The following is a 56107-nucleotide window of genomic DNA, read 5'->3' as shown; positions in this document are numbered from 1 at the left end:
GCGTGGTGGTGGCTCGACGGGGCGCCGAACGGGTGGCCGAGCTGGGGCTTGGTCGCACCTGGGGCACCCGGCTGCTGGCCATCGCCATCAACGGGCTGTTCCGGGTGGGCCAGTGGGCCGAGGCGGAGAAGGTGGTGGCCGCGGCCCTGCGGCACCGACCGTCCGGTGCGGACGCCGTGGAGCTGCTGTTGGCCCGGTGCCGGCTGTCGGTGGGCTACGGCGACATCGAGGCCGCCGGTCGGGACCTCGACGCGGTGGCCACCCTGCTCGCCGGCGGCGGGGCGCGACACGTCATTCCGCTGCTCACCCTGCGCTCCGGGCTGGCCATGTGGGAGGGCCGGCACGACGTGGCACGGCAGGCGGTACAACGCGGCCTCACCGAGAGCCGTTCCGACGACGTCATGATCCTCTCGGCGCTGGTCTGGCACGGCCTGCGCGCCGAGGCTGAGGCGCACGCCAGCCGCACTGTCGAGGTGGACCCGACGGCGGTGCGCCGGCTACGGGACGTGGCCGAGCGGGTGGCCCGCAAGAGCGCCGGCGCCGCCCGGCCGGTGCGCTCGGTGGTGGAGGGCTTCCTGGCGCTGTGCGCCGCCGAGGTGAGCCGCCTCGACGGCAGCGATCCGGAGCTGTGGGCCGCGTCGGCGGCCGAGTGGGATCGACGCAATCATCCCTATCCGGCGGCCTACTCGCGGCTGCGGCAGGCCGAGGCGCTGCTGGCTCGGCGCAGCCGGGTGGCCACCGCCGGCAAGCTCCTGCGGGAGGCGTACCGGGTGGCGCAGGGGTTGGGCGCGGTGCCGTTGACCTCGGAGATCCGCGAGCTGGCCGGGCGGGCCCGGGTGTCGCTGGACGAGCGCGACAGCGCCACCGGTGCACGCAGCGTTCCGGTCGAGGCATCCGACGACGAGTTGGCGGCGCTCACCGCCCGGGAGCGGGAGGTGCTCGCCCTGGTCGCCGAGGGGTTGACCAACAGGGAGATCGGGCAGCGGCTGTTCATCAGCGAACGGACCATCGGGGTGCACGTGTCGCACATCTTCGACAAGCTCCAGGTTCGTACCCGTGTGCAGGCCAGCGCGATCCAGTTGCGCAACCAACGGGGCTGACCGACCCGACCACTGACGTACGTATCCCGGCGCGTGTGCGCGCCGGGATACGTCGTTTTACTGATCCCGTGGCCCGGTGTCGGCTGAGAGGCTGGGCCGCGTCGACGACGGCACGGGGGATGCCGCCGACCACAATGGAGGAGAAATGATCGAACCGGTCTGGGGGCCCGTGCACCGGGACATCGTCGACCTGCTCGCCGATCACCCCGCGGACGTGCCGGCCGTGGTCGATCATCTGACCAAGCTCCAGGACATGCTGGTCCGGCTGCCACCGTTGGAGGCCAGTTGCCCCCTCGCTGACTTCAACAAGCTCTACCTGACCATCACCAGCAGCGTGCTGGACGGGCTGTACGACGACCGCTTCGTCGACCCGGCCTTCCTCTCCCGGCTCGACGTCGAGTTCGCCGCCCGGTACTTCGACGCGATGCGGCTGTGGACCGACTCCAGCCCCGGCACCCCGAAGGCGTGGTCGTGCCTCTTCGAGCGGATGCGGGGGCCGGATGCCCGCCCGCTGCCGTCGGCGGCGGCCGGGGTGAACGCGCACATCAACTTCGACCTGCCGTTCGCCCTGGTGACCACGTTCGATCACCTGGAGTCGGAGCCGGTCGACGGCAGCGACCAGCACCGCGACTACCTCGAGATCAACAACATCTTCGCGGACAAGATCCCCGGGCTGCGCCGGGGCTACCTGGAGCGGTGGCAGCTGCTCATCGACATGCTCAATGGCGACATCGACGACTGGTACCAGGGGGAACTGGTCGAGTACACCCGCGATGTCGCCTGGCGTAACGCGCAGAAGATCTGGCGGTGCCGGCACGATCCGGACGCCCGCGAGTGTGAGCGCACGCGGTTGGACGACAACGCCGCGGCGCTCGGCCGGTTGCTGCTCTCGCCCCTCGGGGCGTTCCTGCAGTAGCCGGGACGGGGGGCCCCGCGCTCCGCCCCGTGGGGGGCGGCGGAGCGCGGGGGCGCGTCCCACCAGTTCCACCCCGCGTGGCCGCCCGAGGCCGGGTCGGTCACGCAGGGGACAGCCGGTCGGCCCCGGGGGGTGTCGACCGTCTGCCACCGTCGGCCGGCCCGGGGGGTGCCGGCCGGCGGTGGGGGAGCGCCGAACGAGGTCACGTCGACGGCGTGCGGATCCGGGGGTGTCGGCGGGCTCGGATCGGGTACGCCCGCGCCATGACCGTCCTGGCCCGGCGTCGGCCCGCCGCCCGCCCCCGGCCCGCCCGCCCCGGCCCCCTGCGGCCGGGCGGCCCGGTGTCGCGACCCACCGCTCGGCCCGGCGCCCGATGACCGGCGTCGCGGCCCGATTTCCGTTCCGCTTCGATCCGGTGTTCCGTCCGGTACTGGCGCTGCTCGGGGTCCGCCCGGCGACGGCCTGGGTCGCCGTGACCGAACGGGACCTGATGATCCGGTACGGGCCGTGGCGGCTGCGGACCGACCGGGACAACGTCACCGCCGTCGAGTTGAGCGGGCCGTACCGCTGGTGGCGGGCGATCGGCCCGCACCTGTCGCTGGCCGACGGCGGTGCGACCTTCGGCAGCAGCACTGCCGGCGGGATCTGCCTGCGCTTCGGCGTACCGGTGCCGGCGCTGCTGCCCGGAGGGCGAGCCCGGCACCCGGCGGCCACTGTGACGGTCGCCGACCCACCCGCGCTGGCCCGTCTGCTCGCCGTCGCGGACCTGTCCTGAGCAGGCCGAACAGGTGCCCGGTTCCGCAGACCGGGCGTCGGCGTACCGCCTACCGTCAGATCAGGACCTGTGAGGGTGGGACTGGCGATGGCTGACGAGCACCCGGCGAGACCACGGCGCTGGAGCGGGCGCCGCCACGCACCGAGCGGCCCGGACCCGGCGCTGCGGGCGGCCCGTGATCCGGCCCGCCCACACCGGGGCGGCCGGCGGGGCGTCGTGGTGCCCGAACGCGTGCCCACCCCGGCCCGCTCGGGGCCGCCGGCCAGCCCGCTGCGCCGTTGGCTCTTTCAGCACCAGGTGCAGCCGCCCGGCCCGGAGGCGACCGAGGGACAGAACCGTCGGCACGCCTGGTGGCAGGTGATGTGCCTGACCGGCGTGGACTACTTCTCTACGCTGTCGTACCTGCCGGGCATCGCGGCGGTGGCGGCCGGGGCACTCTCTCCGCTGGCGACCCTGTTGATCGTCGTGCTCACCCTGTTCGGCATGCTGCCGATGTACCGGCGGGTGGCCCACGAGAGCCCGCACGGTCAGGGTTCGGTGGCGATGTTGGAGCGGTTGCTGCCGTTCTGGCGGGGCAAGATCTTCGTCCTCGTGCTGCTCGGCTTCGTGGCCACCTCCTGGATCATCACGATCACCCTCTCCTCGGCCGACGCCACAGTGCACCTGCTGGAGAACCCGTACCTGCCGGACGTCCTGCACGGGTCCCTGGTACCCGTCGTGGTGACTGTGGTGCTGCTGCTCATCCTCGGCGGGGTGTTCCTGCTCGGGTTCCGCGAGGCGGTGGTGGTGGCCATCCCGCTGGTAGCGGTCTTCCTGGTGCTCAACGCGGTGATCGTCGTGGTCGCGGTGGCCCGGATCGTCGGGGACCCGGGCATCGTTTCGAACTGGACGGCCGCGGTGACCTCGACCGGTGGCGGACCGGGCCACGTCCTGCTCACCGCCGTGTTGGCGTTCCCGCTGCTGGTGCTGGGGTTGTCCGGTTTCGAGACCGGGGTCAGCATGATGCCCCTGGTGGCGGCCGACGGCCCGGACAAGCAGGCCCGGCTCGCCGCCCGGATCCGCAACACGCGTCGGCTGCTCACCACCGCCGCGTTGATCATGTCGGTGTACCTGATCTCGACGACCTTCGTGACCACGGCGCTCATTCCGGCGGAGGAGTTCCGGCCGGGTGGCGGCGCGAACGGGCGGGCGCTGGCGTTCCTGGCGCACACCTACCTGGGGGAGGTGTTCGGCAGCGTCTACGACGTGAGCAGCGTGCTCATCCTCTGGTTCGCCGGCGCCTCGGCGATGGCCGGGTTGATCAACATCGTGCCGCGCTACCTGCCGTCGTACGGCATGGCGCCGGAGTGGGCGCGGGCGGTGCGCCCGGTGGTGATCGTCTACACCGTCGTCAGCGTCGCCATCACGATCGCCTTCCGCGCCGACGTCAACGCCCAGGCCGGGGCGTACGCCACCGGGATCCTGGCCATGATGGTCTCCGGGGCGGTGGCGGTGACGATCTCCGCGGCCCGTCATCACCGGCGCGGCTCCGCGATCGGCTTCACGGTGCTGACCCTGGTGCTGTTGTACGCGCTGCTGGAGAACGTCATCGAACAGCCGGACGGCATCACGATCTCCGCGCTGTTCATCCTCGGCATCATCGTGGTCTCGTTGGTCTCCCGGGTCACCCGGACCACCGAGCTGCGCGCCGAGCGGATCGAGTTCGACGAGGCGGCCCGTCGGTTCATCACCGAGTCGCTGGCGCACGACGGGCAGCTGCACCTGATCGCGAACAAGCGGCAGAAGGGGTCGGTGAAGGAGTACACGATCAAGGAGCGGGCGCAGCGCGGGATGAATCCGGTGCCCGGGGCCGCGGACGTGCTGTTCCTGGAGATCGACGTGGTCGATCCGTCGGAGTTCAGTCAGGTGCTGCGCGTGCACGGGATCGAGGTGGGCGGCTTCCGGGTGCTGCGGGCCAACAGCCCGGCCGCGCCGAACGCGATCGCCGCGATCCTGCTGGCCCTGCGGGACGCCACCGGGGTTCGGCCGCACGCGCACTTCGAGTGGTCCGAGGGCAGCCCGATCGCGCACCTGGCGCGCTACCTCATCCTGGGTCGGGGGGACACCCCGCCGGTGGTGCGGGAGATCATCCGCCGGACCGAACGGGACCCGTTGCGTCGGCCCGGCATCCACGTCGGCGGGTGACATCGATGCCGCTTTGACAGTTTTGAAGATGAAAGAGGGGACTATTCACGTTCACGCCTTCCTGTCCGGATTGCGGACCTATCGTGACGTTTGGTAGCCGGCGAACACGTCGAGCCCCCCGCGCCCGAATCGGCGCGCGGTCACGTCACGTACGCAGGAAGGTAGGCACCGTTGATGTCCACGTACCGAGAGGGAGACCGCGCGACCCGACCCAGACGACGGTCCCGATGGTTCTTAGCCAGCGGCTTGCTGGCGGGGAGCCTGGTCGTGGGAGCGGCCGGAGCGGCCGCCGCCGCCGACCGTGCCCTCACCCTCCCCGGTCTCGCCCGGCTGACCCCGGCAGCCGATGACGACCGCCGCGACGGTGACCGGCAGGGTCCGCAGCCCGGCCCGGACGACGCGGAGCGGGCCCGCCCGACCACCCCGGGCACCGGCAAGCGGGGTGTGGTGTCGGTGCCGTGCGACGCCGCGAAGCTGGTGGCGGCGCTGGTCACCGCCAACGCCGCGGGCGGCGGCGAGCTCCGCCTCGCTCCCAAGTGCCGGTACACCCTCACCGAGGCGTTCCACGAGACCGACCAGTACGACGGCGGGATCCGGGACGCCCGGGAGGCCGCCGACGCCGCGGAGACCCCCGGGGACGCCGACGCACCGCCGCACAACCCGGCCGACGACACCGCCGGGCTGCCGGTGATCTACCAGGCCATCACGATCGACGGTGCCGGCGCCACCATCGCCCGGGCACCCCAGGCCGCCGCGTTCCGCTTCTTCACCGTCCGCGACGGCGGCGAGCTGACCCTGCGCGACATGGAACTGCACAACGGCCGCTCGGCCATCGAGGGCGGCAGCGTGCACGTGGTGCACGGCGCCACCGCCGTGGTGGAACGGGTCACCGTCACCCAGAGCACCTCGCTGTCGCCCGAGGGTGGCGGCGGCGGCATCTTCAACGACGGCAACATGGTGGTCACCGACTCCACGTTCGTGGGCAACAGCGCCGCCGGCGCCGCGGGCAAGGGCGGGGGCCTGCTCAACGGCGGCGTGCTGACGCTGAAGCGCTCGGAGTTCCACCACAACAGCGCCAACGCCTACGGCGGCGGACTCGGCAACTACCGCGGTGCCGCCGACGTGGAGAGCGTCTCCTTCACCCGAAACAGCGCCACCCAGGGTGGTGGGCTGGCCAGCTTCTCGGCCCGGACGAAGGTCTCCGACACCGAGCTGCTGAACAACACCGCGCAGATCGGCGGCGGCGCCGCCAACTCCGACGCGGTGCTGGTGCTGCGCACGATGACGATCCGCGGCAACACGTCCACAGTCAACGGCGGCGGCATCTCGACAGTGAAGGGCCTGACGCCGATCGACGACAGCGTGATCGACGGCAACACCACCCACGGCCTCGGGGCCGGCATCTACGCCGAGAAGGCGAACCTGCTGGTCCGCGGCAGCGACGTGACCCGTAACGAGGCTGTCGGCGCCGCGTCCCAGGGCGGCGGCATCTACGCCAACGCGGGCTCGGTGGCGATCTACACCAGCAAGGTCACCCACAACGCGTCGACTGTGAAGCCCGGCGGCATCTTCGGCATGCACGCCCAAGTCAAGATCGACGATGAGAGCGTGGTGGTCGAGAACGAGCCGACCAACTGCGAGGGCAGCCAGGTGCCGATCGCGCACTGCTTCCGCTGAGCGTCGACCCGCGCACCATCCCGAGCGCGTTCATCCTGAGCGCACCGCCCGTCCGGACGATCATCCGGACGGGCGGTGCGTCGTCAGGTGACGCCCACGGCCCCTCGCCGACCGCCGATCCCCGTGACCACCGACGCAGGGTTCGGTGCCGCCGCCGACCCGCTCCTCAGCACGGCGTCAACCCACCGCCCGCAGACGGTCGGCGAGGTCACCGGCGAAGAAGTCGAGGAAGCCGTCCGGGTCGGGGCCGGCGTTCTGCAGGACGATGTGGTCGAAGCCGGCCTCGACGTACGACCGGACCTTGGCGACGTGCGGTTCCGGGTCCGGGCCGATGGCGAAGAGCTGCCGGATGTGCTTCTCCTCGACGTACGCGCTGGCCGCGTCGAAGTTGACCGGGTTCGGCAGCTCGCTCATCACCTTCCAGCCGGTGACCATCCATCGGCTCGTCTGCAACACGGCCTGCACCGCCTGTTGCTCGTCGGTGGCCCAGGCCAGTGGCACCTCGGCGTAGCGCGGGCCCGCACCCTTGGCGCGGCGGTAGTGCTCGATGATCGACGCGTCCGGTTCGGTGGCGAACAGGCCGTCGCCCAGTTCGGCGGCGAGCCGCGCCGACGCCTCACCGCTGGCCGCCACCGCGATCACCGGCAGGGTGTCCGGCAGATCGAAGACCCGGGCGTCCTCCAGTTGCAGGTGCCGTCCCTCGTACGACTGGTAGCCGCCCTGCCAGAGCAGCCGGATGATTTCCAGCGCCTCACGTAGTCGCTCGTGTCGCCCCCGCACGCTGGGGAAACCCTGCCCGACCACGTGCTCGTTGAGCCGCTCTCCGGCACCCACCCCGAGGGTGAACCGGCCGTCGGAGATCAGCGCCATGGTCGCCGCTGCCTGGGCGATGATCGCCGGGTGGTAGCGGACGGTCGGGCAGGTGACCCCGGTGGCGAGGCGCAGGGTGCTGGTCTTGGCCGCGATGGCGCCGAGCACGCTCCAGGTGAAGGACGAGTGCCCCTGAGCGTCCAGCCACGGGTGGAAGTGGTCGCTCATCTCGACGAAGTCGAAGCCGGCCCGCTCGGCCAGTACGGCCTGCCGGATGATCTCCTGCGGGCCGTACCCCTCCGAGGCCAGCTTGTAGCCGATCTGCATGCCCACACTCCCGATCCCGGTCGCTGACTGGAAGCATCGGCCGTTCCCGGCCCCGGCGCTGACAAACGCCGTCGAGCCGCAAACCAGCCTCCTAGGATGCCTTAGGCGGTGTGCGGTGAGCTACATCAAGCACGAAGCACCACCTCCAACCACCGGACATCGCGTCACCGCACCAGCAGATCGATGACGCCCGTCAGGTCCTCCTCGCCTCCGCCCTCCGCCAGGCGGCGGCGCATCAGGTCGAAGTAGGGGAGGAGCAGTTCGGGGCTGACACCCTGCTGCTCGGCGGTGCTCAGAAAGGTGGGTGTGCCGGCCACCTGCATGGCGAGAGGGGAGACGACCCCCTTTGTGTAGTCCCCGCTGCGCAGTTGGTCGGCGGTCTGGTGAACCGCCGGGACCATCGCGACGAGCCAGTCGGCGAGCAGTGGGGCGAGTGCCGTCGGCTCGATGTCCTCCCGACGGATCAGGGCGAAGGCGTGCGCGGCGCCGGCGAACATCCCGTACATGGCGCTGAGGAGAGCCACGTCGTGGAGTGCCGCGAAGCCCGCGTCCTCGCCGACGTAGGTGGTGTCGACCGGGACGCCCAGCGTCTCCCGGTGCCGTTCGTAGAGCGCCCGCGAGCCGCTGTAGAAGACGTAGCCGCCGGCAACCGGGACACCGATCATCGGCGGCAAGCCAGGCGCGGGCCAGCGCGGTACCCATCGCGCCGAGTCCCAGCATCGTGACGGAGGGCTTCTCCATACCGCAGACGGACACGCCTGCGGTATCGACACCGCGATGGAGGTGATCGGCGGCAGGTGGAAGGTGCTGATCCTCTGGGCGCTTCGCGAGCACCCCCTGCGTCGCTTCGGCGAGCTGCGTCGACTGCTTCCGGGGATCACCGAGAAGGTGCTGGCCTCTCACCTACGGGAGATAAAAGCGGACGGCGTCGTGCGCCGCGTCTCGTACGACGAGGTGCCGCCCCGCGTCGAGTACTCGTTGACCGAGGACGGCATTCGCCTCAACGACGCCCTCGAGCCGCTGGCCGCCTGGGGGCGCGACCGGTCGACGGGCCCACGGTCGGGGGACGAGCCGGCGTAGTGCTCCTGCGTGACCTCGCCGAACGGCAACGGCCCGTGCCTCCTTGGGGGGCACGGGCCGGTCCACGTCTGTCGTCTACTTGGAAGGCTCGGGCAGCTTGCAGTCGACCTTCGGGTTGGCGCCGATGTAGTTCAACGGCCCGGCCACGATGGTGACCAGGATCGTGCCGGCCTCGGCGCAGTTGGTGTCGTCGCCGCTGTAGTAACCGCGCTGGCCAGCGGCGATGGCGCCGATCACCAACCAGATCACGACGATGACTCCGAGAATCGAGGTGCCGCGCATCGCTGCCTCCTGAGGTATGTGGTGGATCTGAGGTGCAGCCGTTGTACCCAATCGCGTCGCGCCGCTAACGGTTGCGTGCCAGGACCCCCGCCGGATCCCCCATCCGGCCGATGCCGTCCGCCGTTGTGTACCGCCCGGGCATCCGCCGCCCGCACCGGGTAGCGCCTGTCGGCTATCGGATCGGCGACCGACCTCGCCGTCATCCGGGTGAGTGGACGTAGAACTGCCTCACGGCCCCGCCGAGGAGGACTCATGGACGCCCCGACACCGCCCCTGTACATCGACCGCCCCGAGGACGTCGCGGTCGCGGCCCGCGCGCTTGCTGGCGGCGCGATCGTCGCGGCGGCGTTCGCCAACTTCTACGTCATCGTGACGCGTCCCGACGCGGCCGCCGTACGCCGGGTCAACCTGGCCAAGGGCCGACCGGTGCACCAGGTCGGCAGCATCACCACAGCGATCGGCCGGATCCCCGGGATGTTCGACTGGACGCGGATCTCACCGCGGTTGCCGGTCGGTCGGGTGCGGGCGCTGATGGACGCCCTCTACGGGGCCGGGCCGTTCGGCTTCCGCGGACCGGCGGCGGACCGGCTCCCCGAGCACCTCACCCAGATCGACCAGGGGATGCGGACCACCCAGGTGATCGCACCGGGGCTGACCTGCCCGTCCAACGCCTTCTTCGAGCGGGCGCTCGCCGAGACCGGAACGGATCACCTCTACATCACCTCGGCGAACCGCTCCCGGCATCTCACGGGCGCGGCGGAGGAGCCGGCGCACTGGAAGGCGGGCGCTCTCGCGGCCGACTTCGCCCACCTCGACGATCTGGTGGTGCTGGTCCACCGGGACGAGGCCGCGGCCCGCGCCGCGTACCCGGGCTATCTCACCACCTCGGTCACCCTGCTCTCGTTCCACGCGCCGGAGGGCGACCTCGAAGAGCCGCCGGTGCTCACCGTGGACCGGCACGGATCGCTGCACCTGGACGACGTTCGCCGCGCAGCCGCGCCACTCGGTCTGCAGGTGCGCCTGGCCGGAGGCGCCCGGGACCGGTTGCAGGTCCGGGAGTACGCCGGGGCACTGGTGTGAGCGGCTATCGCATCGGCCTGGTGGTACCCAGTTCCAACACCACAATGGAAACCGAGATCCCGGCGATGCTGCGCCGACGCGAGGTCGTCGATCCGACGGTCCGGTTCACCACCCACGCCAGCCGGGTACGGCTGCGTCAGGTGACCGCCGACGAGTTGGCCCGGATGAACCGCTCCGCCCTGCGGTGTGCCGCGGAGTTGGCCGACGCCCGCTGCGACGTGCTCGCGTACGCCTGTCTGGTGGCGGTGATGTGCGAGGGCGCCGGCGCGCACGAGCGGGCCGAGCGGCGGTTGGGCCGCGCCGCCGGTCGCGCCGGGCACGACATGCCGGTGGTGACCAGTGCCGGCGCGCTGGTCGCCGGGCTGCGGGCGCTGGGTGCCCGCCGGGTGGCACTGATTGCGCCGTACCTTCCGCCGTTGACCGCGACGGTCGCCGCCTACCTCGCCGCGTACGGCGTACAGGTGACCGACGCGGTGAGCCTCGGCGAGCCGGACAACGTGGCGGTCGGGCGCATCCCTGCGGCGAGTCTGGTCGATCTGGCCGCTCGTCTGGACGTGACCGACGTGGACGCGGTGGTCCTCTCCGCCTGCGTGCAGCTGCCGTCGTTGGCGGCCGTGCCGCAGGTGGAGGCCCGTCTCGGCCGCCCGGTGCTCACCGCGGCGACGGCGACGGTGCACCAACTGCTCACCGGTCTGGGTGTCGAGCCGTACGTGCCCGACGCGGGCCGGTTGTTGGCCGGCTCGGTTCCGCTGTGAATGGCGGGTCTCGTTCAGTGAGGTGGTGACGGGGCCTCCGGCGGCTTGCCGTGGCTACGCCGGAAGTCCGCGTAGGCCACGCCGACCAGCACCAGCAGCCCACCCAGGGAGGCGAACACCGGCGGCAGGTACAGCAGGCCGGGGGCGATGGTCAGCAGCGCCAGGATCCCGCCGGGCCGGGACCACGACACCCGGCTGAACACCTCGTACTCGAAGGAGGCCCGGCCGGCCAGGAACAGCGCCGGGCCGCCGAGGATCACCGCCAGCCAGGCGGGTGGGGTCCGCCCGGTCGGCTCGTGCAGCACCAGGTGGAAGCCGGACGCGGTGGTGACCACGCCGGCGATCATCAACAGATGGGTGTACGGCGCGCTGAACAGGAACTTGCTGGGCGACTCGGCGGCCTTGATGGCGGTCGGCAGCAGTTCGCCGGACTTGTGCACGTAGATCCGCCAGAGCAGCAGCGTGGTCAGGAACGCCACGGCGAAGGCCCCGATGTTCTCGGCCTCGTTGTGCTCCATGCTGAACATGGTGCCGATGGTCAGGATGGCGTCGCCGAGCGCGATGATGAAGAACTGCTGGTAGCGCTCAGAGAGATGCTCCGCTGTGACATTGCGCTGTTTCTCGGGCACCACCCCGAGACCTGGCACCGGGTACGCGAGCCGGAAGCCGAGGTAGTCGATGGCGAGCGCGATGGCCCAGCAGAGGATCCGGGCGTCCCCGCTGACGAATGCGCCGATGAGCCATGGGATCGCCGACACCGTGAACCAGACGAAGATGCGGGCCGCCCGACGCTGGGTCTGCGGTTCGCGGCGTACCGCCGGCATCAGGAACAGGCCACGCCCCAGGTGGATCGCCACGTAGGTGCCGGCGAAGACGATCCCCCGGTTGTTGAACGCTTCCGGAATCGCCGTGGTCATCAGCAGCGCGCCGAACATCACGGCACTGATCAGCAGCTTGATCTCGGTGCGTTCCGGGTTGTACAGGTCGGTGACCAGCGTGGTGATCGCCCAGGTCCACCAGACGGCGGCCAGCATGATCAGTGCTTCGGCGGCTCGGTGCCAGTCGAGCTGGTCGACCATTCCTCGTGAGATGAGGGCCAGTGCGACCACGTAGACCAGGTCGAAGAAGAGTTCGAGGAGGGTGACCCGGCGCGGGGCCTCCGGGTCGCGCACCGGCGGACCGCTGGCCCGTGGTGATCCGGGCTCCGGCGCGGCGAGGTGCACGGGATACTCCTGCGGAACCGCTCGACTCGACGGACCTGTCCGGTCCACCTCTACGGACGGTAACGAGCGGGGGAGCGCGGGAACCCGCGTTCGCCCGCTTGTCCCCCGACCGGGTTGTGTCGGGTGGTTACCCCGCTTGCGGGGATGTCGACGGCTTCTCGCCGCCACGGGGGGCGGCGAGGGCGTCGACCAGGCGGCGGGCCGAGCCGGCCAGGTTCCATCGTTGGGCCAGTTCGAGCAGCCGGTCCGGGTCGGCCGGCGCGCTCGGCAGCGCGGTGGGCAGCTCCGGCAGGGGCACGTCCAGGGCGACCCGGACCACAGTGGGCGCGACGCCCAGGTAGTCGCGGGCAGCGACCAGCTTGGCGCGCAGGCCCGGCGCGAAGGACGAGTCGGAGTCGTCGAGCGCGGCCAGGATGCCGGCGATGCTGCCGTACCGCTCGATCAGCCGGGCGGCGGTCTTGTCGCCGACGCCGGCCACCCCGGGCAACCCGTCACTCGGGTCGCCGCGCAGCGCGGCGAAGTCGGCGTACCGGTCGGCGGGCACGCCGTAGCGGGCCCGCACGGCGGCGTCGTCGCAGTCGTCGAGCTTGGCGACGCCGCGCCCGACGTAGAGCAGTCGGACCGGTCGGGCGTCGTCGACGAGTTGGAACAGGTCGCGGTCGCCGGAGACCACCTCGACCGGGCCGGGCTGGGTCACCGAGAGGGTGCCGAGCACGTCGTCCGCCTCGTAGCCGGTCGCGCCGACGGCGGTGATGCCCACCGCGGTCAGCACCTCCAGGATCATCGGCACCTGCGGGGAGAGGGTGTCCGGAACGATCTCGCCGCCCTGCGGGGCGACCCGGTGCGCCTTGTACGACGGCAGCAGGTCGACCCGCCAGGCCGGGCGCCAGTCGTAGTCCAGTGCGCAGATCATCCGGTCGGCGCCCCGCACCCGGATCAGGGTGGCGAGCATGTCGAGGAAGCCGCGCACCGCGTTGACCGGGGTGCCGTCCTCGGCCTTGGCGGCGGACTCCGGAATGCCGAAGTAGGCCCGGAAGTAGAGGCTGGCTGCGTCGATCAACAGGATCGGGGGTCGGTGTGCCACGCCGGACAGCCTGGCACAACCGTCCGACGATCTGGCGTACGCCCGGCCGCGCCGGTGCTGTCAGCGTCGTTCGTCGGGTTGGTAGACGGTCTCCCGCCGGGCCAGGTGCTGCACGATGTAGCTGGTCACCAGCAGCAGGATCGCCACCACCACCTCGACCCAGGCCGCGATGCCGTCGGCGACGGTGACGCCGATGATCAGCAGGACCAGGCCGACGAGGGCGAGCACCCCGGCCCACAGTTGGCGGCGACGGCGTGTCGCCACCCGATTCGCCTCGTTGCCTGCCACGTCGGTCCTCCCGGTCAGGTCGCCCGCGCGGGCGACCCGATCCCAGGCTAGGGCCGCGGGGACGCGCCTTGCCGGAAAACGACGGTGCGGGCTGGTCGCCGCGCGCCGTGGACTGCGTGGAGCGCGGTCAGCGTCACCGCGTCGACCGCCGATCCGACCCATGCCGGTCGTGCCGGCGGTCCACCAGCGCCGGAACACCCCGGCCCGTTCGTCGACGTGCAGGTCGCCGACCCCCGTTCGCCGGGCCAGTGCATTCCAATCTGGAACCGACTATAGTCGGACGGAACCAACGGAGGTAGCCGGTGCGGCGAGAGGATCTTGCCGATGCGGACTGCGGCATCGCGCAGGCGCTCGGCGTACTGGGGGACTGGTGGACCTTCCTCATCGTGCGTGACGTCGCCGGCGGGACGACCCGCTTCGACGCGCTCCAACGCGAGCTGGGCGTCAGCCGTCGGGCGCTGACCGAGCGCCTCACCGCCCTGGTCGAGCACGGTGTGCTGGAGCGCAGACCGTACTCGCGACACCCACCGCGGTACGACTATCTGCTCACCACGAGGGGCGAGGGGCTGTTGCCGGTGCTGATCGCGTTGCAGGACTGGGGAACGAGGCACCTGATGGGCGACGGTGACGTGACAGCGACGGCCGACGCCGGCTCGGCCGAGGCGCGCCGCGCGCACGACCTGGTCGGCCGACGGTTGCCCGAGGTCGTCCTGCCCGCCGCCGACGGGCAACCGGTGGCGGTGGCCGCGACGGAGGCGTGGACGGTCCTCTACCTGTTCCCCGGGGCGTACGCGCCGGGAACGCAGGGCTATCCGCCCGGCTGGGCGGAGATTCCCGGCGCCCGGGGGTGCACCCTGGAATCGACCACGTACGCCAAGCGTCATCCGGACTTCGAGGCGGCAGGTGTCCGGGTGTACGGCGTCAGCACCCAGCGGCCCGATCAGCTCGCCGACTTCGCCGCGTACGCCGAACTGCCGTTCCCGCTGCTGTCGGACGAGGACGGTCGGCTGGGAGCGGGGCTGCTGCTGCCGGTGTTCCGCGCGGGTGGGATGACCCGGTTCAAGCGGCTGACCCTGCTGGTCGACCCGGCGGCGGTGGTGCGGGCCGTGCAGTTCCCGGTGACCGACCCGGCCGGCTCGGTGCAGGAGATGCTGACGGTGGTCCGTGAGCTCGCCGGGGCCCCCGACTGACGCGGTGGCGTCGATCGGGAGCCCCGGGGCAACAGCCTGTGGGCGCGGCGTCAGGCCGGGAGCGTCCAGCGCTGGTTGGCGCCGGCGAAGCAGTCCCAGATCTGCAACCGGGTGCCGTCGGCGGAGCTGTTGTCGCTGGCGTCGAGGCACTTGTTCGACTGCGGGTTGCGCAGCGTGCCGTTGGACTGCGCCTGCCAGACCTGCGCGCCGCTGCCGTTGCAGTCCCAGAGTTGGACCTTCGCGCCGTTGGCGGTGGAGCCACTGGTGATGTCGGCGCACTTGCCGAGGGCCCGCAGCGTGCTGTCGCTGGCCACGGTCCAGGTCTGCGCGTTGGTGCCGTTGCAGCCCCAGAGCTGGATGGCGGCGCCGTTGGCGCTGCTCGCCGAGGCCACGTCGACGCACTTGCCGGCGATGCCGGTGATCCGGCCGGTGCGGCCGGTCGGCGGCGGGGTGGTGCCGCCCATGATGGTGTCGTACATGGCGCTGAGCAGTGAGGTCGAGCCGCTGGTGTCCTGCGACAGCTCCCAGTTCATCACGCCGCCGGCGTTGGCCAGCGCCCACTGCGTCTTGCGCTTGACTGTCGGAATGCCGTTCCAGCACTGCTGGCTGCCGCCGATGGTGGCGCAGTCCCGGTTGGCGTTCGCCGGGTCGAGTCCGACCAGGTACGAGTAGTTGTAGTAGACGGGGCGGCTGTAGAACGGGATGCCGAGGACGGCCTTGCTGGCCGGCAGGCCGCGGGCCTTCCACAGGTTGATGCTGTTGATCGACCAGTCGTAGTTGGCGTGTGGGCTGCCCCCGTCGTAGGCCATGATGTTGAGCCAGTCGACCTGGTTGAACACTGCCGGCTGCACGCCGTCGACGGAGTAGCCCTCGCTGACCACTGCGGCGGTGAGCAGCTTGCCGCGACTGTGCAGGGCGCTGCTGAGCTGCGTCATGAGCGCCGTGTAGTTGTTGGCCGAGGCGCCCGGGTCGGGGTACTCCCAGTCCATGTCGACACCGTCGAGGTTGTACTGGTTGACGAAATTGATCAGGTTGTTGACGAAGTTGGTGCGACTGGTGGCGTTGGCGGCGAGCGTCTCGAAGGCCGAGTCGTTGCCGTCGTTCCAGCCGCCGACCGCGATGGAGACCTTGACGTTGTTGGCGTGCCCCTGCGACACCAGCGAGGAGAGTCGGGCCCCATCCACCCCTTGCAGGGTGCCGTTGCTGTTGGGCAGGACGAAGGCGTAGTTGATGTGGGTGAGCTTGTTGTACTGGATGGTGTTGATGTTGCCGGCCCAGGAGGGCATGTAGCCGACGCTCTTGAAGTTGTTGGGCAGCACCACGGCCTGCGCGGCGGTGGGAATGACGGTGAGGGTGGCGCCGGCCGTGGCCAGCGCGAGCAGGCCGGCGGCGAGGGCGCGGCGCAGTGGTGAGGACATCGGGGGCCTTCCCGTGGGCGGGGGACGACACCCGCCCGCGCAGGGTTGTCGCGGGCGGGGGGTGCGGGGACGCAGGGACGGGTGGGCCTCGAGGCAGCCAAATCTTAAAGAGTGTTAACTGTCCGAGTCAATCAACGTCGATGGATTTTCCGACGATCGGTGTCGATATGGGGTTTGCCCAAACGACCGTTAAGCTGACGGGGTGGGAATCGACGAGCTGTATCCGCCGGATCGGTTGATCGCCGCGCAGCGCGCGACAGCCGCCGCCGGGCTGGACGCCCTCCTGCTCACGCCCGGCTCCGACCTGCGGTATCTGACCGGGTACGACGCCCACGCGGGGGAGCGGCTGACCTGCCTGGTGCTGCCCGCCGAGGGTGAGCCGACCCTCGTCGTGCCCCGGCTCGAACGCCCGGCCGCCGAGGCGTCCCCGGCGCGGGCCACCGGAGTACGCATCGTCGACCACGCCGACGGCAGCGACCCGTACCCCCTGGTCGTCGCCGCCCTCGACGGCCCGGTCGCGGCGGTCGGGCTCGCCGACCGGATGTGGGCCGAGCAGGTCCTCGGCCTGCGCGCGGCGCTCCCCGACGCCGCCCAACGGCTCGCCGGGGAGGTGCTGCGCGAGTTGCGGATCCGCAAGTCCCCGGCGGAGGTCGCGGCGCTCACCGAGGCCGGCGCGGCGATCGACGAGGTGCACCTGCGGATGGGCGAGTGGCTGCGCCCCGATCGCACCGAGGCCGAGGTCGCCGCCGACATCGCCGCGGCGATCCGCGCCGCCGGGCACGTCACCGTCGACTTCGTCATCGTGGCGGCCGGGCCCAACGGAGCCAGCCCCCACCACGGCACCTCCGACCGGCCGATCGGCGTCGGTGAGCCGGTGGTGGTCGACATCGGCGGCACGATGGCGTCGGGCTACCGCTCGGACTGCACCCGCACCTACCTGGCGGGCGGGTCGGCGCCGGCCGACTTCCTGGACTACTACGCGGTGCTGCGCGACGCGCAACGCGCCGCCGTCGAGGCGGTGCGGCCAGGGATCACCGCCGCGGCGGCCGACGCCGCGGCCCGAGCGCCGATCGCCGCCGCGGGCTACGGTCCCGCGTTCCTGCACCGCACCGGCCACGGCATCGGTCTGGACGGGCACGAGGAGCCGTACCTGGTGGCCGGCAACGACCGACCCCTTGAGGCCGGCATGGCGTTCTCCATCGAACCGGGCATCTACCTGGCGGGCCGGCACGGCGCCCGCATCGAGGACATCGTCGTCTGCACAACGGACGGCGTGCAACGGCTCAACACCACCCCCACGGAGCTCATCGCGCTATGACTGTCGACCGGATCCTCCCCACCGACGAGGCCCACGACCTGCTGGGTCTCGCCACCGAGCTCGCCGACGGCGAGCTCGCGCCGAAGGCCGCGGCCTTCGAGGAACGCGCCGAGTTCCCCCGCGAGGTGCTGCGCACGCTGGGCCGCGCCGGCCTGCTCGGCCTGCCCTACCCCGAGGAGTACGGCGGCGCGGCGCAGCCGTACGAGGTGTACCTGCAGGTGCTGGAGATCCTGGCCAGCCGGTGGCTCGCTGTCGCCGAGGCGGTCAGCGTGCACACCCTGTCGTGCTACCCGGTGGCGGCGTTCGGCAGCGACGAGCAGCGCAAGCTCCTGCCGGACATGCTCGGTGGCGAGTTGCTGGGCGCGTACTGCCTCTCCGAGCCGCAGGGGGGCTCGGACGCGGCGGCGCTGACCACCCGGGCGGATCGCGACGGCGACGCGTACCTGGTCTCCGGCACCAAGGCCTGGATCACCCACGCCCGCACCGCCGACTTCTACAACGTCTTCTGCCGCACCGGCGGGCCGGGTCCGAAGGGGATCTCCTGCCTGCTCGCCGACGCGGGCACGGCCGGCATCACCCCGCAGGCGCCCGAGCGGACGATGGGGCTGCGCGCTTCCCCGGTGGCGCAGATCGCCTTCGACGAGGCGCGGGTGCCGGCCGACCGGTTGATCGGCGGCGAGGGGATGGGCTTCACCATCGCGATGTCCGCGCTGGACTCCGGCCGGCTGGGCATCGCGGCGTGCGCGGTCGGGCTGGCCCAGGCCGCCCTGGACTACGCGGTCTCCTACGCCAGGGAGCGGCAGCAGTTCGGGCGCTCCATCATCGACTTCCAGGGGCTGGGGTTCCTCCTCGCCGACGCGGCCACCCAGATCTCCGCCGCCCGCGCGCTGACCCTGGCGGCGGCCCGGCTGCGCGACGCCGGCCGCCCGTACGCGATCGAGGCGGCCAAGGCGAAGCTCTTCGCCACCGACATGGCGATGCGGGTGACCACCGACGCGGTGCAGGTGCTCGGCGGCGCGGGTTACGTGGCCGACCACCCGGTGGAGCGGTACATGCGGGAGGCGAAGGTGTTGCAGATCGTGGAGGGCACCAACCAGATCCAGCGGATGGTGATCTCCCGGGCCCTGGCCAAGGGCTGACGACGCTACGTGGTGGTGGGGCTGCGGTGGGTGCGGCACGGCACACCGCGGCCCGCCACTCGGGTACCTCGTCGCCGAGCGACGGTTTTCCCGGTAGGTTGCACGCCGTGGAGGAGATCGACCGCGCTATCGTCGCCGCGCTGACCGCCGACGGCCGTCTGTCGTACACCGATCTGGCCGAGCGGGTGGGGCTGTCGGTGTCCGCCGTGCACCAGCGGGTCCGTCGGCTGGAGCAGCGCGGGGTGATCAAGGGGTACGCCGCCCGGGTGTCGTTCGAGGCGCTGGAGTTGCCGCTGACCGCGTTCGTGGCGATCCGGCCGTTCGATCCGTCGCAGCCGGACGACGCCCCGGAGCGGCTAGCCCACCTGCCGGAGATCGACTCCTGCTATTCGGTGGCGGGGGAGGACTTCTACCTGCTGCTGGTGCGGGTGGCCAGCCCCACCGACCTGGAGCGGGTGCTCCAGGAGATCCGCACCTCGGCGAACGTCACGACCCGGACGACAGTGGTGTTGTCCACGCCGTACGAGAACCGGCCGCCGAAGATCAGCTCTGCGGCACCGAGTCGGTCGCGGTCCCGGGCGCCGGAGGAGCCGGCTGGTTCCACCGCAGGATGACCTGCCGGCCGTGTTCGTGACCGAGCGCGCTGACAGTGGCGGTCTCCAGCCGTAACCGCCCACCGGCGGACGGGGGCAGGCCGATCCAGCGGGCACCGAGCACCCGCAGGCTGTGCGCGTGCCCGACCAGGGCTACGGTGCCACGGTCGAGCAGCGGGGTGACGCGGGCCAGCACCCTGTCGAGCCGTTCACCCACCTGCGCGGGGGACTCCCCGCCGGGGCAGCCGTCGGTCCAGATGTTCCAGTGCGGGTCGTCGTCGTGGATGTCGACTGTGGTGCGGCCCTCGTACTCGCCGTAGTTCCACTCGCTGAGGTCCTCGTCGACGGCGTCGACGGTGAGCCCGGCCAGTTGCGCGGTGCGCAGCGCCCGGGAGCGGGGGCTGGTCAGCACTGTGACGAAGCGCCGGCCGGCCAGGAACGCGGCCAGGGTGCGGGCCTGTCGCTCGCCGTCGGGGGTCAGCTCCAGGTCGGTGTACGAGGTGTGCCGCAGGCTGGCGCTCCAGGTGGTCTCGCCGTGCCGGATCAGCAGGAGCTCTCCCATGCGGTCAGTTAACCATCGTGGGGCGGTGCCGACAGGCGACCCTCCCACTACCTATCTTCCTAGGATGCTCTAGCGGGTGTGCCGACCAGCACTGCCGGTTTCGGCACCCGCAGACCGGGCAAGCGAGCCGGGACAACCGCCAGACCGAGGAGGCGCGATGAGCTTCACCGAGAAGGCAAAGAACAAGGCTGAGCAACTGGCCGGCGCCGCGAGAGAGCGCGTCGGCGACATGACCGACAACGAGCGGATGCGTGGCGAGGGCGCCAGCCAGCAGAGCGACGCGCGCGCCAAGCAGGCCGGTCAGAACGTGAAGGACGCTGGTCGCAACGTGAAGGACTCCTTCACGAAGTGACCCGAGCGGTCCACAGGTCCCCGGGCGCACCGTCGCCCGGGGACCCGTCATGCCGCCCCGCCCACCCCCTCCACGCCGCGATCTTGCACTTACTGTGCCGACAAAAGGGATATTCAACCGATGTCGACAACGGAAAGTGCAAGATCGACGGAGCGGGCTGACCGCGCAGGGCAGTGAGGCGCTTTCGCGTCTGCCATGATCTGCGGCGTGATCCGACCCCGGCTTCGCCCACTGTGGTGTGGCGTACTGGTTGCGGCGGCCGTTGTCGGCAGTGTCGCGTGCACGGCGTCCCGGGTTCCACCGCCGCAGGGGCCGGTCTTTGTCGGCTCGTCCGCCTCTGCGGCCGTGCCGACCGCCAGCGCATCGCAGGCGGTTCCGACGCCAACGGCTCCCGCCACCCCACAGAGTGCCCCGACGCCGACGGTTGCGGCTGTTCCGGGGGCGACGCGGGTGGGGAGCAGGGCGCCGGTGGTGGATCACGGGCCACGCACCGGTGCCAAGGTCGCGCTGACCTTCGACGCGGACATGACCGACGGGATGTTGGCCAGCCTGCGGGCCGGCCGCGTGAAGTCGTACGCGAACCTGCGCATCCTCGACCTGCTGGAGCGGGAGCAGGTGCCGGCGACGTTCTTCCTGACCGGCAAGTGGGTGCAGCGGTATCCGGACGTGACCCGGCGGATCGCCGGCAACCCGCGCTTCGAGTTGGCCAACCACACCTACGGGCACGCGGCGTTCACCGCCGACTGTTACGACCTGCCCCGGCTGCCGGTCGACGAGTTGGCCGGCGACGTGGCGAAGACGTTCGAGGTGATCGCGCCGTACGGGGGTCGGCAGACCCGGTACTTCCGGTTCCCGGGGTTGTGCCACGACGCGGCGGCGCTGGACGCGTTGGCACCGCTGGGTGTGACTGTCGTCGACGGGGACGTGGTCAGCGGTGATCCGTTCGCGAAGGCGTGGAAGCCGTTGGTGCGGGCGGTGTTGGAGCACGTTCACCCCGGGTCGGTGGTGATCATGCATGTGACCGAGGCGAACGCGGCGATGACCGATGAGGCGTTGCCGCACATCCTGGCCGGGTTGCGGGAGCGGGGGCTGGAGCCGGCGCCGTTGTCCGAGGTGTTGACCAGCTGACGGGCCATCGCGTCGGGCGGGCCGTACGGGTAGCCGGACCGAGATGCGGGAGATGGGCCAGCGCGACCTGTCACGGTTGAGGCCCCACCGGACATGGAGTGAACGTGAGCTCCGGCATTGAGTACTACGAGGACCGTTTCCAGCGCGTCTACCTTGAGCACTTCGAGCCGTTGTTGGCGTACGCGCTGCGGCGCGTGGCGCATCCCGAGGACGCGGCCGACGTCGTCGCGGAGACGTTCCTGGTCGCCTGGCGCCGCCGGCATGACATTCCGGTCGACGGTGCAGCTCGGCTCTGGCTGTACGGGGTGGCCAGGCGGGTGTTGGCCAACCATCACCGGGGCGGCGTTCGCCGACAGCGGCTGGGTGAACGGCTGCGTGGGCAGATCGCCGCCGCGGTCGCCGCCGATCCGGGCAGTGAGGTGCCCGAGCGGCTCGCGGTTCGGGCGGCGTTGGCGGGTCTGGGTGAGCTGGACCGGGAGGTGTTGATGCTCACCGTGTGGGAGGGCTTGCAGCCGCGCGAGGTGGCCGCGGTCCTGGGGGTCGGTCCCGCCGTGGTGCGGACACGGCTTTCGCGTGCGCGAGCCAGGTTGCGCGAGTTGGTCGGTGACGACCTCGGGCCGCCTGGACATGTACTCGACGTGCTGACCGCAGCCACCCGGAAGGAGCAGAGATGACCGAGGAAGACCTGGACCGGTTGGTTCGGGAGGCTGATCCCGCTCGGCTGGACCTCGTCGGACACGTCGGCGGGGCGAAGCAGACAATGCTGGGGGAGATCATGGCCGAGTCGACGCTCGATCGGTTCGTGCCACCACCGCGGCGGCAACCGAGAGTGCATCGCTTCGCTGGCGCGGTGACGGTGGCCGTGGTTCTCGCCGGTGTCGCGTCCGTCTCTGTTCTGCCGCGTGGGCCCGAAGGGGTCGGGGAGGTCGGGAAGTGGGCTTCCGTGCCCAGCGCCGGTGCTTCGGTCGTCTACTCGCCGGTGGCGATGCGGGCGGCGGAGAAGAATCCGCGGCTGCTGATCAACCAGCCTGGCTGGAAGGCGACCACTGTGTACGGGTTCGCCCAGGAGTCCGGCACCATCGCGTTTCGGAGAGGCGAGCGCGAGCTGGAGATGAACTGGTATCCGGGCGACACCTACCCGGTCCGTTACGCCGACCGGCTTGCTATCAGTAGGCCGGAGACGGTGGAGATTGACGGCTGGCCGGGGGATCTGTTCCGGTATTCCGCCAGGGACTTCGCGGTGATCCTTCGTCCCCGCGACGGCGTTTACGTCGAGATGCGTACCGGGGACAACTGGTCCCGGAAGGAGTTCGACCGGGTCCTCGCGGCCGTCGTTCGTGTGGATGCGCGTACGTGGTTGGGCGCGCTTCCGCCGGAGATCGTCATTCCCGAGCGGGTGCAGGCGCGGGCGGCCGAGGTGCTCGTCGGCGTGCCGCTTCCGCCGGGGTTCGATGTCGCGGCGTTGGCCGACGTCGGCGTCAACGACTCCTACCAGTTTGGTGCCGCCGTGACGGCCCGGGTGGGTTGTGGGTGGATCGCGGAGTGGCAGCGGGCGAGGGCGGCCGGGGATGAGGCCGGGGTGCGGCGGGCCGCCGACGCGTTGCGCGGCAGTCACGGGTGGCGGGTGTTGCGGGACATGGACAGGGCCGGTGACTGGCCTGAGGTGTTCTGGGAGTACGCCGACGAGGTCGCGGCCGGGACGTTGCGGCCCGGATACGTTCAGGGTCTGGGCTGCCGGTGACGGGAACGGCGGCACCCCCGGGATGGTCGTCCCCGGGGGTGCCGCCGTGGGTGGGTCAGTCGTCGCGGTGGTCGTTCCACCACTGCTGGCCGTCGGCGGGCAGGGTGTCGATCGGGTCGTAGTAGGCGTAGCGCTTGTTGAGCGCCTCCAGGTCGGCGGATTCGATGGAGGTGCGGTAGTTCTTCGTCCAGTAGGAGATGCCGCGCTCGCGGTCGTAGTCGGTGAGCATGTGCACCCAGCGCTTGCCGACGAAGGGGACGTCGCAGACGATGCGGGGGGTGGCGTAGCCGGGGAGGTAGCCCATGATGTCGTGTTGGAGTTGCTGGGCGTGCCAGACCGGGACCCGCCAGTGTTCGGCGTTGGGGATCATGTCGCACATGTAGAAGTAGTACGGCAGGATCCCGGCTTCGCCTTGGAGGGCGAAGCAGAGGTCGAGCAGTTCCGGGGTGGTGGCGTTGACGCCGCGCATGAGGACGCCCTGGTTGCGGACGTCGCGGACGCCGACGTCGAGGGCGGTCTGGGTGGCTTTGGCGACCAGTGGGGTGAGCGACTGGGCGTGGTTGACGTGGGTGTGGATGGCGAGGTTGACGCCGCGGCGGGCGGCGGTGCGGGCGACGCGTTCCAGGCCTTCGACGACGTCGGGTTGCAGCCAGTGCTGGGGGAGGCCCATGAGGGCCTTGGTGGCGAGCCGGATGTCGCGGACCGTCTCCAGTTCCAGCAGGCGCATGAGGTACGACTCGAGGTTGCGCCAGGGGACGTTTGCCACGTCGCCGCCGGAGACGACAACGTCGCGGACGCCGGGGTGGGCCTTGAGGTAGGCGATGTGGGCGTCGTAGCGGTCGACGGGCTTGAGGGTGAGTTTGAGTTTGTCGACGGCGGGGGTGGAGTTGCCGACGAGGTCCATCCGGGTGCAGTGCCCGCAGTACTGGGGGCAGGTGGAGAGCAGTTCGGCGAGGACCTTGGTGGGGTAGCGGTGGGTGAGCCCTTCGGCGACCCACATGTCGTGCTCGTGGAGGCTGTCGCGGCTGGCGTAGGGGTGTGATGGCCAGTCGGTGCGTCGGTCGGAGGCGACCGGGATCATGTAGCGGCGGATGGGGTCGGCGAGCAGCGCCTCGGTGGTGAGGGTCGCGAACGGCACCATCGTGTTGATCATTTGTGGTGGCACCAGCATGGACATGGTGGCCAGGGCCGACTGGTCGGCTTCGAGGTCGGCGTAGAAGGTTTCGTCGATCAGGTCACCGAAGACGGCGCGGAGCTGCTTGATGTTCTTGACGCAGTTGACGCGCTGCCACTGGGCTGATTCCCACTGGTCGCGGGTGACGTGGCGCCAGCCGGGGAAGCGGGTCCAGTCGGGTTCGACCAGGGGGCGTCGGTGGTACTCGTAGGGCTGCCCGGCGGTCGGTACGGCGACCGGGGCGTGACGGGGTTGAGGGATGCTCTCAACCGGTTGGGTCTGGGTCACGGCCCCTCCTCGGTGTTGCGGCTGATCAGCGAAGCCCGAAGGCTACTGGAAAATATTCGGTATAGAAACTAGTCTGCCGTAAGTTTTCCCGTTACGCGAGCCTTGGTCGGGGCTTCGGGCGGCTGACAGGGGGAGGTTGGCGTGACGTCACCGGTGGGACTGCACCGCGTCGTGCAGCCGGCGGGGGTGCTGCCGCAGGCGGCCTGGCGCCTGGACACGTCGGCGGCGATCGCGCCGAACGAGGTGCGGATCCGGGTGCAGCGGCTCAACCTGGACGCGGCGAGCTTCCGGCAGTTGTCGGAGAAGCACGGCGGGGACGGTGACGCGGTCCGTGCCGAGGTGCTGGAGATCATCGCGACCCGGGGGAAGATGCAGAACCCGGTGACCGGGTCGGGCGGGATGTTGATCGGCACTGTCGAGGAGGCCGGTCGGCGGTCCCCGCTGGGGCTCAGGGCGGGGGAGCGGGTCGCCACCCTGGTGTCGTTGACGTTGACGCCCCTGGTGATCACCGACGGGTTGGCCCGCTGGGACGGGCGCAGCGAGCAGGTACCCTGTGACGGGTGGGCCATCCTGTTCGCGCGCTCCATCGCTGCGGTGCTGCCCGACGACGAGGATCCGCAGTTGTCCCTCGCGGTGCTGGACGTGTGCGGGGCGCCCGCGCTGACCGCCCGGGTGGTGTCGCGCTACGTCGAGGAGCGTCGGCGTAGCGGTGATCCGACGCCGGTGCGGGTCGCGGTGATCGGTGGGGCCGGTAAGAGCGGGTCGTTGTCTCTGGCTGCGGCGCGACGGGCGGGCGCCGCGCGTACCGTCGGGGTGGTGCCGGTGGCGGCGGAGCGTGACGCGCTGACGGCCGCCGGTCTGGCGTCGGTGGTGGCGTTGGCCGATGCGCGCGACCCGGTGGGGTTGTCCACGGCGGTGACCACCGCGCTGGGGGTGCCGGCGGACGTGACGGTGGTCTGCGTGGACGTGCCGGGCTGTGAGCACGGGGCGGTGCTGGCCACCGCGGACGGCGGCACGGTGATTTTCTTCTCGATGGCGACGAGCTTCTCCGCCGCGGCGTTGGGCGCGGAGGGGTTGGCCGCGGACGTGACGATGCTGGTGGGCAACGGGTACGTGCCGGGGCACGCGGAGTTGGCGCTGGGGCTGCTGCGCGCCGAGCCGGGGGTGCGTCAGCTGTTCGCGGCGCGGGTCGCGGCAGACTGAGGTCATGACGAACCCCTCGACGTTGTATCGCGGCGGCGTGCTGCACTGCCCCGCCGAGCCGAGCGCTACCGCGCTGCTGGTGTCCGGTGGGCGGATTGCCTGGTTGGGGACCGACGGTGACGCGCCGCCGGCCGACCGGGTGGTTGACCTGGGTGGGACGTTGGTGACGCCGGCGTTCGTCGACGCGCACGTGCACACCACCGACACCGGGTTGGCGTTGTCCGGGTTGGCGTTGTCCGGTGTGCGTTCGGCGGGGCAGTTGCTCGACGCGGTGGCGGGGTTCGCGGCGGCTCTGCCGGCGGACGCGGTGGTGCTCGGGCACGGCTGGGACGAGTCGGGTTGGTCGGATCCGACGTTGCCGGACGCCGCGGCGCTGGACCGGGCCGCCGGTGGTCGGCGGGTGTACCTGTCGCAGGCGTCGATCCACTCGGCGTTGGTGTCGTCGGCGTTGCTGGCGGCGTGCCCGCAGGCGGCGCAGGCGGCCGGGTACGACGCGTCGGGCTGGTTGCGGCGCGACGCGCACCACGTGGTGCGGGCGGCCGCGCAGGCGTCGGTGAGTCGGGCGCAGCGGGTCGCGGCGCAGCGGGTGGCTCTGGGCCACGCGGCGTCGTTGGGGATCGCGGCGGTGCACGAGTGTGGTGGCCCGGAGATCTCCGACGAGGAGGACTTCACCGGTCTGCTGGGCATCTCCGGCGCGGGGTTGCCGGAGGTGTACGGGTACTGGGGTGAGTTGGGTGGCGCGGCGCGGGCCCGGGAGTTGGGCGCGGTCGGCGCCGGTGGGGATCTGTTCGCCGACGGGGCGTTGGGTTCGCGCACGGCGCACGTGTCGCAGCCGTACGGCGACGGTGACGGCTGTGGGCACGGGTACCTGTCGGTCGAGCAGGTGCGTGATCACCTGTTGGACTGCGCGGCGCACGGCATGCAGGGCGGGTTCCACGCCATCGGTGACGCGGCGATCGGCACCGTCCTGGACGGGTTCGCGGCGGCGGCGCGGACGCTGGGGGTGGAGCGGCTGCGTGCGGCCCGGCACCGCATCGAACATGCGGAGATCATGAGCAAGGCGTTGATCGCGCGGTTCGTGGAGTACGGGGTGGTGGCGAGCATGCAGCCGGCGTTCGACAGGTTGTGGGGTGGCGCGGGCCGGATGTACGAGACGCGGTTGGGGTTGGACCGGTCGTTGGAGTCGAACCCGATGGGTGCGATGCACTCGGTGGGGGTGGCGTTGGCGTTCGGGTCGGATTCGCCGGTGACGCCGCTGGACCCGTGGGGGTCGGTGCGGGCGGCGGTGGCGCACCACAACCCGGCGCAGCGGATGGGTGTGCGTTCGGCGTTCGCGGCGCACACCCGGGGCGGGTGGCGGGCGGTGCACCTGGACGTCGAGGGGGTCCTCGCGTTGGGTGCGCCGGCGACGTTCGCTGTGTGGTCGACGCCGGCGGGGGTGGAGCGGGGTCTGCCGGTGTTGCAGGCCGAGGACCCGGAGGCGCGGGGTGCGGACGACCCGACGCCGCTGCCGGTGTGTCGGCGCCTGGTGCTGCGCGGTGAGGTCATCTATGAGGAAGGGTCATCATGACCGGGAAGCTTGATCTTGATCCGGTGCTGGTGGCGCGGGCGCGGGAGTTGGCGCGTCGGGCCGGGCAGCCGGTGGTGGACCTGGCGCGCAGCCACACCACGGTGTCGGTGGAGCGGGCGGTCCTGCGGTTGGCCGGGGTGACCGGCGCCGACCCGGACGGTATTCCGTGGGTGAACCGGCTCGTCGACGCGGTCGCCGCGGACGTGGGGTTGGGTCACGGGGTGGCGGTGCCGGTGTTCGACGCGCTGGTCCGTGAGGGCAGCACCGACGTGACGTTGCTGGCGCAGAAGGCCGCGGCCGGGTCGGTGCGGTTCACCCAGCCCACCGGGCGGGCCGCGACGGCGGCCCGGTCGGCGGCGCGCAGGGCCGTCGGCGCGGGTATCCGGCGCATCGACCGGCGGCGCGCCGAGCGGGACCGGCTCATCAAGCGCCACGGTGACCCGAAGCAGCGGCCGTGGATCTACCTGATCGTCGCCACCGGCGACATCTATGAGGACATTCCGCAGGCGCAGGCGGCGGCGCGCGCCGGCGCGGACGTGATCGCGGTGATCCGTTCCACCGGGCAGTCGCTGCTGGACTACGTGCCCGAGGGCGCGACCCGGGAGGGCTTCGCCGGCACGTACGCCACGCAGGAGAACTTCCGGCTGATGCGCGCGGCGTTGGACGAGTCGTCGAAGGAGGTGGGCCGCTACGTGCGGTTGACCAACTACGCCTCCGGGCTGTGCATGCCGGAGATGGCGACCCTGGCCGGGCTGGAACGCCTCGACATGATGTTGAACGACTCGATGTACGGGATTCTGTTCCGCGACATCAACCCGGTGCGCACGTTCGTCGACCAGCGGTTCTCCCGGCAGGTGCACGCCCGCGCCGGGATCATCATCAACACCGGTGAGGACAACTACCTGACCACCGCCGACGCTGTCGACGAGGCGCACACGGTGACGGTGTCGCAGCTGCTCAACGAGTTCTTCGCGCACGAGGCGGGGTTGGCGGACTGGCAGTTGGGGTTGGGGCACGCGTTCGAGATCAACCCGGAGGTGCCGGAGTCGTTCCGGTTGGAGTTGGCGCACGCGTTGCTGGCCCGGGAGTTGTTCCCCGACGCGCCGTTGAAGTGGATGCCGCCGACGAAGCACATGACCGGTGACGTGTTCCGGGGCAACCTGCTCGACGGGTTCTTCAACCTGGCCGGCGCGCTGACCGGTCAGGGCATCCTGCTGGTGGGGATGATGACCGAGGCGGTGGTGACGCCGTGGTTGTCCGACCGGGACATCGCCCTGCAGAACGTGCGTTACGTCCTCGGCGCGGCCGGTGGGCTGCACGAGGACTTCGTGCCGGTGCCGGGCGGGTTCATCCGCCGCCGCGCCAACCAGGTCCTCGGTGAGGCACTGGACCTGCTGGAACGCATCGGGGAGCAGACGCTGCTCACGGCGATCGCCGAGGGCACCTTCGGGATCATGAAGCGGCCCGCGGACCGGGGCAAGGGCCTCGACGGGGTCGCCGCGCACGAGGCCGACTACTGCAACCCGGCCACCGACATCCTGGAGGCAGCCGCGTGAGCGGGGAGAAGCAGATCGTGCGCCCGTACGGGGACACCACCGGTGACGGCATGGTGCAGGTGTCGTTCACCCTGCCGGTGACCCACGACAAGCGCGCCGAGGGCGCTGCGGTGCAGTTGGCCAACAAGATGGGCATCGACCCGGCGATGGTGGTGCACGCCAAGCCGATGGGCGACGGGTTCACGTTCTTCGTCGTCTACGGGCGGGTCAACCACCTGGTCGACCTCAACGCCGTGCAGGTGGTGGAACGGGACTTCGCGTTGCTGTCGGCGAAGGACGTCAACACGGTGATCAAGCAGCGGTTGCGGCGCAAGCTGTCAGTGGTCGGGGCGTGCATCGGCACCGACGCGCACACGGTGGGCATCGACGCGATCCTCAACGTCAAGGGCATCGCGGGGGAGAAGGGCCTGGAGTACTACCGGGAGTTGAAGGTCACCAACATGGGCGCGCAGGTCAGCGTGCCGGAGTTGGTGGAGACCGCCCGGGCGGAGAAGGCCGACGCGGTGCTCGTGTCGCAGGTGGTCACCCAGCGCGACGCGCACCTGCACAACACCCGGGAGATGTCGGCCGCGTTCCGGGAGGCGATGCCGGCGGGGCGGCGACCGCTGCTGATCGTCGGTGGCCCCCGGTTCGACGAGTCGATGACCGACGAGTTGGGCGTGGACCGGATCTTCGGTCGGGGCACCACGCCCGGCGAGGTGGCCAGCTACCTCGTGCACGCCCTGATCACGCAACGGAAGGCGATGGCATGACCGACGAACGGCTCGGGTTGACGGTGACGCACCGGCGGTATGTGCCGTACTCGCACGCCCACTACGCCGGCAACCTCGTCGACGGGGCGTACGCGCTGGGGTTGTTCGGTGACGTCGCCACGGAGGTGTGCATCCGCACCGACGGCGACGAGGGACTGTTCGCCGGGTACACCGACGTGCGGTTCCACGCGCCCATCCACGCCGGGGACGTGGTCGAGGTCACCGCCCAGGTGTCGCGGGTGGGCACCCGCAGCCGCACCCTGGAGTTGAGCTGCGCGGTGGTGTGCCGGGGCCGCCCGGACCGCTCCGCGTCCGCCGCGGAGGTCCTGGACCCGCCGATCGTGGCGGTCACCGCGACCGGCACCGTGGTCGTCCCCGCCGCCAGCGTGAGTCGCGAGGAGTGAGCCGGGGTTGCGAGCCCCGCAGTCGCGAACAGGGAAACTCGTGACCCTGGCGGTCTGCGCCGACGTCGGCTCCACGTACACGAAGGTGGCGGTGGTGGACCTGGCCGGCGGTGTCCTGGCCGGCGCGGCGTCGGCGCCCACCACAGTGGGCACCGACGTGCTGCACGGCCTCGACGCCGCCGTCGCGGCGGCCACCGCCGGGCTCGGCGTGCGCGACGTGCCCTGGTACGTGTGCTCGTCGGCCGGTGGTGGGCTGCGGCTGGCCGTGATTGGCTACGAGCCGCTGGTCACCGCGCAGGCCGGCCGGCGGGTCGGGTTGTCCGCCGGCGCGCACGTGGTGCACGTCGCGGCCGGCCGGCTGGGCGCCGCCGATTTGACGGCGTTGCGGGCGGCCCGCCCGGACGTGGTGCTGCTCGTGGGCGGCACCGACGGCGGCGACGCCGACACGGTCACCCACAACGCCACCCGCCTGGCCCGGGCCCGGTGGCGCCGGCCCGTGGTGTACGCGGGCAACGCCGACGTGCGCGAGCAGGTGACCGGGCTGCTGCGCGACGCCGGGGTGCCGGTCACCGACGCCGACAACGTCCTGCCGCGCATCGGGGTGCTCGCCCCGGCGTCGGCGCGGGCGGCGATCCGGGCGGTGTTCCTGCGCCACGTCATCGGTGGTAAACGACTGTCGAGGGGGGCCCGGTTCGCGCGGTTGGTGCGGGCGGCCACCCCCGACGCGGTGCTCACCGGTGTGGAGGTGCTCGCCGACACCCTCGGCGGGGACCTGGCAGTGGTCGACGTGGGTGGGGCCACCACCGACGTGTACTCGGTGCTCACGCCCGACGAGCGGGCCACCGGGCCGGGCCGGGAGGTCGCCGGCAGCCTGTGGCGGGCCCGCACCGTGGAGGGCGACCTGGGCATGCGGTGGAGCGCCCCCGGGGTGGTGCGGGCCGCGGTGGAGGAGCGGCTGCTCGCCGCCGGTGAGGCCGACGACCTGGGTGCCGCTGCGGCGCGCCGGGCGACCGACCCGGCGTTCCTGGCCGTCGACGACGTCGAGCGGGCCGTGGACCGGCGCATCGCCACCCTCGCCGCGACTGTGGCGCTGCGCCGGCACGCCCGGGGCGCCGCCACCGGTGAGCGGGCCGGGCGGGACCTGCGCGACGTGCGGATGCTGGTGGGCTCCGGTGGGGTGCTGCGGCACTCGACGGCGGACGTGTCCGGGCAGGTGCTGACGGCGGTCCTGGCCGACCACGCCGGTGGGTGGGCGTTGCCGCGCGCCGCCGCGGCGGTGGTCGACGCCGACTACGTGTTGGCCGCCGGAGGGCTGCTCGCCGAGGAGCACAGGGCGGCCGCGCAGGCGCTGCTGCGTCAGCATCTGCGTACGCATTGAGACTCGCCGACCCGACACGCCGTGTCGCAACACACGACAGGCCGGCTGCGGGTTGACAACCGACGGGGGTCGGCACGTACCGTCTTTGAGTCCTACCACGGGAAGCGGCTGTTGTTCGCTTCGTCCCTTCGTCCGCTGGCCGAGCGACATGTTTGAGCGTCATCGTCGCGGCGGCCAGGTCCAGCGGGCGGGGGTCGGCGGGGCGGCGCGAACCGGCCGCGGTTACCGGTGTACGGGCAGGGTGAGGTGCACGGCCAGTAGACAACGGCCCGGCGGGGGCAGCCAGTCCACGTCCGGTCGGTCCGAAGGTCGTCGTGCCCCATCCTCGCCACACCGGCCGGGAAGGGCCTGGGAGCATCGGGGCGCGGCGCGAGCCGCGCCCCGATTTCATGTCTGCCGGGCGGTTCGTGCCCGACGGCCCGACGCGGCCGGTGCACCCGCCAGCCAGGTAACCTTCGCCCCGTGATCGAGGTGAAGCGGTGACGACCCTGGACCGGGACGAGACGCACGCCCCGGCGGCGCTACCCCGGCCGGTCGTTCCCGGTCGACCGCTGCCGCTGCGGGTCGCCGTGCCCCTGGCCGTGGCCGCCGGGCTGGCCCTGCTGGTGGCGTTCCCCCCGTACGGGGTGTGGCCGCTCGCGCCGGTCGGGGTGGCGTTGCTGGCCACCGCCGCGCACCGGCGCCGGTTGCGCGCCGGCGCCGGCCTGGGTTTCCTGACCGGGGTGGCGTTCTTCGCCCCGCTGCTGGCCTGGACGAACCTGCACACCGGCTATCTGCCGTGGGTGCTGCTGTCGCTGCTGCAGGCCGGTTACCTGGCGTTGCTGGGCGCTGCCACCGCCTGGGTGTCGCCGCTGGTCGACCGCGCCCGTTGGACGTGGCCGGCGCTGACCGGGTTGCTCTGGGTCGGGCAGGAGGCGCTGCGCGACCGCACCCCGTTCGGCGGGTTCCCGTGGGGCCGGTTGGCGTTCAGCCAGGACAGCTCACCGCTGCTGCGACTGGCCGCGCTGGGCGGCGCCCCGTTGGTCACCTTCGTCGTGGCCCTCATCGGCGGGTTGCTGGTCACCGCCGCCTGGCGGGGCTGGGTCACCGCCCAGCGCCACGCACCCGAGCCCCCCACCGCGCCGGGCGACGCCGCGCCGGGCGCTGACGGCCCGCTGGACGGCCCGGCACGCGCGGGGGGTGTTGGGGCGCGGCGGTGGACGCCGGTGGTCGTACCGGCCGTCGTGGCGGTCGCGCTGACCGTCGGGGGTCTGCTGGTGCCGGTCGCCACCGCCGGGTCCGGCGACACCGTCACCGTGGCGATCGTGCAGGGCAACGTGCCGCGGCTGGGCCTGGACTTCAACGCCCAACGGCAGGCGGTGCTCAACAACCACGTCGACGCCACCATCGAACTGGCCGGTCGGGTCGCCGCCGGGCAGCAGCGGCGACCCGACCTGGTGGTGTGGCCGGAGAACTCCAGCGACATCGACCCGCTGCGCAACCCCACCGCCGGTGCGCGTATCTCCCAGGCCGCCGACACCATCGGCGCGCCGATCCTGGTCGGCGCGGTGCTGCTGGGCCCCGACGCCGGGCAGGTCCGCAACGCGGGCATCCTGTGGCACCCCGGCACCGGCGCGGACCTCGACCAGCTGTACACGAAACGCCACCCGGTGCCGTTCGCCGAGTACGTGCCGCTGCGCGACGTGGCCCGGCTGGTCAGCAAGAAGGTCGACCTGATCCGTAACGACTTCGTGCCGGGAAGCACCCCGGGCGTGGTACGCGCCGGCACCACCGTGCTCGGTGACGTGATCTGCTTCGAGGTCGCCTACGACGAGGTGGTCCGCGACACCGTCACCGGCGGCGCGCAACTGCTGGTGGTGCAGACCAACAACGCCACCTTCGACGTGGCGGAGGCCCGCCAGCAGATGGCCATGGTGCGGTTGCGGGCGGTGGAGCACGGACGGCCGGCGTTGATGGCCTCCACGGTCGGAGTGTCCGGGTTCGTCGCACCCGACGGGCGGGTAAGCGATGCCACCGGGTTCAACACCCGGGAGGTCGTGGTGCGGCAGTTGCGGCTCGACGACGGACGCACCCTCGCCACCCGCCTCGGCTGGTGGCCGGAGGTGGCGCTCGCCGCGCTCGCCGCGGCGGCCCTGGTCGGCGCGGCGGTGCTGCGCCGGCGGCAGTGGGTCAGGCCCGGATAGCAACAGCCGGTACGCCGGCGGGAGCGGAGGAACCGTGATCCAGGCGACCGATACGATCCGACGCGCGGACGAGGTGCCCGGGGTGGGCCGGGTGCTGGTGGTGATCCCCACCTACAACGAGGCCGACAACATCGCCGTGATCGTGGGCCGGGTCCGGCGGGCCGCCCCGGCGGTGCAGATCCTCATCGCCGACGACAACAGCCCCGACGGCACCGGGGCGATCGCCGACGCCCTCGCCGACGGCGACGCGCACGTGCAGGTGCTGCACCGTCAGGGCAAGCAGGGCCTCGGCGCGGCGTACCTGGCCGGGTTCGGGTGGGCGCGCGAGCGTGGCTACCAGGCGGTCGTGGAGATGGACGCGGACGGCTCCCACGCCCCGGAGGACCTGCCGGCGCTGCTGGACGCCGCCCGCGACGCCGACGTGGTGATCGGCTCCCGGTGGACCAGTGGCGCCCGGGTGCTCAACTGGCCGCTGCGGCGGCTGTTGCTGTCGCGCGGCGGCAACCTGTACGCGCGCCTGGCGTTGGGCATGCCCGTCTCGGACGCCACCGGCGGTTACCGGGTGTACCGGATCAGCGCGTTGGACGCCATCGACCTGGAGTCGGTGACCTCCCAGGGCTACTCGTTCCAGGTGGAGTTGTCGCGGCTGGCGCACCGGGCCGGGGTGCGGATCGTGGAGGTGCCGATCACCTTCGCCGAGCGGGAACGCGGCGACAGCAAGATGAGCCCGAAGATCGTGGCCGAGGCGCTGTGGCGGATCACCGCCTGGGGGGTGCGCGACCGCCGCCAGGCGGTACGCCGGGGCCTGCACGGCACCGCCACCGGCCAGGCACGGTGGCCGTGAGCGCGGCCGTGTCATGCTGGATGAGCGGAACACGTCCGTGGTGTCCGCAGGAATGGCGATGAGGTGAGATGCGCCGAGGACTGAGGTTCGTACCGTTGGCCCTGTTGCTGGCGGTGGTGCTGGAGCTGGCGGTGTTCGTCGGCGTGGGACGGGCGCTGGGGTTCGGCGCGGCGGTGTTGCTGGTGTTCGCCGCGTCACTGCTGGGGTTGGTGCTGCTGCGCCGCGAGGGGATGCGCGCCTGGCGTGGTTTCCGTGCCGCGGCGGCGGCCGGGCAACCCCCGGGTGGTCAGGTGACCGACGGGCTCGTCGGGCTGGCCGGCGCGCTGTTGCTGGCGGTGCCCGGCCTGGTCAGCGGGTTGGTCGGGTTGCTGCTGCTGGTGCCGCCGGTGCGTCGACTGGCCCGCGCCGGGGTGCGCCGCGCCACTGAGCGGCGGGTGTCGTCGATGGTCGCCGGTGACCTGTTCGGGCCCCGCACGGTGCGGGTGCGTCAAGGTGCGCCGCAACCCGCCCCGCAGCCGGAGCAGCCGGTGGTGGTCGACGGCGGTCGGGCCATCGAGGGCGAGATCGTCGAACCCGGCCGGCACTGACACCAGGCCAGACAGACATGATGGCGCCCCCGGGGTTTTCCCCGGGGGCGCCGTCATCGTGCGTCGTGCGGCTCAGGCGCGGCCGCGGCGGGTCCGAACCTCCTGCAGGCGCTCCTCCAGGATGTCCTCCAGCTCGGCGATGGAACGCCGCTCCAGAAGCATGTCCCAGTGGGTACGCGGTGGCTTGGCCTTCTTCTGCTCCGGCTCGTTGCCGTCGACGAGTCGGGCGACGCTGCCGTCGAACTTGCATTCCCAGGTCGTCGGGACCTCGGCGTCGACGGCGAACGGCACCTCGAACTGGTGGCCCTTGGCGCAGAGGTACTCGCGGGTCTGACGCGGCGCGAGCTCCGTGTTGCGGTCGGATTCGTAGCTCACCGCGCCAAGGCGGCTTCCGCGCAGCATACGCTCGCCCATGATCGACTTCCCCTCGTTCGTGGTGCTGGTCTTCTGGGTGTAACGGTGCGTCCCCGTCGAGCCATTCCCGCCCGAGGGCGTGAGGCGTCCACGGGTGGGCCGGGACCAAGGGTAGCCGGCCGGGACGCACACCCGGTGAGGTGATCCCCAGGCGGGTCGGGACAACGGTGTGTCCGCTGCCACCGGGGAGGTTAACCGCCTGAGCCTACCGAAGGTTGCGCCACGATGATCAGGTGGCGTCGCCGGGAGTGGCGGCGCCGAGGCGTGCCAGCGCCAACGCCAGGTCACTGACCTGGTCGCCGAGCTGCGCCACCCGCCGCTGGGCCAGGTCCCGGTCGGTCTCGGCGGCGTCGAGCCGTACCGTCAGTGCGGTGCGGTGACCCTCGGCGGTCGCCGCTGCCTGCCGGGCCACCGTCAGCTCGGCGGTGAGCGTGTCGCGCTGGGCGGCCAGGGCCGCCACCTCCGCGCGCAGCCGCGCGGCCAGCTCCGCAGCCTCCTGCCGGGCGTCGTCGGCCTGCCGGGCGGCGACCTCGGCGCGGTCGCGGGCCCGGTCGGCCTGCTCGCGCGCCCGGGCGGCGTCGGCGGCCTCCGCGCGGGTCCGCGCCGCGTCGGCGCGCGACTGCTCGATCTGGCGCCGGACGTCCTGCACCTCGGCCTGCCACCGCCCGGCCCGCTCGGTCGCCTCGGCGGCGGCGCGGCTGGCCCGTTCGGCCTCGACGCGCAGCGCGTCGCGTTCCACGCCCAGGTCGGCCACCCGCTGCCGATCGGCGTCACGCTGTGTGCGCAGATCCCGCGCCTCGGCCCGGGCCTGGTCGCGGTCGCGTTCGGCCTGGGCGCGCAGCGCCTCGGCGGCGCTGGCATCGTGGCGCGCCTGGTCGCGGGCGGCCTCAGCGTGCCGCGCCCGCTCGTCGGCGGCGGTGACCTGCCGCTGCGCCAACTCGGCGCGCTGGCGGGCGTCGTCAGCCTCGGCGCGGGCCCCGCGGGCCTGCTCGCGGGCGCGCGCCGCGTCGGCCGCCGCGGTCTCGGCGTCGTCGCGGGCCTCGTCGCGTTCAGTCTGCGCCGCCGCGATCTCGGTGGCGGCCTCCGCGCGGACCTGTGCCAGCTGCCGCTGCACACCCACCGGGGACAGCTCGGCGTGCAGCGACTCGGTCAACGTCTCGACGATCTGGTCGAGTCGGTCCACCGCCTCCCAGGTGCGGGCCACCTGCCCAGGCAGACCGGGAGCGTTGCGGTGGCGCATCCGGCTGTTGCGGGAGGCGCGCTGGCAGGCGCCGTCGTTGTCGCGGCAGTAGCGAAACGGTCGACCCGCGCCGACACGCTGCGCCACCGGCGCTCCACAGTGGGCGCACGGGCGGGTCTCGGTGGTGCTGGGCTGGGCGTCCATCGAGGGCGAAGTCTAGTGCCGGCCGATCAGCTCGCCGCCCGGGCCGTCGCGTCCAGGGTGTAGCGGCGTTGCAGCAGCAGCGCCGCGAGCATCGCCACCGCCGGCAGCAACCCGAAGCCGTAGCGGACCGCCGCGAGCGCGGCGTCCGGCTGCACCGGTGACTCACCGGCGGTCGAGGCCACGAAACCACCCACTGTCAGGCACAGCGCGTACGCGTACGGGCCCAGGGCCGCGCCGGTGGCCTCGGTGGCCGTCCACACCCCGGTGTAGGTGCCGGCCCCGGTGCTGCCGGCGTTGCTGGCGGCGCGGATCACGTCGGGCAGCATCGAGAACGGCAGCAGCTGCATGCCGGCGAACGCCACCCCGAGCACCGCCACCGCGGCGACCAGCACCGGCAGGCCGGCCGGTCGGCCCACCGCCAACACCAGCGAGCCGATCGCGAACGCGCCCTGCGCGCCGAGCAACGCCCGCTGCTTGCCGACGTGGCGGGCCACCACCAGCCAGGCCGGGGTGACCAGCAGCGCCGGCGCCACGAACGCGGCCACCAACACCGTGGTCAGGCCCGGGGCGCGCAGCTCGTACTCGGCGTAGTAGGGCACCCCGGCGAGCACCAGGTGGGTGGTGGTGGACATCGCCAGGTACGCGGCGACCAGCCACCGGAACTGCCTGTCGCGCAAGGCCGTGCGCAACGCCCGCCACCCGCCGTGCCCGGAAGCGGTGCTGACCGGGGCGGACCCGCGCAGCCGGGCGATGCCGGCGACACCGACCAGCATGGCCGCCAGCATCCCCACCGCCAGGACCACGCCCATCCGCTGGTAGCCGTCCCGCGTCGCGGCGTCGCCGCCGGTGAGCAGCGGGGCCAGCAGCCCGGAGACCAGGATGCCCAGGGTCAGCACCACCATCCGGAACGCCATCAGCCGGGTGCGTTCGTGGTAGCCGATGCGCAGGTCGGCCGGTGTGGACAGGTAGGGGACCTGGTAGGCGGCGAAGAGCAGGTTGCCGGCGATGAAGAACACCGCCACCCACGCCGCGGCCGGCGCGCCGGTCAGGCCGCCGGGCACCGCGAAGAGCGCGGCGAACGCGACCGGCAGGGCGCAGCCGAGCAGCAGGAGGCGACGACGGTCGCCGCGTCGGGTCTGCTCGACGTCGGCGCGGTGCCCCACCCAGGGGTGCAGCAGCACGTCGGCGATCTTCGGCAGCAGCAGCGCCAGGCCGGCCAGCCACGGCCCGACGGCCAGCACGTCGGTGAGGAAGTAGAGCAGCAGCAGGCCGGGCACTGTCACCCAGACACCCATGCCGAGCGAGCCGGCCGCGAAGCCCGCCAGCGGGCCGCGCGGCAGCGTCGCGTCGGTGGCGGCCGCGGGCCGCCGGTCCAGCCCGGTCATCGCCGCATCCTCTCCACAATCCAACGGTTGCTGGATTCTAGGGGCAGAATGGCGGCCATGACCATGCCCCGCCGCCGCCCGGGCCGACCCCGCCGCGACGAGACCCGGCCGACCCGCGAGGTGGTGCTCACCGCGGCGACAGCGCTCTTCGCCGAGCGGGGCTTCGACGCCGTCGGGCTGCGGGAGGTCGCCGCCGCCGCCGGGGTCGACGTCGCCACTGTCGCGCACCACACGGGTACGAAGGCAGCGCTCTACGACGCGTGCTTCGCCCGGGTGTTCGCCGCCGAGCGGGACGTGCTGACCGAGGCCGCCGCGCAGGCCCGTGCCGCTCTCGACGCCGGTCCGGACGCGGCGCTCAGGGCCCTGCACGAGCTGGTCGACGTCTTCGTCGACTTCCTGGAGGACCGCCCCGAGACCACAGCGCTGTGGCTGCGCCGCTGGTTGGAACCGCAGCGGCACGCCGAGCTCGACCAGCGCTACGCCGACCCGTTGTACCTGCTGGTCGCGGAGCTGCTCACCGCCGCCGCGGCGACCGGGGCGCTGGCGGAGCCGACCCCGCACATCACCGTGCGGAGTCTGGTGTGGGCGACGCACGGGCACGTGGTGGCGCTGGCCGCCGGCGCGCCCGGCGCTCGGGAAAGGCGCGAGTTCCGGGCGTTCGTGCACCGCCTGCTCGACGGGCTGTACGGACCACCGACCCCTTGACGGGCCGCCGCCGCGCGACGATTATCCATCGGACGTTGGATTAATGGGGGCGGCAATGGGCGTACCACAGCGGGTGGCGGTGATCGGGGCTGGCGCCGCCGGCCTCGCCGCGATCAAGGCACTACGCGACGCCGACGTGCCAACTGTGGCCTTCGAGGCCGCCGAACAGGTCGGCGGCCTCTGGGTGTACGGGGCGCCCGACTCGCCCGCGTACCGCACGCTGCACCTCAACACCAGCCGTGGTCGCACCCAGTTCGCCGACCACCCGATGCCCACCGACTGGCCCGACTACCCCGACCACCGTCGTGTCGCCGGTTACCTCGCCGACTACGCCACGCGTTTCGGGCTGGCCGACACCATCCGGCTGCGCCACACCGTCGAGCGGGTCACCCAGCACCCCAACGGCACCTGGACGGTGACCGCCAGCGGCCCGAGCGGCCCGGTCGAGGTCACCGTCGACGCGGTGGTCGTCGCCAACGGGCACAACCGGGTGCCCCGGCTGCCCGACCCCGGCTACCCCGGCACCTGTACGGCCGAGCAGATCCACAGCCACGACTACCGGGGCCCGGAACAGTTGACCGGCAGGCGGGTCCTGGTCGTCGGCGGCGGCAACTCCGCGATGGACATTGCCGTCGACGCGTCGTACGCCGCCACCCGCACCCTGCTGTCGCTGCGCCGGGGCGTCTGGGTGGTGCCGAAGTACCTGCTGGGTCGCCCCTCGGACACCCTCAACGGGGCGTTGGCCCGCCGGCTGCCGTGGCGTCTGCGTCAACGCATCAGCCAGACGATGCTGAGCGCCACCGTCGGCAACCCCACCCGTTACGGGCTACCCGCGCCGACGCACGGCTTCCTACAGGACCACCCGACGCTCTCCGACGGGTTGCTGTCGCGGCTGACCCACGGTGACGTCGAGGCCCGACCCGGCGTCGCCGCCCTCGACGGCGACCGGGTGGAGTTCACCGACGGCCGCAGCGACAGCGTCGATCTGATCATCTGGTGCACCGGTTACCGGGTGGACGTCCCGTTCCTCGACCCGGCGCTGCTCGCCGGGGGCGCCGACACCCTGCCGTTGTACCGGCACGTGTTCCACCCCGACGCCCCAGGGCTGAGCTTCGTCGGGTTGATGCAGTCCACCGGTTCCGCGTTTCCCCTGGTCGAGGCGCAGGCCAAGCTGATCGCGGCGCACCTCGCCGGCCGGTACGCGCTGCCCGACCCGGAGCGACAGCGCGCCGCCTGCCGGGCCGAACTGCGGGCCGCGACCGCCCGCTGGGGTCAGCGCCGCCCGGCGATGCGGGTGGACTTCGACGTCTACCTGGCCGAGTTGGCCCGGGAGTTGACCGCCGGAGCCCGCCGCGCCCGCTCCGGTGCGGCGCCCTCGATGGGGGCACCCCGGTGAGCGGCCGATCAGTGGCCGGTCGGCGGGTGCTGGTCACCGGGGCGAGCGGGACCTTCGGCCGCCACCTCGGCGCCGCGCTGAGCGCGGCCGGCGCCCGAGTGGTGGGGCTCGACCTGCACGCCCGTCCCGACGACGACGACGTGCCGGTGCTGGGCTGCGACCTGACCGACCCCGACGCCGTACCGGTGGCGGTTCGGGCCGCCGTCGACCGGCTCGGCGGGCTCGACTTGCTGATCAACAACGCCGGGGTCGGTGGTCCAGCGCCGGCCGAGTTGCCGCCCGACGAGGTGGTTCGCCGGCAACTGGAGGTCAACCTCCTCGCCGCCTGGCGCACCACCGCCGCCGCGCTGCCGCCGTTGGTCACCGCACGCGGACGGGTGATCTTCGTGGCCAGCCGGATGGCGGTGTTGCCGCTGCCGCTCGCCGCCGCCTACGGGGTGAGTAAACGGGCGGTGGTCGCCTACGCCGACGCGCTGCGCCACGAGGTGGGCACCCACGTCGGTATCAGCGTCGTCTACCCGAGCATGGTCGCCTCCCCGATCCACGACAGCACCGCCGAGGCCGGGCTTTCCCTGCGGGGGGTGTCGCGCCCCGAGCCCGTCGAAGGGGTGGTCGCGGCGATCCTGCGGACCGCCACCGCCCGGCGGGCGCCCCGAGACGTGGCGACCACCGCCCGCGGCCGGCTGGAGATGGCCGTCGGCCGGCATGCGCCCGCGTTGGCCGACCGGCTGGTACGCCGTACCCTCGCCGCCCGGCTCGCCGCCGGTGACCTGGACGCGGCGCCGCTGGCCGCCGGGATGCTCGACCGCCACCGGGGCCGCTGACCGCCCGGGTCAGGGCGTGGCGACCGCCGCGCGCGAGCGGTCGGCGGCGATGCGCACGGCCAGCGCCGCGAGCGCGGTGCCGGTCACCCACCGCTGCACCCGCAACCACACCGGTCGGCGGGCGAAGAACCCGGCCAGCGAGCCGGCGCTGAGCACGATCAGCGCGTTCACGCTCAGCGCCACGACGATCTGGGTCAGACCGAGCAGCAGGCTCTGCGTGGCCAGGTGCCCCCGCGTCGGGTCGATGAACTGCGGGAGCAGCGACACGTAGAGGATCGCGATCTTCGGGTTCAGCAGATTGGTGATCAGGCCCATGGTGAACAGCCGCCGGGGCCGGTCCGGCGGCAGCGGCGCGGGCCGGAACGGCGAGTGCCCACCCGGGCGCAGCGTCCGCCAGGCCAGCCAGAGCAGGTAGCCGGCACCGGCCAGCTTCACCACCGCGTACAGCGTCGGCACCAGGACGAAGACGGTGGCCAGCCCGGCGACCGCCGCCGCCAGGTAGACGCCGAAGCCGGCGGCCACCCCGAGCAGTGAGACCAACCCGGCACGACGGCCCTGCGCCACGGAGCGCGATACCAGATAGACCATGTTCGGGCCGGGCGTGAGCACCAGCCCCAACGCCACCAGCGCGATGCCCAGCAGTGCACCAGTACCCACCACGACGCTTCCCCCGTTCGGTAGTCCTCACACCGACCGTAATCGGGATGAACATCCCACCCCAGGGCCACCTGGCAGGCCGTGGCCTGCGATCCGGGGTGATCCACTCGCGTTCGGTGCAACGGCAGCGGCACCGGCGGGAATGCTCACCGTGGCGGACGCGCTGACCCCTGGCAAGTGCGTGTCGCCGGCCGGAGGCGGCGCGTTACGGTGGCCAGGGAGGTGCCGCACGGTGACCGAGGCGTGGGAAGCGTCAGTGGAGGCGAAGATCCAGGATGCCGTTCAGCGCGGCGAGTTCGACGCCCTGCCCGGCATGGGCAAGCCGATCCCCGGTCGGGGGGCACCGTACGACGAGGCGTGGTGGATCAAGAGCTTCCTGGAGCGCGAGGCACTCCCCAGCGACCTGCTCCTGCCCACGTCGCTGCAACTGCGCCGACGCATCGAGCAGGTCCCCGACGAGGTCCGTGACCTGCCCACCGAGCAGTCCGTCCGCGACTTCGTGGGGCAGCTGAACGTGCAGATCGTGTCGTGGCTGCGCTTCCCCGACGACGGCCCCCGGGTCGCGGTGCGCCCGGTGAACACCGAGGACGTGGTGCGCCGCTGGCGCGCCGAACGGGCCCGCCCCAAGCTCACCTCGACCGTCACCGAACCGGCGACCGTCGTGAAGCCGTCGCGCCCGCGCCGCACCTGGTGGCAGCTGTGGCGCCGCCGTCGGGGCTGACTCCCCGGCCATGACCACGGCAGACTGTGCCGATGCTGATCGAATCGCGGACGCCCGACACACCATCGACGCCGGGTGTCGCACTGCGTCAGTGGTGCGCCGACGACCTGGATGAGCTGGTGCAGGCGTACCGGGATCCGGTCCTGCGCCGCTGGACCAGAGCCCCGGTGACCACCGCCGCCGAGGCCCGACGGTGGCTGGAAGGCGCACTGCGCGACTGGGCCGACGGCCGCCGGTACACCTTCGCCGTCATCGAAGAGCAGACCGACGGCGACCGGCTGGTGGGCAACGTGGTGCTCAAGGGGCTCACGCCGGAGCGCCCGGCCCCGGAGGTCGGCTACTGGACGGCGTCGTGGGCACGCGGTCGCGGCGTCGCCCCGCGCGCGGTCACCGCGCTGAGCCGCTGGGCGTTCGACCGGTTCCCCGAGGTGGCCCGCCTCGACCTGCTGCACCAGGTGGACAACGTCGCGTCCTGCCGGGTGGCGCAGAAGTGCGGCTTCGCGTTCCAGGAGGTGTTGCCGGCCCGGCCGCCCTTCCCTCTCGACGGCCACCGGCACTCGCTGCACGCCTAGTCGTCAGTCCACCCTGGCGTGCCAACTCCAGGACGTGCGCCGGTCCCGACCCGGCAGCTCACCGCGCCCGGTCAACCAGAGCAGCACCTCGGGTACCGCCCCAGGCGGGGCATCCGGGAAGAGTCGGTGCAGCACCAGCGCGCTCAACCGCTGCGGCGGCTGCCACCGCACACCGAGGCCGAGGGTGATGTCGTACGTGTGCAGCAGGGTCTCCGCCACACCCATGGCGGCGAACCCGGTCGGATCGCACGGGCCCCAGTGCCAGGCGCGCGTGTCAGACGGGGCCGCGTCGACGGCGGCGGCGAGCAGACCGGCGCAGGCCCGCACCACTGTGAGCACCTGCGTCGGGCTCGCCTCGGGTGAGACCCGCAGGTCGTACGGGAGATAGCCGTCATCCGGGCGGCCGGTGACCTGCCCCGCGTACGCGAGGAGGTCGTGCGCGACGTGCGCCGCGGTGGTCCAGCAGCTCCAGCTCAGCGAGCCGGCCGGCACCGACCAGTCGCGTTCCCGGTGTGGCAGCAGCACCCGGGTCATCTCCTCGGCCGCCTCCCGCACGTCGGCGCCGGTCACCGCCGACATTCGCCAACCCACCGGGCAGCACCGGGCGTGGGAATCTCGTCGTGGGTGATGGGCATCGAGGCATGCAAGAATCCATCCTCGCATGTGGGGGGAGGCGAGCGGAATGTTGCCCAACATGGTGGTGGACACGACTGTGTTGCCCCCGGCGGACCGCTTCGCGTTCTGGTATGCCCTGGTCGCCCAGGAGACGGCGCCAGCGCACATCAGCAGCGGCCACCTGGACAACTTCGTGGCCTACGCGCAGGCCATCGATCTCGGCCGCATTCGGATGACCTCGCTGCGCTACCCGTCGCTGGACTCGATCCGGCCGACGAGACTGGTCCGCCGCGCCGAGGGGGATGTGTATCAACTCGCGCTCCCACTGACGGGACGCAGCACGTTGATCCAGGACCGCACCGAGTCCACGCTGGAAGCCGCCAACCAGTTCACGCTGTTGGACACCGCGCGGCCGCACGTCGCCCGGCACTACGCGGACGGCCCTGGACTCGCCACCACGATCACCGTGCAGATACCGCACGCGGCGCTGCCACTGGCCTCGGACCGGCTCCGCCGCCTACTGGCCACGCCGATTCCGTCGCATCTGGGCGTCGGCGGGCTGTTGGTCCACCACCTGCGCAGCATCGCGGCACACCCGGAGCAGTTCGAACCGGCCCAGGCCGAGATCCTGGGCGGGGTGGCGGTGGACCTGCTCACTGCCGCGCTCGCTCAGTACCTCGACATCGAGGACACCCTGTCACCGGAGGCGCGGCACACCGCACTGCGGGCCCGGATCGTCGATTTCATCGACCGCCACCTCGACAGCGACGAACTCAGCCCTCGCAGCGTCGCCGCCGCCCACCACATCTCGCCGCGGTCGCTGCACCGCCTGTTCGAGGCGGAGGCGACGACCGTTGCCGAACTCATCCGCACCAAGCGCCTGGAGCAGTGCCGGCGTGATCTCGGCAACCCGCTGCTGCGGCAGCCGATCCACACCATCGCCGCCCGTTGGGGTTTTCCGGACAAGGCCCACTTCAGCCGCCTCTTCCGTGCCCACTATGGACGTTCGCCGCAGGAGTACCGCGCGGGCGTCGCACGCCAGGGTCGGTGACCCGACCGACCGCTACCGTCGGCGGTCGGTCGGATCGTCCTCGACGAAGTCCCGGACCGCGGCGCGGATGCTCTCGCCGTACGGGTCGTCCGGTAGCAGCAGCAGGTGTTCGCGGGCTCGGGCGAGGTGCTCCCGGGCCGCACCGACGTTGCCCAGGCGGCGGTGGCAGTCGGCCAGGTTGAGGTACAGCGACGGCAGGAACGCCTGGACCTGGAGCGAGGACAGATACCGCTGGGCGCGTTCGTCGGTCAGGTCGGACACGGCGGTCAGGGCACGTTCGTCCCAGGTCAGCTCCGCCTCGGTGCTGTCCTGAAGGTCGGCGAGGTAATGCGCCAGGGTGCAGCGGTGCAGGGCGTCGCCGGTGGGGCCGAGTTCGTCCCACAAGGCGGTGAGCAGCTCACGCGCCCGGTCAGGCGCGCCGCTCTGGCCGAGCTGCACGGCCTCGATGATGCGGGTCATTGTGCTGTCGGCGGTCGCGTGGTCGGTCATGTCGCCAATGGTTGGGCCTCAACCCGGTCGAGGGTCAAATCCGGAAGGAGTCGAGAAATTACATAGCTCTGCTCAGATCTTGCACTCCACTGTTGATTTTCTCTAGGCTGCCGTGGTGAGCGAACATTCGCTGGTCGAAGCGAGAGATCTGACGAAGGTTTATCCAGCACGTGGGTCCACTGCGGAGTTCCGCGCTGTCGACGGCATCGACTTCGCCCTCGAACGAGGCGAGTCCTTCGGGCTTCTCGGCCCCAACGGCGCCGGCAAGTCCACCACCATGCGGATGATCGCCGCCACGTCGCCGATCAGCGGCGGCAGCCTGCGCGTACTGGGCATGGACCCGATGAGGCAGGGGCCGGAGATCCGCGCCCGGCTGGGCGTCGTCACGCAGGACGACCACCTGGACAACGAGCTCACCGTGCGGGAGAACCTGCACATCTACGGGCGTTACTTCGGCCTGTCGCGGGCCGTCATCCGGGACCGGGCGACCCGACTGCTCGACTTCGCCCAACTTCAGGAGAAGGCCGGCGACCAGGTCGAGACGCTCTCCGGCGGCATGCGGCGGCGGCTGACCATCGCCCGCTCCCTGATCAACGAACCGGACATCCTGCTGCTCGACGAGCCGACCACCGGCCTCGACCCGCAGGCCCGACACATCCTGTGGGACCGGCTCTTCCAGCTCAAACAGCAGGGCGTCACGCTCATCCTCACCACGCACTACATGGACGAGGCCGAGCAGCTCTGCGACCGGCTCATCGTGGTCGACCACGGCCGCATCGTCGCGCAGGGCTCACCCCGGGAACTGATCACCAGGTACGCCACCCGGGAGGTTCTCGAACTCCGCTTCCGCCTCGACGAACGCGACACGGCGGCGCAGAAGCTCCGGACATCGATGCTGGCCACCGGAGGCAACGACACCGAGGACCGCGTCGAACTGCTCCCCGACCGGGTGCTCGTCTACACCGTCGACGGCGAGGCCGCCCTCGCCGCTGTGCACGCCATGTCGCTCACGCCGCTCACCGCGCTGGTCCGCCGCGCGACGTTGGAGGACGTGTTCCTCAAGCTCACCGGCCGATCGCTCATCGAGTAGCAGGGGAGACCACTGATGTTTCGGGTGTTCGGGTACTGGTTGACGCGTTACCGACGTACCTGGCGTGGCTCGATTGTGATCAACGTGCTGAACCCGTTGCTGTTCCTCATCGGCATCGGCGCCGGGCTGGGCGCCCTGGTCGACGACAACGCGCCAACCCAGATCGTCGGCGTCTCGTACGCGGCGTTCTTCGCCCCGGGCATGCTGGCCGCCGCCGCGATGCAGAACGCGTTCCTGGAAGGGTCCGGGGGTGTCGCCCGGGCTGCCGGTTTCGGCGCGTACCGCAGCGCCACACCGACACCGTTGAGGCCGGAGCAGCTCGCCGCCGGGCACCTGCTGTTCATCACCTTCCGGGTGCTCATCGCCAGCGGCGCCTTCATCGTGGTGATGGCCGCGTTCGGGTTGATCGGGGGATGGTGGGCCCTCGGCGCCCTGCTCGGCGCGACGCTGACCGGGGTCGCGTTCGCGGCACCCGCCGCCGCGTGGGCGGTCAGCGTACGCAAACTGCGCCACATCGACACGGTGTTCCGCTTCGTCATCATGCCGCTCTACATGTTCTCCGGCACGTTCTTCGCGGTCTCGCAGCTACCCGAGTGGATCCGACCGGTGTCCTACCTGCTGCCGCTGTGGCACGGGGTGGAGCTGTGCCGCACTCTCAGCCTCGGCACCGCGACGATCGCCGGCAGCTCCGTGCACATCGCCTACTTGCTGGTGCTCGCCATCGGCGGCTTCCTGGTCGCCCGGGTCACCTACCGCCGACGGTTGCACCCGTGACGGCCCATGCCCAGAGCCCCGTGGAGGCACCTTGACCACCGTCGCCGTACCCGCCTGGACGAGACGCCGGGCCCTGGCGCTCATCGAACGCAACTTCATGATCTACCGCCGGTCGGTCACGCCGCTGCTCAACGCGCTCGTCGAACCGATCCTGTACCTGCTGTCGATCGGCGTCGGCGTCGGGATGCTCGTCGGCACGGTCCCCGGCGTCGATGTCCCGTACGCCGCCTACGTGGCCCCGGCGATCCTGGCCACCACCGCGATGAACACGGCGTTCAACCAGACGAGCTTCGGTGTGTTCATCCGGATGAGGGTCGAGAAGACCTACGAGGCGATCCTGCCGACACCGCTCTCCGTCACCGACATCGCCGTCGGCGAGGTGACCAGCGCGATGATCAACGGGCTGCTGACGTCGATCGGTTTCCTCACCCTGATGGCCGTCGGTGGGCTGGTCACCTCGGCCTGGGTGTTGCTGGCCCTGCCGGCGTCGCTGCTGATCTCGTACGCGTTCGCCGCCGCTGGGCTGGCCGTCACGACGTACCTGCGCGACTTCCCCGACTTCCAGTACATCCAGCTCTTCATGCTGCCGATGTACCTGTTCGCGACGACGTTCTATCCAATGTCGGTCTACCCGGAGGCGGTGCGACCCCTGATCCAGGCGCTGCCGCTCTACCACAGCATCGAGCTGGTCCGGGAACCCGCGCTGGGCCACCTCGGCTGGGAGCTGCTGATCCCGGTGGCCTACCTCATCGCGTTCGGCTCGGCCGCGATGTACGTCGCCATCCGTCGGATGACCCGGGCGATGCTGCGCTGACGACCCCCTGGGCCGGGACGGGTCCTCGGCCCCTCATCGTTGGGCGACGATGGTCTCGAGCACCGCGCGAACCGGGGTCGGGCGGTGGCCGATGGCTGTCTCCAGCGTCGGATCGGTTACGGCGAACTCCTTTGCGCGCGCCGCGCGGTACATGCCGAGAGTGAAGTCGGCCGCCGCCGCGGGCATGCCTCGGGCGATGGCGGATGCCCGCCACTCGTCGTCATCCGCGACGACACGTTCGACGGTACGGCCCGTGATGTCGCTGAGGATGGCGGCCACCGCTTCGAGGTCGAGCATCTCCGGCGCGGTCAGCGGAGCCGTGACCCCGTCGAGTACGCCGTCCTCGGTGAGGGCGACGGCTGCGGCCTCGGCCAGGTCGGCATGTGCGGTCCAGGACACCGGGCCGTCCGCCGGCGCCACGAGTTGACCGGTCTCCAGCGCCGTGCCGATGGAGAGGCTGAGTGTGCTTGCGTAGAACCCGTTGCGCAGGGCGGTGAAGGGAACCCCCAACCCGGCCAGGTGCTCCTCGGCCGCGGCGTGGGTGGGCTGGGCGGCGAAGAGCGAGTCCCGGGAGGCGGCCTGGTGACTGGTGTACAGGATTCGGCTCGCTCCCGCGGCGCGGGCGGCGTCGATGGCGGCGCGGTTCGCGGCGATCGCGGCGTGGCCGCGGATGGAGGCGGACACGACGAGAACCTTGTCGGCGCCCGCGAAGGCGTGCTCCAGGGTGGCCGGGTCGGTGAAGTCTCCGGCGCGCACCCGGACCCCACGCTCCGCGAGGCCGGCGGCCCTGTCGACGTCGCGCACGCTCACGCCCACGGCGTCGGGTGGTAGCCGGTCGAGCAGCCGGTCGACGATCTGGGACCCGAGCTGACCAGTGGCACCGGTGACGACGAACATGATGAACACTCCCTTGTTATCGGCGTTACGGCCTGAACGTTAGCATCGATATTTCAGAGATAACAAGGCGCTGTTAGCATTGGTCCATGGTGACGACGCAGGACACCCGCGACGACGTCCGTGCGGGCATCGTCGCGGCGGCGACCCAACTGCTGCGCGACAAGGGCGCGAACGCGGTCACGACGCGCGCCGTCGCCCAGGCCGCCGGTGTGCAGGCGCCCACCATCTATCGCCTGTTCGGCGACAAGGACGGTCTCATCGACGCCGTCGCCGAGCACGTCATGGCCAGCTACGTCAGCGGTAAATCGGTCGCAGCGGACGTCGAGACGGGCGATCCGGTCGCGGGCCTGCGCTCCGGATGGCGCGCGCACGTGGAGTTCGGCCTGACAAACCCCGAGCTGTACGCGCTGATCGCCGCCCGGGGGAGCGGCGCACCCTCGCCGGCGACTGTCGCCGGCCTCGACGTGCTCCGCCGCCGCGTCCGGCGACTCGCCGCGGCCGGCCTGCTCCGGGTCGACGAGCAGCGTGCGCTCCTGATGATCCACTCGGCGGGCAACGGCACCATCCTCACCCTGCTGGGAATGCCCGCCGACCAGCGCGACCTCGGTCTGGGCGAGGCCATGCTCGATGCCGTGCTCACCAGCATCCTGACGACGACTCCGGCGACCCCCGACACCACCGCGAACGCTGTCGCGGTGACCTTCGCGACGGTGCTGCCCGACCTCCCGGGGCTCACCGACGCCGAACGCGCGCTGATGGCCGAGTGGCTGCACCGATCACTGACCCACGCGGCACCATGATCACCTGGCGGAGAAACAAGTCGACGGGATCGCGCCGGGGGAGATAGGTTGCAGGTGACCGCGACACGGCCCGAGGAGGTGAGACCCATGAACGTTGTAGCGATGTGGGTGCTCCCCCTGCCGTCCCGGTCGGGCGATTGACGTAGGTGTCGCCGGGAGCGCCCTGCCAACACGGCACTCCCGAAAGGCAACACCTATGCACTCTGCGCACTTCACCGCCGAGCCGTCGTCGACCGATCCGGTCGAGCGCGACTCCACAGTGAGCGATGTCAGCCCCGCTCCGTCGGACCCGCACACCGATCGCGCGCCCGGCAGATACGACGTGATCATCGCCGGCTGTGGGCCGACCGGCGCGATGCTCGCCGCCGAACTGCGACTACACGACGTACGGGTCCTCGTTCTGGAGAAGGAGACCGAGCCGGTGTCGGCCGTGCGCATCGTCGGCCTGCACATCCGCAGTCTCGAGCTGATGGCGATGCGCGGGCTGCTGGAACGCATCCTCCCGCACGGGCGGCAGCGTCCGGCCAGCGCCTACTTCGCCGCCATCGCCAAGGCCGCGCCCCGCGGCCTGGATTCCCGGTACGCCTACCTGCTGGGTATCCCGCAGCCCGTCATCGAACGTCTACTCGAGGAACACGCCATCGAACTGGGTGCGCAGGTCCGGCGTGGTTGCGCCGTCACCGGCCTCGCGCAGGACGACGAGGGCGTCACCGTCGAGTTGGCCGACGGGGAACAGCTGCGCTCGCGCTACCTCGTCGGCTGTGACGGCGGGCGCAGCACGGTGCGCAAACTGCTCGGCGTCGGGTTCCCCGGCGAGCCCGCACGGACCGAGAGCCTGATGGGCGAGATGGAAGCGGGCGTGCCGCCGGAGGAGATCGCCGCCAAGGTCGCCGAGATCCGCGAAACCCACCAACGATTCTGGCTCCGGCCGGCAGGCGCTGACGTCTACAGCGTCCTGGTGCCCGCGGCCGGCGTCAGTGATCGCGCCGAACCGCCCACCCTCGATGATTTCAAGCGCCAGTTGCGCGCCATCGCCGGGACCGACTTCGGCGTGCACTCGCCGCGCTGGTTGTCCCGCTTCGGCGATGCGACCCGACTGGCCGACCATTATCGGGTCGGGCGAGTGCTGCTGGCCGGCGACGCGGCGCACATCCATCCGCCCATCGGCGGACAGGGCCTCAACCTCGGCGTTCAGGACGCAGTCAACCTCGGCTGGAAACTCGCCGCGCGGATCCGTGGTTGGGCGCCGCAGGCCCTGCTGGACACCTACCAGGCCGAACGCCGGCCGGTCGCCGCTGAGGTGCTGGACAACACCCGAGCCCAGACGGAGCTGTTGTCCACCGAACCGGGCGCACAGGCCCTGCGCAGGCTGCTCACCGAGCTGATGGACTTCGACGAGGTGAACCTGCATCTGTTGAAGAAGATCACCGCAATCGGTATCCGCTACGACTTCGGCGCTGGGCCCGACCTACTCGGTCGACGGCTGCCTGACGTCGCTGTGAAACAGGGCCACCTCTACGGTCTGCTGCACCGTGGACGCGGTCTGCTGCTGGATCGCACCGAACGCCTGACCGTCGGCGGCTGGTCAGAGCGGGTCGATCACCTGGCGGATGCCACCGCTGAGCTGGACGTCTCCTGTGTCCTGTTGCGCCCCGACGGGCACATCGCCTGGGTCGGTGATGATCAGCAGGACCTGGACGAGCACCTCTCCCGCTGGTTCGGCGAGCCCGTCCACTGATCTCAGGCCGGCGACCCGGTGCGGAACGGGTCGCGGTCTTCCCCCGTCCGGGCTTTCGGCTACGGCCCGGACGGGGGGAGACCTCGCTGCCGCCCGACACCTGGTGAGCTTCACCGCTCACCACAAGGTCGAGGTAATCGCTGCTGACCGTGCTCCACCGACGGCTTGCGGTGCCGCAGCGCATGGGACGTGCGCGGTCGAAGTCTCAGTGTTCCTGAGGCAACTCGGTCTGTGGCCTGCTGCTTCGTGGCTGCCGATCGATCGCGGTGAGTTCGCTGAGAATCGGGTGCAGCCGATCGGCCAGGGCCGGGTCCGTGCGGGTGAGTTCCGCGGTCAGGGCCGTTGCGGCGGCCGCGAGCGCACGGCGTAACTCGGTCTCATCAGTGGAACGGACCAGGGTCGTTTCGAGCGGGCCGGTGATGTCGGGGGGTAGTAGGTGAGCGCCTTTGGCGTAGCTGGTGGGGTGGCCCAGTCGCTGGCAGGCGAGTGCGATTGTCTGGGCGCGCATGGCGCTGATCCAGTGCTCCGCCTGCCAGTGTCTGCCTCGTTCGATGCTGATCCGTGCGTGCAGCGCGTGGTGCCATGCCAGGCCGGCCGTGCCGTCGTGACCGCTCGGCGCGGAGGCCCGGGGTGGCGTGGCTCGCCCGAATATGAGTCGCCAACTCGGGCCTCGCGGCCCGAACTCGACTTCCGGGCTGAACGAGAGGTCGACTTCCAGGCAATGAGGCAGCAGGAACACCCGGTAGATCGCCGACCCGGACGTCAGATCCCAGTGGTGGACCGCCGCGAAGTCCTGATACATCTGCTGCGTCCATCGACCCATGACGGCGTCGAGCGGGTCGCTGACCCCGAAGGCCAGATCGATGTCCGACCAGCGATCCTCATCGTTCGTGGCATGCGACCCGGTGATCGCGGCGGCGACGACACCCGGGTCCTGTTCCGCCAGATGCAGCAGCCGGCGCTGGATCAGGTCGCGTTCCTCTACTGAGAACATCGGGTCACGCTGGTCCGACACCAACGTGCCCCGGCTGCGGGATACGTCCGGCAGAGCCGGCGGCGAGCCGTTCTCGCTCTCGCCATGGCTGGCAGGTCGCGTGCGTCCATGACGACATCATGCCTCGCCACTCGCAAGCGAAAATCGTCAGTGCGTCGAACCAGCGAAGGATCCGGCGCATGGTGTTCTGTGCCTGCTGGCAGACTCGTCGCATGAGAGGTCTGACCGCCGAGCTCGTGGTCGATGGCTGTGCTCCGCAGACCCCGGCGCTCGCCCCGAACGGGCGCCTGCTCTGCTACGTCCTCACCCCCACCAGCCGCACCGGTGACCACCTCGACACCGAACTCTGGCTCGTACACACCGATGGCGCCGTCGGGCCGCGCCGGGCGACCGCCGACACCGCAACCGAATCCCTGCCACGCTGGTCGGCCGACTCGGAGGCGCTGTTCTTCCTGTCCGACAGCGCCGACCGCGGTACCCCGCAACTGCACAGGCTCACCGCCGCCGACGGCACGATGACCACGTTGACCAGCTGGCCCGCCGGCGTCATCGATCACCTGCCGCTCATCGACCCCAACCTTGTCGCGCTGCTCGCCGAGGACGAACCCACCGAGCAGGACGCGCGCCGCGCCCGGGACCGCGACGACGTCATTGTCGTCGGCGAGCGCGAACCACGTGCCCGGTTGCGCCTGCTCGACCTGCGCACCGGCCGGGTCGCCACCCCGCAGGTGTTCGCTGACCGGCACGTGGTGGAAATGCGGCAACGTCCCGACGGCGGCCCACTTGCCGTGCTGACCTGGGCCAGCGCCGACAACGACCACGGCCCGCGCACCGGCCGACTGCACCTGTTCGATCCCACCACCGGGACTGCCGAGGACCTCGGACCGGTCGAGGTCGACGCACGATCGCTGGCCTGGTGGCCGGGCGAGGACGGTTGGCACCTCGGTTACCTCGCGCTCACCCCACCGGTGCTGCAGGCCGGCACCGCCGTGTTCGATCTGGCCATGCGCAGCCGTGTCCTGCGCAACCGCACCGCTGGACTCTCGATGTGCCCCACCGAACTCTGCCAGACCGGTGCAGCCCCGCTGGTGGTGTTCGCCGACGGCCTGAACACGACAGTGGCCCGGCTCGACCCCGCCGACCTCACGACCCTGTCGCACCACCCGGGACGCCTCGACAACCTCACCGCCACCCCCGCCGGCGACGAGATCGCGGTGCTGACCGGCACCCGCTATCAGCCCCCGAACGTTCACATCGGAGCGCCAACCGGGCCGCTGCGAAGAATCACCAACACCCGGCCCGAACTGGACGACGTCGTACTCGGCACGCAACAACCACTGGCCTACCGCGCCGCCGACGGCCTCGACCTGGACGGCCTGCTCGTCCTGCCGGTCGGCAGGACCGCATCGGAGGGTCCGTTCCCGCTGGTCACGATCGTGCACGGAGGCCCCTACGATCGCTACGCCGATCGTTGCCAGTTGTTCTGGTTCCCGAGCGCGCAGTGGTTGGCCACCGCCGGCTACGCGGTGTTGTTACCCAACCCGCGCGGCGGCCAGGGCCATGGCCACCAGTTCGCCGCCAGCGTCGCCGGCCAGGTCGGCCAGCAGGAGTGGACCGACATCCTGACCGGCATCGACCTGCTCATCGCCGAGGGCATCGCCGACCCCGACCGGCTGGGCATCGCCGGCTGGAGCCACGGCGGCTTCATGTCCGCCTGGGCCATCGGCCAGACCGATCGCTTCCGCGCCGCGCTGGTCGGCGCGGGCATCGTCGACTGGGGCATGCTCGCCGCGACGGGGGAGAACGGCCAGTTCGAGGCCGCGCTCGGTGGCAGCACCGGCTGGTCCGGCATCGGACCCCACCCACATGACGCGGTCAGCCCAATTTCCTTCGCCAGCAACATCCGCACTCCAGTGCTCATCCTGCACGGCGCCGAGGACACCAACGTCCCCCTCGGACAGGCCGTGTACCTGCACCGGGCGCTGCGGCACTTCGACGTCGAACACGAGTTCGTGATCTACCCGAGAGAGGGCCACTCGATCCGGGAGCGCAACCACCAACTGGACCTCCTGCGCCGGACCCGCGCCTGGTTTGATCGCTGGCTCCAGACGTGACCTGAGCTGACTGTGCGGCTGGACGGGCTGTACGCCACCGGCGCCGCAAGGTCCGAGCCGTGCAGGGGCGCCGCAGAAGGTGGAGTTCTGTCACCTGGTCGGCACGCCCGTCGAGATCCCAACCGATCAAACGGGCTTGATGTATCTTCGGGGTCATGGGGCCACCAAGTCACACCGCGCCGCCATTCGTCCGGCTGGCCGCACACCCACTGCGCTGGCACATGCTGACCGAACTCGCCCGTAGTGACCTGCGGGTCCGCGAATTGGCCAGCCTCCTGGCCCAGCCGCAGAACCTGGTCTCCTACCACCTGCGACTGCTGCGCGACGGCGGCCTGGTCACCGCCACCCGCAGCAGCTTCGACGGCCGCGACAGCTACTACCACCTCGACCTCGACCGCTGCGCCCACGCGCTGGCGGGCACCGGCACCGCGCTGCACCCCGCCCTGCAGTTGGGCGGGACTCCACCGGCCCCACCGATCCACCCGCCGCGAACCGTGCTGTTCGTGTGCACGGGCAACAGCGCACGTTCCCCCATCGCCGAAGCCCAGCTCCGACGCCACAGCGCCGGGCACGTGCAGGTGACCAGCGCCGGAACCCGCCCCCCGGCCGCAACTACACCCCCATGCGGTACGGGCGCTGCGCGAGAACTTCGGCGTCGACGTCGCGGACCGGCGCCCGCAGCACCTCGACACGCTCACCGGCCGCCGCTTCGACTACGTGATCACCCTGTGCGACAAGGCCCGAGAAGTCTGCCCCGATTTCGGCAACCCGGACGGCAAGCTGCACTGGAGCATTCCCGACCCCGCCGTGGCCGGCACCGGGAACGACTACCCCGCCTTCCTGCAGGTTACGGCCGACATCGACACCCGCGTGCGGCATCTGCTGCCCGTCCTCGTCACCGAACCCGAGGAGACCAGACCGTGAGCACAGCCGAGCAATACGTCAGCGTCCGTTACCTCGTCGACGATGTGCACGCCGCCGTCGAGTTCTACACCGCCCACCTCGGTTTTCACCTGAAGACCAGCGCCGCCCCCGCCTTCGCCGACGTGGTCCGCGGCCCGCTACGACTGCTGCTGTCCGGACCCGCCAGCTCCGGCGCCCGCGCCACCCCGAACGACGCCAGCAGCCCCGGTCGCAACCGCATCCACCTCATCGTCGACGACCTGGACGCCGAGATCGACAGGCTCCGCGACGCCGGCCTGGCGTTCCGCAGCGAACTGGTCTCCGGTCCGGGTGGCCGTCAGATCCTGCTCGCCGACCCCGCCGGCAACCTCGTCGAACTTTTCCAACCCGCCGGCCAGGCCAGCCCCGTCAACATCTGAGCCCAGTCGCACTTCGCCACTGCGCCAAGGCAAAGCCGATGTTCCTCAGCGCCGACTCGGCCGCAGCCCAGCCGCTCATGCGCGGGATCTAGCGCATTCAACGCACGCCGTGTGGGACCAATCGGGGCGCTGGTGGCCTAGGCGACATCCCGGCCCAACTGATCGGCGTGCGCGGTGATCCACCTCGCGTCGCGCCGGTAGAGCCCGACGTGACTGCGAATGTTCTCCTGTCCCTGATCAGCCCGCGCCTTGGTGAAGGCGGCGAGGTCGTGTAGTCGATGGACTGCGACCTGGAGGATGTGAGCAGGGTCCTGCCCCGAGCCATAGGCATCGCAGAGCATGCGCAGCCGACGTGCCCGCTCGCCCAGATCACTGTCGATTGCGTCGCCG

At 71.5% G+C, this 56107-nt stretch carries 56 protein-coding genes and 2 pseudogenes (2 of these 58 only partly in view); 40 read left to right on the top strand and 18 right to left on the bottom strand.

The window, feature by feature from the left end; all coding sequences use genetic code 11:
* The 5 genes from AB0B98_RS16825 to AB0B98_RS16805 form a co-directional block, all read left to right on the top strand.
* Positions 1–1100, top strand: the final stretch of a protein-coding gene (locus AB0B98_RS16825; protein ID WP_357363543.1) for an AAA family ATPase. It extends 1798 nt beyond the left edge of the window; 1100 of the gene's 2898 nt are visible here — the last part of the coding sequence; its start codon lies beyond the left edge, outside the window; it ends in the stop codon at positions 1098–1100.
* Between the two features lie 145 nt (positions 1101–1245).
* Positions 1246–2016 (top strand): DUF5995 family protein, encoded by a 771-nt coding sequence (locus AB0B98_RS16820; protein ID WP_357282693.1) that lies wholly within the window; start codon positions 1246–1248, stop codon positions 2014–2016.
* 415 nt (positions 2017–2431) lie between these two features.
* Positions 2432–2791, top strand: a complete 360-nt coding sequence (locus AB0B98_RS16815; protein WP_357363541.1) for a hypothetical protein — start codon at positions 2432–2434, stop codon at positions 2789–2791.
* Positions 2792–2878: 87 nt separating this feature from the next.
* Positions 2879–4975 (top strand): amino acid transporter, encoded by a 2097-nt coding sequence (locus AB0B98_RS16810; protein ID WP_357363539.1) that lies wholly within the window; start codon positions 2879–2881, stop codon positions 4973–4975.
* A 174-nt stretch (positions 4976–5149) separates the two neighbouring features.
* Positions 5150–6652, top strand: coding sequence for a hypothetical protein (locus AB0B98_RS16805; protein WP_357363537.1), 1503 nt, complete (start codon positions 5150–5152; stop codon positions 6650–6652).
* Between the two features lie 177 nt (positions 6653–6829).
* Here the strand turns inward: AB0B98_RS16805 and AB0B98_RS16800 are convergent, their stop codons facing one another.
* Together AB0B98_RS16800 and AB0B98_RS16795 are read right to left on the bottom strand one after the other, a co-directional pair.
* A complete protein-coding gene (locus tag AB0B98_RS16800; RefSeq protein ID WP_357363535.1) occupies positions 6830–7789 on the bottom strand; it encodes a TIGR03557 family F420-dependent LLM class oxidoreductase in 960 nt (319 codons plus the stop codon).
* A 164-nt stretch (positions 7790–7953) separates the two neighbouring features.
* A complete protein-coding gene (locus AB0B98_RS16795) occupies positions 7954–8454 on the bottom strand; it encodes a hypothetical protein (RefSeq protein WP_357363533.1) in 501 nt (166 codons plus the stop codon).
* 112 nt (positions 8455–8566) lie between these two features.
* On the opposite strand from AB0B98_RS16795, the gene AB0B98_RS16790 reads away from it, so the two are divergent.
* Positions 8567–8869, top strand: a complete 303-nt coding sequence (locus AB0B98_RS16790) for a helix-turn-helix domain-containing protein (RefSeq protein WP_357363531.1) — start codon at positions 8567–8569, stop codon at positions 8867–8869.
* 75 nt (positions 8870–8944) lie between these two features.
* On the opposite strand, the gene AB0B98_RS16785 is transcribed toward AB0B98_RS16790, so the two are convergent.
* Positions 8945–9151 carry a hypothetical protein gene (locus AB0B98_RS16785; protein ID WP_030327576.1) on the bottom strand — a complete coding sequence of 69 codons (207 nt, stop codon included), beginning with the start codon at positions 9149–9151 and terminating at the stop codon, positions 8945–8947.
* A 252-nt stretch (positions 9152–9403) separates the two neighbouring features.
* Between AB0B98_RS16785 and AB0B98_RS16780 the strand changes: the two genes are divergently transcribed.
* Together AB0B98_RS16780 and AB0B98_RS16775 are read left to right on the top strand one after the other, a co-directional pair.
* Entirely contained in the window at positions 9404–10231 is an 828-nt protein-coding gene (locus AB0B98_RS16780) for a hypothetical protein (RefSeq protein WP_238670699.1), read from the top strand.
* A gap of 44 nt (positions 10232–10275) precedes the next feature.
* Positions 10276–10986, top strand: coding sequence for an Asp/Glu racemase (locus AB0B98_RS16775; RefSeq protein ID WP_357363530.1), 711 nt, complete (start codon positions 10276–10278; stop codon positions 10984–10986).
* A gap of 14 nt (positions 10987–11000) precedes the next feature.
* Here AB0B98_RS16775 and AB0B98_RS16770 read toward each other — a convergent pair whose 3' ends face one another.
* From AB0B98_RS16770 to AB0B98_RS16760, 3 genes are all read right to left on the bottom strand, one after another.
* Positions 11001–12257: a low temperature requirement protein A gene (locus tag AB0B98_RS16770; protein WP_357363528.1), complete on the bottom strand. Its 1257-nt coding sequence runs from the start codon at positions 12255–12257 to the stop codon at positions 11001–11003.
* A 79-nt stretch (positions 12258–12336) separates the two neighbouring features.
* Positions 12337–13293 (bottom strand): 5'-3' exonuclease, encoded by a 957-nt coding sequence (locus AB0B98_RS16765; RefSeq protein ID WP_238670702.1) that lies wholly within the window; start codon positions 13291–13293, stop codon positions 12337–12339.
* Between the two features lie 60 nt (positions 13294–13353).
* Positions 13354–13581: a hypothetical protein gene (locus tag AB0B98_RS16760; RefSeq protein WP_238670703.1), complete on the bottom strand. Its 228-nt coding sequence runs from the start codon at positions 13579–13581 to the stop codon at positions 13354–13356.
* Positions 13582–13883: 302 nt separating this feature from the next.
* Between AB0B98_RS16760 and AB0B98_RS16755 the strand changes: the two genes are divergently transcribed.
* Complete coding sequence (locus AB0B98_RS16755) at positions 13884–14771, top strand: winged helix-turn-helix transcriptional regulator (RefSeq protein ID WP_357363526.1); 888 nt, start codon at positions 13884–13886, stop codon at positions 14769–14771.
* 50 nt (positions 14772–14821) lie between these two features.
* Here AB0B98_RS16755 and AB0B98_RS16750 read toward each other — a convergent pair whose 3' ends face one another.
* Positions 14822–16189 carry a glycosyl hydrolase family 18 protein gene (locus AB0B98_RS16750; RefSeq protein ID WP_357363524.1) on the bottom strand — a complete coding sequence of 456 codons (1368 nt, stop codon included), beginning with the start codon at positions 16187–16189 and terminating at the stop codon, positions 14822–14824.
* 202 nt (positions 16190–16391) lie between these two features.
* On the opposite strand from AB0B98_RS16750, the gene AB0B98_RS16745 reads away from it, so the two are divergent.
* From AB0B98_RS16745 to AB0B98_RS16735, 3 genes are all read left to right on the top strand, one after another.
* The gene (locus AB0B98_RS16745) at positions 16392–17507 is read left to right on the top strand and encodes a Xaa-Pro peptidase family protein (protein ID WP_357363522.1); all 1116 of its coding nucleotides are present in this window, start codon (positions 16392–16394) and stop codon (positions 17505–17507) included.
* The gene (locus tag AB0B98_RS16740) at positions 17504–18646 is read left to right on the top strand and encodes an acyl-CoA dehydrogenase family protein (protein WP_357363520.1); all 1143 of its coding nucleotides are present in this window, start codon (positions 17504–17506) and stop codon (positions 18644–18646) included. The genes AB0B98_RS16745 and AB0B98_RS16740 overlap by 4 nt, the downstream gene beginning before the upstream one ends.
* A gap of 107 nt (positions 18647–18753) precedes the next feature.
* The gene (locus AB0B98_RS16735; RefSeq protein WP_357187803.1) at positions 18754–19260 is read left to right on the top strand and encodes an Lrp/AsnC family transcriptional regulator; all 507 of its coding nucleotides are present in this window, start codon (positions 18754–18756) and stop codon (positions 19258–19260) included.
* Here AB0B98_RS16735 and AB0B98_RS16730 read toward each other — a convergent pair.
* The gene (locus tag AB0B98_RS16730; protein WP_357363518.1) at positions 19190–19801 is read right to left on the bottom strand and encodes a histidine phosphatase family protein; all 612 of its coding nucleotides are present in this window, start codon (positions 19799–19801) and stop codon (positions 19190–19192) included. The two genes, AB0B98_RS16735 and AB0B98_RS16730, sit on opposite strands and share 71 nt — an antisense overlap.
* Before the next feature lie 157 nt (positions 19802–19958).
* Between AB0B98_RS16730 and AB0B98_RS16725 the strand changes: the two genes are divergently transcribed.
* The 4 genes from AB0B98_RS16725 (at position 19959) to AB0B98_RS16710 (ending at position 23022) form a co-directional block, all read left to right on the top strand.
* Positions 19959–20153: a CsbD family protein gene (locus AB0B98_RS16725; RefSeq protein WP_238670709.1), complete on the top strand. Its 195-nt coding sequence runs from the start codon at positions 19959–19961 to the stop codon at positions 20151–20153.
* Between the two features lie 468 nt (positions 20154–20621).
* Complete coding sequence (locus AB0B98_RS16720; RefSeq protein WP_357363516.1) at positions 20622–21281, top strand: polysaccharide deacetylase family protein; 660 nt, start codon at positions 20622–20624, stop codon at positions 21279–21281.
* A 104-nt stretch (positions 21282–21385) separates the two neighbouring features.
* The gene (locus AB0B98_RS16715; protein WP_357363514.1) at positions 21386–21955 is read left to right on the top strand and encodes an RNA polymerase sigma factor; all 570 of its coding nucleotides are present in this window, start codon (positions 21386–21388) and stop codon (positions 21953–21955) included.
* Positions 21952–23022: a hypothetical protein gene (locus AB0B98_RS16710; protein WP_357363512.1), complete on the top strand. Its 1071-nt coding sequence runs from the start codon at positions 21952–21954 to the stop codon at positions 23020–23022. Before AB0B98_RS16715 ends, AB0B98_RS16710 begins: the two co-directional genes overlap by 4 nt.
* Before the next feature lie 55 nt (positions 23023–23077).
* Here AB0B98_RS16710 and AB0B98_RS16705 read toward each other — a convergent pair whose 3' ends face one another.
* Positions 23078–24484 (bottom strand): lysine 2,3-aminomutase, encoded by a 1407-nt coding sequence (locus tag AB0B98_RS16705; RefSeq protein ID WP_357363510.1) that lies wholly within the window; start codon positions 24482–24484, stop codon positions 23078–23080.
* A gap of 153 nt (positions 24485–24637) precedes the next feature.
* Here AB0B98_RS16705 and AB0B98_RS16700 point away from each other — a divergent pair, with 153 nt between their 5' ends.
* The 9 genes and pseudogenes from AB0B98_RS16700 to AB0B98_RS16660 all read left to right on the top strand — a co-directional run bounded on the left by AB0B98_RS16700 (position 24638) and on the right by AB0B98_RS16660 (position 34961).
* Positions 24638–25687 carry a zinc-binding alcohol dehydrogenase gene (locus tag AB0B98_RS16700; RefSeq protein WP_357363660.1) on the top strand — a complete coding sequence of 350 codons (1050 nt, stop codon included), beginning with the start codon at positions 24638–24640 and terminating at the stop codon, positions 25685–25687.
* A 4-nt stretch (positions 25688–25691) separates the two neighbouring features.
* Positions 25692–27257: an amidohydrolase gene (locus AB0B98_RS16695; RefSeq protein WP_357363508.1), complete on the top strand. Its 1566-nt coding sequence runs from the start codon at positions 25692–25694 to the stop codon at positions 27255–27257.
* Entirely contained in the window at positions 27254–28813 is a 1560-nt protein-coding gene (locus AB0B98_RS16690) for a lysine 5,6-aminomutase subunit alpha (protein WP_357363506.1), read from the top strand. Before AB0B98_RS16695 ends, AB0B98_RS16690 begins: the two co-directional genes overlap by 4 nt.
* On the top strand, positions 28810–29565 hold the full coding sequence (locus tag AB0B98_RS16685) for an OAM dimerization domain-containing protein (RefSeq protein ID WP_308193543.1): 756 nt from the start codon (positions 28810–28812) through the stop codon (positions 29563–29565). Before AB0B98_RS16690 ends, AB0B98_RS16685 begins: the two co-directional genes overlap by 4 nt.
* Entirely contained in the window at positions 29562–29969 is a 408-nt protein-coding gene (locus AB0B98_RS16680; protein ID WP_357363504.1) for a hotdog domain-containing protein, read from the top strand. Before AB0B98_RS16685 ends, AB0B98_RS16680 begins: the two co-directional genes overlap by 4 nt.
* 40 nt (positions 29970–30009) lie before the next feature.
* Positions 30010–31347: a glutamate mutase L gene (locus AB0B98_RS16675; RefSeq protein WP_357363502.1), complete on the top strand. Its 1338-nt coding sequence runs from the start codon at positions 30010–30012 to the stop codon at positions 31345–31347.
* A gap of 488 nt (positions 31348–31835) precedes the next feature.
* Positions 31836–33527 (top strand): annotated as a pseudogene (lnt, locus tag AB0B98_RS16670) (apolipoprotein N-acyltransferase); the annotation flags it as partial.
* A 37-nt stretch (positions 33528–33564) separates the two neighbouring features.
* A complete protein-coding gene (locus tag AB0B98_RS16665; RefSeq protein WP_238670720.1) occupies positions 33565–34374 on the top strand; it encodes a polyprenol monophosphomannose synthase in 810 nt (269 codons plus the stop codon).
* A gap of 68 nt (positions 34375–34442) precedes the next feature.
* Positions 34443–34961: an FxsA family protein gene (locus AB0B98_RS16660; RefSeq protein ID WP_357363499.1), complete on the top strand. Its 519-nt coding sequence runs from the start codon at positions 34443–34445 to the stop codon at positions 34959–34961.
* Positions 34962–35033: 72 nt separating this feature from the next.
* Here AB0B98_RS16660 and AB0B98_RS16655 read toward each other — a convergent pair whose 3' ends face one another.
* The 3 genes from AB0B98_RS16655 to AB0B98_RS16645 all read right to left on the bottom strand — a co-directional run bounded on the left by AB0B98_RS16655 (position 35034) and on the right by AB0B98_RS16645 (position 38144).
* Positions 35034–35375: an RNA polymerase-binding protein RbpA gene (locus AB0B98_RS16655; RefSeq protein ID WP_091398247.1), complete on the bottom strand. Its 342-nt coding sequence runs from the start codon at positions 35373–35375 to the stop codon at positions 35034–35036.
* Positions 35376–35604: 229 nt separating this feature from the next.
* Positions 35605–36759, bottom strand: a complete 1155-nt coding sequence (locus AB0B98_RS16650; RefSeq protein WP_357363497.1) for a hypothetical protein — start codon at positions 36757–36759, stop codon at positions 35605–35607.
* Positions 36760–36785: 26 nt separating this feature from the next.
* A complete protein-coding gene (locus tag AB0B98_RS16645; protein WP_357363495.1) occupies positions 36786–38144 on the bottom strand; it encodes an MFS transporter in 1359 nt (452 codons plus the stop codon).
* A 57-nt stretch (positions 38145–38201) separates the two neighbouring features.
* Between AB0B98_RS16645 and AB0B98_RS16640 the strand changes: the two genes are divergently transcribed.
* Genes AB0B98_RS16640 through AB0B98_RS16630 form a run of 3 tightly spaced genes read left to right on the top strand, consistent with a single transcriptional unit; the run spans position 38202 to position 41069 of the window.
* Positions 38202–38849 carry a TetR/AcrR family transcriptional regulator gene (locus AB0B98_RS16640; RefSeq protein ID WP_357363493.1) on the top strand — a complete coding sequence of 216 codons (648 nt, stop codon included), beginning with the start codon at positions 38202–38204 and terminating at the stop codon, positions 38847–38849.
* A 55-nt stretch (positions 38850–38904) separates the two neighbouring features.
* Positions 38905–40245, top strand: a complete 1341-nt coding sequence (locus AB0B98_RS16635; protein WP_357363491.1) for an NAD(P)-binding domain-containing protein — start codon at positions 38905–38907, stop codon at positions 40243–40245.
* Complete coding sequence (locus AB0B98_RS16630) at positions 40242–41069, top strand: SDR family NAD(P)-dependent oxidoreductase (protein ID WP_357363489.1); 828 nt, start codon at positions 40242–40244, stop codon at positions 41067–41069. Before AB0B98_RS16635 ends, AB0B98_RS16630 begins: the two co-directional genes overlap by 4 nt.
* A gap of 9 nt (positions 41070–41078) precedes the next feature.
* Here AB0B98_RS16630 and AB0B98_RS16625 read toward each other — a convergent pair whose 3' ends face one another.
* A complete protein-coding gene (locus AB0B98_RS16625) occupies positions 41079–41729 on the bottom strand; it encodes a LysE family translocator (RefSeq protein WP_238669864.1) in 651 nt (216 codons plus the stop codon).
* A gap of 229 nt (positions 41730–41958) precedes the next feature.
* Here AB0B98_RS16625 and AB0B98_RS16620 point away from each other — a divergent pair, with 229 nt between their 5' ends.
* Positions 41959–42447, top strand: coding sequence for a DUF1992 domain-containing protein (locus AB0B98_RS16620; RefSeq protein WP_357363487.1), 489 nt, complete (start codon positions 41959–41961; stop codon positions 42445–42447).
* 32 nt (positions 42448–42479) lie between these two features.
* A complete protein-coding gene (locus AB0B98_RS16615) occupies positions 42480–43019 on the top strand; it encodes a GNAT family N-acetyltransferase (RefSeq protein WP_357363485.1) in 540 nt (179 codons plus the stop codon).
* 3 nt (positions 43020–43022) lie between these two features.
* Here AB0B98_RS16615 and AB0B98_RS16610 read toward each other — a convergent pair whose 3' ends face one another.
* Entirely contained in the window at positions 43023–43598 is a 576-nt protein-coding gene (locus tag AB0B98_RS16610) for a maleylpyruvate isomerase N-terminal domain-containing protein (protein ID WP_357363483.1), read from the bottom strand.
* A gap of 103 nt (positions 43599–43701) precedes the next feature.
* Between AB0B98_RS16610 and AB0B98_RS16605 the strand changes: the two genes are divergently transcribed.
* Positions 43702–44685, top strand: coding sequence for a helix-turn-helix domain-containing protein (locus AB0B98_RS16605; RefSeq protein ID WP_357363482.1), 984 nt, complete (start codon positions 43702–43704; stop codon positions 44683–44685).
* A 12-nt stretch (positions 44686–44697) separates the two neighbouring features.
* Here the strand turns inward: AB0B98_RS16605 and AB0B98_RS16600 are convergent, their stop codons facing one another.
* On the bottom strand, positions 44698–45174 hold the full coding sequence (locus AB0B98_RS16600) for a hypothetical protein (RefSeq protein ID WP_357363480.1): 477 nt from the start codon (positions 45172–45174) through the stop codon (positions 44698–44700).
* A gap of 148 nt (positions 45175–45322) precedes the next feature.
* On the opposite strand from AB0B98_RS16600, the gene AB0B98_RS16595 reads away from it, so the two are divergent.
* From AB0B98_RS16595 to AB0B98_RS16585, 3 genes are read left to right on the top strand one after another with little or no spacing between them, the layout of a single operon-like run.
* Entirely contained in the window at positions 45323–46264 is a 942-nt protein-coding gene (locus AB0B98_RS16595; RefSeq protein WP_357363658.1) for an ABC transporter ATP-binding protein, read from the top strand.
* Positions 46265–46279: 15 nt separating this feature from the next.
* A complete protein-coding gene (locus AB0B98_RS16590) occupies positions 46280–47038 on the top strand; it encodes an ABC transporter permease (RefSeq protein ID WP_357363478.1) in 759 nt (252 codons plus the stop codon).
* Between the two features lie 31 nt (positions 47039–47069).
* Positions 47070–47852 carry an ABC transporter permease gene (locus AB0B98_RS16585; protein ID WP_357363476.1) on the top strand — a complete coding sequence of 261 codons (783 nt, stop codon included), beginning with the start codon at positions 47070–47072 and terminating at the stop codon, positions 47850–47852.
* Between the two features lie 33 nt (positions 47853–47885).
* Here the strand turns inward: AB0B98_RS16585 and AB0B98_RS16580 are convergent, their stop codons facing one another.
* Positions 47886–48749 carry an NAD(P)H-binding protein gene (locus AB0B98_RS16580; protein WP_357363474.1) on the bottom strand — a complete coding sequence of 288 codons (864 nt, stop codon included), beginning with the start codon at positions 48747–48749 and terminating at the stop codon, positions 47886–47888.
* 86 nt (positions 48750–48835) lie between these two features.
* Between AB0B98_RS16580 and AB0B98_RS16575 the strand changes: the two genes are divergently transcribed.
* Positions 48836–49549: a TetR/AcrR family transcriptional regulator gene (locus AB0B98_RS16575; RefSeq protein WP_357363472.1), complete on the top strand. Its 714-nt coding sequence runs from the start codon at positions 48836–48838 to the stop codon at positions 49547–49549.
* A gap of 196 nt (positions 49550–49745) precedes the next feature.
* Entirely contained in the window at positions 49746–51287 is a 1542-nt protein-coding gene (gene rox / locus AB0B98_RS16570) for a rifampin monooxygenase (protein ID WP_357363470.1), read from the top strand.
* 205 nt (positions 51288–51492) lie between these two features.
* Here rox and AB0B98_RS16565 read toward each other — a convergent pair whose 3' ends face one another.
* Positions 51493–52281, bottom strand: a complete 789-nt coding sequence (locus AB0B98_RS16565; RefSeq protein WP_357363468.1) for a nucleotidyltransferase domain-containing protein — start codon at positions 52279–52281, stop codon at positions 51493–51495.
* Positions 52282–52493: 212 nt separating this feature from the next.
* On the opposite strand from AB0B98_RS16565, the gene AB0B98_RS16560 reads away from it, so the two are divergent.
* From AB0B98_RS16560 to AB0B98_RS16545, 4 genes and pseudogenes are all read left to right on the top strand, one after another.
* On the top strand, positions 52494–54395 hold the full coding sequence (locus tag AB0B98_RS16560; protein ID WP_357363466.1) for a prolyl oligopeptidase family serine peptidase: 1902 nt from the start codon (positions 52494–52496) through the stop codon (positions 54393–54395).
* Between the two features lie 155 nt (positions 54396–54550).
* Positions 54551–54946, top strand: a pseudogene (locus tag AB0B98_RS16555) (ArsR family transcriptional regulator); the annotation flags it as partial.
* Between the two features lie 85 nt (positions 54947–55031).
* Entirely contained in the window at positions 55032–55319 is a 288-nt protein-coding gene (locus AB0B98_RS16550; RefSeq protein WP_357363656.1) for a hypothetical protein, read from the top strand.
* Complete coding sequence (locus AB0B98_RS16545) at positions 55316–55717, top strand: VOC family protein (RefSeq protein ID WP_357363654.1); 402 nt, start codon at positions 55316–55318, stop codon at positions 55715–55717. The genes AB0B98_RS16550 and AB0B98_RS16545 overlap by 4 nt, the downstream gene beginning before the upstream one ends.
* A 137-nt stretch (positions 55718–55854) precedes the next feature.
* Here AB0B98_RS16545 and AB0B98_RS16540 read toward each other — a convergent pair whose 3' ends face one another.
* Positions 55855–56107 carry the end of an aminoglycoside phosphotransferase family protein gene (locus tag AB0B98_RS16540; RefSeq protein WP_357363464.1) on the bottom strand. The gene runs 533 nt beyond the window's last position, so only the last 253 of its 786 coding nucleotides appear in the window; the start codon falls outside the window, past its right edge — the gene reads right to left on this strand; its stop codon occupies positions 55855–55857.

It is taken from the genome of Micromonospora sp. NPDC048947 (assembly GCF_040649495.1).
Classification (GTDB): domain Bacteria; phylum Actinomycetota; class Actinomycetes; order Mycobacteriales; family Micromonosporaceae; genus Micromonospora; species Micromonospora alfalfae.
This window is presented reverse-complemented; position numbering and strand designations above follow the sequence as displayed.

Coding starts and splice junctions, on each gene's coding strand:
- AB0B98_RS16610 (WP_357363483.1), bottom strand. CDS start 43,598: ATGTCGGCGGTGACCGGCGCCGACGTGCGGGAGGCGGCCGAGGAGATG.
- AB0B98_RS16780 (WP_238670699.1), top strand. CDS start 9,404: ATGGACGCCCCGACACCGCCCCTGTACATCGACCGCCCCGAGGACGTC.
- AB0B98_RS16605 (WP_357363482.1), top strand. CDS start 43,702: ATGTTGCCCAACATGGTGGTGGACACGACTGTGTTGCCCCCGGCGGAC.
- AB0B98_RS16655 (WP_091398247.1), bottom strand. CDS start 35,375: ATGGGCGAGCGTATGCTGCGCGGAAGCCGCCTTGGCGCGGTGAGCTAC.
- AB0B98_RS16820 (WP_357282693.1), top strand. CDS start 1,246: ATGATCGAACCGGTCTGGGGGCCCGTGCACCGGGACATCGTCGACCTG.
- AB0B98_RS16635 (WP_357363491.1), top strand. CDS start 38,905: ATGGGCGTACCACAGCGGGTGGCGGTGATCGGGGCTGGCGCCGCCGGC.
- AB0B98_RS16615 (WP_357363485.1), top strand. CDS start 42,480: ATGCTGATCGAATCGCGGACGCCCGACACACCATCGACGCCGGGTGTC.
- AB0B98_RS16590 (WP_357363478.1), top strand. CDS start 46,280: ATGTTTCGGGTGTTCGGGTACTGGTTGACGCGTTACCGACGTACCTGG.
- AB0B98_RS16730 (WP_357363518.1), bottom strand. CDS start 19,801: ATGGGAGAGCTCCTGCTGATCCGGCACGGCGAGACCACCTGGAGCGCC.
- AB0B98_RS16725 (WP_238670709.1), top strand. CDS start 19,959: ATGAGCTTCACCGAGAAGGCAAAGAACAAGGCTGAGCAACTGGCCGGC.
- AB0B98_RS16650 (WP_357363497.1), bottom strand. CDS start 36,759: ATGGACGCCCAGCCCAGCACCACCGAGACCCGCCCGTGCGCCCACTGT.
- AB0B98_RS16560 (WP_357363466.1), top strand. CDS start 52,494: ATGAGAGGTCTGACCGCCGAGCTCGTGGTCGATGGCTGTGCTCCGCAG.
- AB0B98_RS16740 (WP_357363520.1), top strand. CDS start 17,504: ATGACTGTCGACCGGATCCTCCCCACCGACGAGGCCCACGACCTGCTG.
- AB0B98_RS16750 (WP_357363524.1), bottom strand. CDS start 16,189: ATGTCCTCACCACTGCGCCGCGCCCTCGCCGCCGGCCTGCTCGCGCTG.
- AB0B98_RS16690 (WP_357363506.1), top strand. CDS start 27,254: ATGACCGGGAAGCTTGATCTTGATCCGGTGCTGGTGGCGCGGGCGCGG.
- AB0B98_RS16695 (WP_357363508.1), top strand. CDS start 25,692: ATGACGAACCCCTCGACGTTGTATCGCGGCGGCGTGCTGCACTGCCCC.
- AB0B98_RS16640 (WP_357363493.1), top strand. CDS start 38,202: ATGACCATGCCCCGCCGCCGCCCGGGCCGACCCCGCCGCGACGAGACC.
- AB0B98_RS16575 (WP_357363472.1), top strand. CDS start 48,836: ATGGTGACGACGCAGGACACCCGCGACGACGTCCGTGCGGGCATCGTC.
- AB0B98_RS16790 (WP_357363531.1), top strand. CDS start 8,567: ATGGAGGTGATCGGCGGCAGGTGGAAGGTGCTGATCCTCTGGGCGCTT.
- AB0B98_RS16645 (WP_357363495.1), bottom strand. CDS start 38,144: ATGACCGGGCTGGACCGGCGGCCCGCGGCCGCCACCGACGCGACGCTG.
- rox (WP_357363470.1), top strand. CDS start 49,746: ATGCACTCTGCGCACTTCACCGCCGAGCCGTCGTCGACCGATCCGGTC.
- AB0B98_RS16810 (WP_357363539.1), top strand. CDS start 2,879: ATGGCTGACGAGCACCCGGCGAGACCACGGCGCTGGAGCGGGCGCCGC.
- AB0B98_RS16775 (WP_357363530.1), top strand. CDS start 10,276: ATGGAAACCGAGATCCCGGCGATGCTGCGCCGACGCGAGGTCGTCGAT.
- AB0B98_RS16565 (WP_357363468.1), bottom strand. CDS start 52,281: ATGTTCTCAGTAGAGGAACGCGACCTGATCCAGCGCCGGCTGCTGCAT.
- AB0B98_RS16800 (WP_357363535.1), bottom strand. CDS start 7,789: ATGCAGATCGGCTACAAGCTGGCCTCGGAGGGGTACGGCCCGCAGGAG.
- AB0B98_RS16580 (WP_357363474.1), bottom strand. CDS start 48,749: ATGTTCGTCGTCACCGGTGCCACTGGTCAGCTCGGGTCCCAGATCGTC.
- AB0B98_RS16710 (WP_357363512.1), top strand. CDS start 21,952: ATGACCGAGGAAGACCTGGACCGGTTGGTTCGGGAGGCTGATCCCGCT.
- AB0B98_RS16660 (WP_357363499.1), top strand. CDS start 34,443: ATGCGCCGAGGACTGAGGTTCGTACCGTTGGCCCTGTTGCTGGCGGTG.
- AB0B98_RS16805 (WP_357363537.1), top strand. CDS start 5,150: ATGTCCACGTACCGAGAGGGAGACCGCGCGACCCGACCCAGACGACGG.
- AB0B98_RS16795 (WP_357363533.1), bottom strand. CDS start 8,454: ATGATCGGTGTCCCGGTTGCCGGCGGCTACGTCTTCTACAGCGGCTCG.
- AB0B98_RS16680 (WP_357363504.1), top strand. CDS start 29,562: ATGACCGACGAACGGCTCGGGTTGACGGTGACGCACCGGCGGTATGTG.
- AB0B98_RS16785 (WP_030327576.1), bottom strand. CDS start 9,151: ATGCGCGGCACCTCGATTCTCGGAGTCATCGTCGTGATCTGGTTGGTG.
- AB0B98_RS16600 (WP_357363480.1), bottom strand. CDS start 45,174: ATGACCGACCACGCGACCGCCGACAGCACAATGACCCGCATCATCGAG.